We start from the raw sequence: 57,671 nt of genomic DNA on the forward strand, positions 1-57,671 counted from the left end.
GCTCCCGGGAGTACGCGCTGCAGGCCCCATCCATGGGGCCTCAGCGCTTGACGGGCATCCATGCCCGTCACCTCCCTTCGCAAGCCCTACGCTCGGCCTCCTGAAGTCGCAATCAGCGGCGCCTGTGCTATCGCGCGCTTAGAAGCAAAATCAAAAGCCGAAGCGAGAGCGAGAGCGAGAGCGAGAGCGAGAGCGAGAGCGAGAGCACTTAATGCCCTGCCGATGCCGGCCCCGCCTTGGCGGTAAAGGGCGGCTTGGCGAACCACACCAGCAGAATCAACCCGGCAAACACCCAGCTCATCAAGGTGAAGTAATCCACCGTGGACATCATGTAAGCCTGCCCATTGAGTATCTGCTCCAGCTGCGCATAACTCTGCGGGCTGGCCCCGCCCAACTGCTCAAGGGTATGCCGCGTCGTCGGGTCGAACTGGCTGATGTGCTCGCTCAGATAGGCATGGTGCTGGTCCGCCCGACGAATCCAGATCCAGGTGGTCAACGAAGCCGCAAAACTCCCGCCCAAGGTTCGCAGGAATGTAGCCAGCCCCGAACCGTCGGCAATCTGGTGCGGCGGTAAGTCAGACAGCAGAATGCTCAAAGTCGGCATGAAGAACAACGCCACGCCAATCCCCATGAACAACTGCACCAGGGCCACGTGCTGGAAGTCCACCTCGCTGGTGAAACCGGCACGCATGTAGCAACTGGTGCCGATCGCCAGAAACGCCAACCCAGCCAGCACCCGCAAGTCGAACCGGTGCGCATATTTGCCCACGAACGGCGACATGATCACCGGCAGCAAACCGATCGGCGCCACCGCCAGACCTGCCCAAGTCGCGGTATAGCCCATCTGCGTCTGCAACCACTGCGGCAGGATCAGGTTGATACCGAAGAACCCGGCATACCCCCCGACCAGCACAATGGTGCCAATGCGGAAGTTGCGGTGCACGAACAGGCGCAAGTTGACCACCGGGTGCCGGTCGGTCAGCTCCCAGATCACGAACACCGCCAGGAACACTACCGAAATCAAGCTGCCGACAATGATGAACGACGACTCGAACCAGTCCAGGTCGTTACCCTTGTCCAGCACTACCTGCAAGGCACCGACGCCGATAATCAGGGTCAGCAGGCCAATGTAATCCATCGGCTGGCGGCTGGTGACCACCGGGCGCGTGCGCATCTGCTGGCGCACCACGGCAGCAGCGAACAGGCCGATGGGCACGTTGATGAAGAAGATCCATGGCCAGCTGTAGCTATCGGTAATCCAGCCCCCAAGAATCGGCCCGGCAATCGGTGCCACCACCGTGACCATCGCCAGCAGCGCCAGTGCCATCCCCCGTTTTGCCGGGGGGTAGACAGCAATCAGCAGGGTCTGGGTCATCGGGTAAAGCGGCCCGGCGACCACGCCCTGCAAGACACGAAAGCCGACCAGCTCGGGCATCGACTGGGCGATACCGCACAGGAACGAAGCCAGCACGAACAGCAGCGTGGCCCAGATGAACAGTTTCACTTCACCAAAGCGCCGGCTCAGCCAGCCGGTCAACGGCAAGGCGATAGCGTTGCTCACCGCGAACGAGGTGATGACCCAGGTGCCTTGCTCGTAGCTCACCCCCAGGTTGCCGGAAATGGTCGGCAGGGCCACGTTGGCGATGGTGGTGTCGAGCACCTGCATGAACGTCGCGAGCGACAGCCCGATGGTGGTCAGCAGCAAACTCGGCGGCGTGAACTGGGCAGCGGCGTTGTTGCTCATCGTAGCGCCGTCTTGCCGGTTGCGCTGTTCTCGTGAATCAGCCGGGCGATCAGGTTGTCGGCTTCGATCAACTGGTGGTCATACACCTGGGTGGTGTAGCTGGCCTTCTGCGGTGGCTGCTGGGCCAGGGCCGGGCCGCTCTGGTCATGCAGGTCGACTTCAACCACGGTGGACAGGCCGATACGTAGCGGGTGGTCCTTGAGCTGGTCGGGGCTGAGGTGGATGCGCACGGGTACTCGCTGGACAATCTTGATCCAGTTACCGGTTGCGTTCTGCGCTGGCAGCAAGGCAAAGGCGCTGCCGGTGCCCGCGCCAAGGCTGTCGACCGTTCCGCTGTATTTGACCTCGCCGCCATACACATCAGCGGTGATTTCCACCGGCTGGCCGATGCGCATCTCTCGCAGCTGGGTTTCCTTGAAGTTGGCATCGATCCACACCTGATCCAGCGGGATGACCGCCATGGTCGCGGTGCCCGGCTGCAGGCGCTGGCCCAACTGGACGGTACGCTTGGCGACGTAGCCGGTGACCGGCGCGACCAACGTGGTGCGGGCGTGGTCGAGGTAAGCCTGGCGCAGGTCGGCAGCTGCAGCCATGACATCGGGGTGCGAGGACACCACGGTGTCGTCGACCAGCGCGCTGCTGGTGCTGAGCTGTTGGCGCGCGCTGTTGACGGCGGCCTGGGCAACGCTCAGGTCGTCGCGGGCATGGGACAGTTCTTCTGCGGCAATCGCACCGCTGTCAGCCAGCACCTTGCGCCGGTTGAAGTCCTGCTGCGCCTTGCGCAGTTCGGCTTGGCGCGTTTCCAGTTGAGCCTTCAGCGAGTCGACGTTGCTGTACAGCCCCCGCACCTGCCGCACGCTGCGTGCCAGCTTGGCTTCGGCGGACTGCAAGGCCACTTCGCTGTCGGCCGGGTCGAATTGCAGCAATACCTGGCCGGCATGGACCAGGTCGCCGTCATCGGCCCCGATGCTGGTAACGGTGCCAGCGACCAGCGGGGTGATCTCCACCACGTTGCCGTTGACGTAGGCATCGTCGGTGCTTTCGTGCCAACGCCCGACAATGCTGTACCAGGCCCAGGTACCGACCCCGGCAAGGATCAGCAGCAACAGCAGGCCAAGCAGCCAAGCCTTGCGCTTGCGCGACGGCTCAGGCGCGACGGAGGGAGTCGGGGTGTCTGTGGGAGTGGCCATGACAATACCTTGGATAATTCGTTACAGGGTTCAACGGTCGCCGAAGCGGCGGATCGTCAACGGGTCGCCAGCACCGAGCAGCACCTTGGCCAGCAGGCCTTCCAGGGTTTTGAGCTCCTCTGGTGCCAGCACGCCGCACAACTCGTTCATGGCGGCGGCGCCGATTTCCGGCAGGCGGTTGGCCAGGCGCTGACCGTCGGCGGTGAGTGCCAGGCGCACCTGGCGACGGTCGTCGGCGCAGCGGTTGCGCACGATCAGCTCCTTCTGCTCGAGGCGGTCGAGCATGCGGGTCATCGAACCGCTGTCCAGGCCCAGGTAACGGCACAGTTCGGCCGGGGTATCCACCTGGTACTGGGTGACGATGATCAGCACTTTGAACTGTGCGGCGGTGACGCCCTCTGACTCCAGGTGCCAGTCAAGAATGCGGTCTTTGAGGATCGCTGCGCGGCCCAGCAACATGCCGATGGCGCAGGTCTGAAAGTTTTCGGGGGAGAAATGGGCCATCGTTGACTGCTCAGTTAAGTGTGTAGAAATATTACTGCTTAGGCAGTTAATGTCAAAGCCTTCATTAGGCAGCTATGAAATATTCGTGTTTTCTGCCGTTCACACCGCCCCCGCAGGCGCGCCCTGCGGCCCATCGCGACACACAATGCCGCCCCTGCCAGGGCCTGCGTAAGGGCGGCTAACGTGCTCGCAGGCCCAACGCCTCCACCGCCCCGCAAGCAATCGCCATTCCCACCAGCTCTGCGAGGCTGCCCGCCTGCAACCGCTTCATCACCCGGCCTCGGTACAGGTCCACGGTCTTGACGCTGATGCCCAACAGCTCGGCAATCTCGCGGTTGTTCAACCCTTGGGCCAACGGTACGAAGACGTCTCGCTCACGCGGCGTCAGGCCGTCGATGCGCGCCTGCACCAAGGCCAGTGCCTGATCGCCCTGTCGCGCCAGCCCGGCGTGCTCCAGCGCAGCCTGAACGCTGTCGAGCAGCAACTGGTCGTTGTAGGGTTTTTCGATGAAGTCGCAGGCGCCGGCCTTGAACGCCCGCACCACGATCGGCACATCGGCATGACCGCTGACGAAGATCACCGGCACCATCAGGCCACGCTCGCGCATCGCCTGCTGCACAGCCAACCCGCCCAGTCCCGGCATGCGCACGTCCAACAGCACACACGCGGGCCCATCATCGACGCAGGCGTCGAGAAACGCCTGCCCGCTGGCGAACGGCAAGGCTTGCAGGCCCACCGACTGCAGCAGCCAGACCGTAGAGTCGCGCATACCCTGGTCGTCATCGACCACATACACTTTTGCTTGCAACACTGCCTCCCCTTATTCCCTGCTGACCGCCAGCCGGCAGCACAGTACCAGACCGCCGTTGTCACCCGCCCGCGCCCACAGGCTCCCACCGAAGCCTTCGATCAGGCTGCGGCTCATGCTCAAGCCCAAGCCCAGGCCGTCGGCCTTGCTGGTGGTAAAGGGCGTGAAGATTTCATCCAGCCGCTCGGGTGCCACGCCCGGGCCCTGGTCAGCTACCTCGACCAGCACCCCATCGCCATCGCGCGCCGCGCAGAGCAGGATACGTGACGGCCGCTCACCCTGCTGCTCGCGATTGGCATCGATGGCATTGCGCAGCAGGTTGAGCAGCACCTGCTCCAGCAGCACCCGGTCGGCATACACCAATGGCAGTTGAGCGCTCATGCGAAGTTCCACCTGCACCTGGTCCCGCGCGGCTTCCCAGGCGCACAGGCGCATGGCTTCGCAGGCCAGCTCGGCCACGTCCAGTGCCTGCAGGCGGCGCGGCCCCTTGCGCAGGAAGGCTCGCAGACGGCGGATCACTTCGGCGGCATGGGTGGCCTGTTCGCTGATACGCTGCAGGCCCTGGCCAACCCGCTCGCGCGCCTGGGGATCACGTTCCAGGCCCTGCAGGTAACGCTGACTGGCGTTGGCATAGTTGACCACCGCAGCCAGTGGCTGATTGATCTCGTGGGCGATGCCCGAGGCCAGCTCGCCCAGGGTAGCGAGGCGGGCACTGTGCGCCAGGCTTTCCTGCGCTTCGATGCGCAAGGTGATGTCGCGGGACACGCTGACCACCTCCACCACCGCGCCGGTGTAGGTCTCGCGGATCGCCCGGCTGGCGATTTCGAACCAGCGGTAGTCACCTGTCGCCTGGCGTACCCGGCAAGTCATCGTGTGGTAGCCGTCCTGGTCCAGCGCGGCAGCGGCCTGGCGCAGTACCTGACGCCGCTCGCGCGGATGCAGCAGGGTATGTACAGGCAGGCCACGCAGCTGCTCGGGCCACAGGCCGAGCAGGCGGTAGGCTGCCGGTGAGGCATCGAGAAAGCGGCCATCGGGGCTGTGCCGGGAAATCAGGTCGGTGGTGTTTTCGATGATCAGCCGATACAGGCGCCGGGCGCGGCTGGCTTCGCGTGCGCCATGGCGCTCTTCACTGGCATCGCGGCAGCGGCCCAGGACCTGCTGGCCCTGGTTGTCCGGCATGAACGTCCACAACACGATGCGTTCGCCGACCTGCACTTCGACATCGCTGATCGCCCGATGCTGACGCAGACAGGCACGCACCAGGGCAGCGCAATTGGCCGGCAGCCAGCGAGCCAGCTCGGGCCCTTCGGCGACCCAGGCCTGCAATGCCGGGTTGAGTGCCAGCGGGCTTGCATCACTGGCCAGCAACAGACTGGGTTGCGGGTCTTTGGCAAGCAAGGGGTAAGCAGTGTCATCCACGGTAGGCGGCCTGTTTTTATAGTAGTTTTACTATATTGCTATAGTCGATATTCCTAATACCATAGCGACTCGCGTAAAACTGCGACAGAGGGGGCGGCCCACCGTCCGCCCCCTGCACCCTGAACAGAGCTAACAATCAGCCATCGGGGGCCAGGTGCACAGGCTGCGTCTGCCTCCCTTACAGGATTACCGCATGTCGATCTATGCCCAGGGCCTGATGCCCGCTGCCGTCAACCATGTCGCCCTCACCCCGCTGAGCTTCATCGAACGCACTGCTGCCGTGTACGGCAACTACCCGGCCGTCATCCACGGCGCCATCCGCCGCAACTGGCAAGAAACCTACCAACGCTGTCGGCGCCTGGCCAGCGCCCTGGCCGGTCGTGGCATTGGCCGTGGCGACACCGTGGCAGTGATGCTGCCCAACACCCCGACCATGCTCGAGGCACACTTCGGCGTACCCATGACCGGTGCCGTGCTCAATACCCTGAACGTGCGCCTGGATGCCGAGGCCATCGCCTTCATGCTGCAGCACGGCGAGGCCAAGGTGCTGATCACCGACCGCGAGTTCCATGCAGTCATCGAAGGCGCTCTGGCACTGCTTGAACACCCGCCGCTGGTGGTTGATGTGGATGACCCTGAGTACGGCGAAGGCCGCGCGGTCAGCGAGCTGGACTATGAGGCCCTGCTCAACGAAGGCGACCCGGAATTTGCCTGGGAATGGCCCGATGACGAGTGGCAGGCCATTTCGCTGAACTACACCTCCGGCACCACCGGCAACCCCAAGGGCGTGGTTTACCACCACCGCGGCGCCTACCTGAACGCACTGGGTAACCAGATGACCTGGGCCATGGGCCACCGCCCGGTGTACCTGTGGACGTTGCCGATGTTCCACTGCAACGGCTGGTGCTACCCCTGGACCATCACCGCCCTGGCCGGCACCCATGTGTTCCTGCGCCGGGTCGACCCGCAGAAGATCCTGACCCTGATCCGCGAGCACAAAGTCAGCCACCTGTGCGGTGCGCCGATCGTGCTCAACGCGCTGGTCAACATGCCCGAGGCGGCCAAGGCAGCCATCGAGCACCCGGTGCAGGCCATGGTCGCCGGCGCCGCACCACCGGCCAAGGTTATCGGCGCCGTGGAGCAAATGGGCATCAAGGTCACCCACACCTATGGCCTGACCGAGGTCTACGGCCCGGTGACCGTGTGTGCCTGGCATGACGAATGGGATGCGCTTTCGCTGGAAGAGCGTGCACGCATCAAGTCTCGCCAAGGCGTGCGCTACCCGACCCTCGACGGCCTGATGGTCGCCGACCCGCAAACCCTTCAGCCGGTGCCTCGCGACGGCGATACCCTGGGCGAGATCTTCATGCGCGGCAACACGGTGATGAAGGGCTACCTGAAAAACCCTGAAGCCACCGCCGAAGCCTTCCGTGGCGGCTGGTTCCACACCGGCGACCTGGCCGTGTGGCATGCCGACGGCTATATCGAGATCAAGGACCGGCTCAAGGACATCATCATTTCCGGTGGCGAAAACATCTCCACCATTGAGGTCGAAGACGCCCTGTACAAACACCCGGCAGTACTGGAAGCCGCCGTGGTGGCACGCCCGGATGAAAAATGGGGCGAAACCCCGTGCGCCTTCGTTGCCTTAAAGCCAGGCCGGGAGGACACCCGTGAAGCCGACATCACCAGTTGGTGCCGCGAGCACCTGGCCGGGTTCAAGGTGCCGAAGACCGTGGTGTTCGGCGAGTTGCCCAAGACCTCGACCGGCAAGATCCAGAAGTACGTGCTGCGCGACCGCGCCAAGGCCCTCTGATGCCGTAGCCGCTCCCTTTCAGGCGCAGCACACGGCTGCGCCTGAAGGTTCAGCGCACGCCCAACCCTCCCCCACTATTGCAAGAGCTGCCGATGACCATTTATTCCGCCCCGCTGCGCGACATGCGCTTCGTCCTGCATGACGTATTCAACGCTTCGGGCCTGTGGGCCCGACTGCCCGCCCTGGCCGAACGCATCGATGCCGACACTGCCGACGCCATTCTCGAGGAAGCATCCAAAGTCACCGGCCAGTTGATCGCCCCACTCAGCCGCAACGGTGACGAGCAAGGTGTGTGCTTCGACGCAGGCCAAGTCACCACCCCCGAAGGCTTTCGCGAGGCCTGGAACACCTACCGCGAAGGTGGTTGGGTCGGCTTGGGCGGCAACCCGGAATACGGCGGCATGGGCATGCCAAAAATGCTCGGCGTGCTGTTCGAAGAGATGCTCTACGCGGCTGACTGCAGCTTCAGCCTGTATTCGGCATTGAGCGCAGGCAGCTGCCTGGCGATCGATGCCCACGCCAGCGAAGCGCTCAAGGCCACTTACCTGCCACCGCTGTACGAAGGCCGCTGGGCCGGCACCATGTGCCTGACCGAACCCCATGCCGGTACTGACCTGGGGCTGATCCGCACCCGCGCCGAGCCTCAGGCCGATGGCAGCGTGCGCATCAGTGGCAGCAAGATTTTCATTACCGGCGGCGAGCAGGACCTGACCGAGAACATCGTCCACCTGGTGCTGGCCAAGCTGCCGGATGCGCCCGCCGGTGCCAAAGGCATATCGCTGTTTCTGGTCCCCAAATTCCTGCTCGAGGCCGATGGCCGCCTGGGCGCACGCAATGCTGTCCATTGTGGCTCGATCGAGCACAAGATGGGCATCAAGGCCTCGGCGACCTGCGTCATGAACTTTGACGGTGCCATCGGTTACCTGGTGGGTGAGCCGAACAAGGGCCTGGCAGCGATGTTCACCATGATGAACTACGAGCGCCTGTCCATCGGCATACAGGGCATCGGTTGTGCCGAAGCCTCCTACCAGAGCGCCGCCCGCTATGCCAACGAGCGCCTGCAGAGCCGCGCGGCGACTGGCCCGCAGGCACACGACAAGGTGGCCGACCCGATCATCCACCATGGTGATGTCCGGCGCATGCTGCTGACCATGCGCACCCTCACCGAAGCAGGTCGGGCGTTCGCCGTCTACGTTGGCCAGCAACTGGACGTGGCACGCTATGCCGAGGACGCTGGCGAGCGCGAGCATGCCCAGCGCCTGGTGGCACTGCTGACACCGGTGGCCAAGGCATTCTTCACCGACAACGGTCTGGAAAGCTGCGTGCTTGGCCAGCAGGTGTATGGCGGTCATGGCTACATCCGCGAATGGGGCCAGGAGCAACGGGTGCGCGACGTGCGCATTGCGCAAATCTATGAAGGCACCAACGGCATCCAGGCCCTTGATCTGCTGGGACGCAAGGTGCTGGCCGACGGTGGTCAGGCGTTGGCCAGCTTTGCCAGCGAAGTGCGAGCCTTCAGTGTGGATGCGCCCTTGCACCGCGAGGCCCTGCAGGCGAGCTTGGCGCGGCTCGAGGCCACCAGCAGCTGGCTGCGGTCGCAGGCTGGCGAGGATGCCAACCTGGTCAGCGCGGTAGCCGTTGAGTACCTGCAGTTGTTCGGGCTGACGGCCTATGCGTACATGTGGGCGCGGATGGCGGCAGTGGCGTTGGCCAAACGTGATGAGGACGAGGCGTTTCATGGTGCGAAGCTTGCCTGTGCGGCGTTCTATTTCCAGCGGGTCTTGCCGCGGGGGTTGGGGCTGGAGGCGAGCATTCGGGCCGGTAGTGGCAGCCTTTATGGGCTAGAGGCCGCACAGTTCTGACCGGTGTGTCGCCGACGCGCTTGTTGCAAGGGCAGCCGTGTGCTGCGAAGAGGCCGGTACCTGCAAACACTGACCTCTTCGCAGCACCAGCCTGCCCCGGAAGCGATTGCAGGCATCGTCGTTCGCCCGCGAAGGGTTCTCAAACACTGAAAAACCGTGGCTAATCCGACGAAAAACCGGCACTACTGATAGTCATTCGCCATTACATTGGTTCTCGGGAGCCCTCCCGCAAGGGTAGAATGCGCAAAACCCGGAGCCGCAATGAACCACGACCGCCTCAATCCCAACCCAGACGATGCCATCACCGAAGCCGCAGCGCATTGGTGCATGCGCCTGCACGCCGACGATTGCACGCAGGCCGAGCGTGAAACATTCGCTGACTGGTTGGCGGCCGACCCGCGGCATGCCGAAGAATATCGGGCGATGCTGGAAATCTGGCAAACAGCCGACCTGCTGCCGCCTAGCGCCACCGTCATCGACTTCAACCCACCCGCCAGACACACCGCCCGCCCTCGCAACTGGCGGCCGCTGGCGTCTGCTGCGGCAATCGCCCTGGCAGTGCTGCCGCTGGCCGGGTGGATGGGGTGGGAACAGGGCTGGTTGCCCAACCACTACCAGCACTTCGAAGCCGGTGACCGCATGCAGACCGTGGAGCTCAGCGACGGCAGCACGGTACAGCTCAACCTCCACACCGAACTCACCTTCCTCAACTACAAGGACCAGCGCCAGGTCACGCTCAAGCGCGGCGAGGCGTTCTTCAAGGTGCGACACGACAGCAGCCACCCGTTCATCGTGCGTGCCGGCAGTGGCCAGACCCGGGTCACCGGCACCCAGTTCAACGTGTGGAAGTACCAGGACCAGGTGAAGGTCACCCTGTTGGAAGGTTCAGTGCTGGTGTCCAGCGACGGCAGTGCCGGTGGCTATCGCCTTGGCCCTGGCATGCAGGCCAGCTACCACAAGGGCGACTTCGAGCCGCAGCTGGAGCAAAGCGACGACTATGGCAACACCCTGGCATGGCGCAGCGGCAAGCTGGTGCTCGACAACCTGAGCCTGGAACAGGCGCTGCCAGTGATAAACCGCTATCTCGACGCCCCGCTGCTACTGGCCGATGCCAGCACCGGCCGCATTCGCATCAGCGGCATCTACAACACCCGTGAAGTGGGGCGCCTGGTCAACAACCTGCCCAAAGTCCTGCCGGTCTACCTAACCCGCAGCAAGGACGGCAGCACCGTGCTCAATCGCATCTCGCCGCCGCCCGACAAGGGCTGACGCCCGCCCCCGCCTTACAAGGTCATCGCCGCCAACCAACCGAACGCCAGCAGCGGCAGGTTGTAATGGATGAAGGTCGGCACCACAGTGTCCCAGATGTGGTGGTGCTGGCCATCCACGTTCAGGCCCGAGGTCGGGCCCAGGGTCGAGTCCGAGGCCGGCGAACCTGCATCGCCCAACGCACCGGCAGTACCGATGATGCACACCGTGGCCAACGGGTCGAAGCCCAGTTGCACGCACAGCGGCACGAAGATCGCGGCCAGGATCGGCACGGTGGAGAACGACGAGCCGATCCCCATGGTCACCAAAAGGCCTACCAGCAGCATCAGCAGGGCACCGACGCCCTTGCTGTGGTCGATCCACTGCGCCGAGGTTTCCACCAGGCTCTTCACCTCACCGGTGGCCTTCATCACCTCGGCAAAACCGGACGCGGTAATCATGATGAAGCCGATCATGGCCATCATCTTCATGCCTTCGGTGAACAGATCGTCGGTCTCTTTCCATTTGACGATGCCCGACAGCGAGAAGATCAGGAAACCGACCATGGCACCGATGATCATCGAGTCCAGCAACAGCTGGACGATGAAGGCTGCAGCGATCGCCAGCCCGGCCACCAGCAAGGTCAACGGGTTGTACCGCACGCTCACCTGCTCCACCTGCTGGATGCGCGCCAGGTCATAGTCACGTTTCTTGCGGTAGCTGATGAACACCGCCACCAGCAGGCCGACGAGCATGCCGGCAGCCGGGATGGCCATGGCATGGGTGACGTTGACGCCGCTCACATCGACACCCGCGCGGGCAACATTGGCCAGCAGGATCTCGTTGAGGAAGATGTTGCCGAAGCCCACCGGCAGGAACATGTACGGGGTGATCAGGCCAAAGGTGATCACACAGGCGATCAGCCGGCGGTCGATACGCAGGCGCGTCAGCACGTACAAAAGAGGGGGTACCAGCAGCGGGATGAAGGCAATGTGGATGGGCAGGATGTTCTGGGACGACACGGCCACCGCCAGCATCAGGCCGATCATCAGCCATTTGAGCTTGCCGCCCTTGGCGTCATCCTGCCGGTCGATCATGCCCAGGGCGCGGTCGGCCAGCGCATGGGCCAGGCCAGACTTGGCGATTGCCACGGCAAAGGCACCCAGCAGTGCATAGGACAAAGCCACCGTGGCACCACCGCCGAGGCCACCGTTGAAGGCCTTGAGCGTGCCTTCGATGCCCAGGCCGCCCACCAGCCCACCGGCCAGGGCGCCGATGATCAGGGCGATGACCACGTGCACGCGGGACAGGCTGAGTATCAGCATGATGCCGACCGCGGCGATCACTGCATTCATGGTTGGCTTACCTCATTACGACAGAAAAAAGCGCGAACTCTGAAGCAGTAGGCGGCAGATGTCAAAAGCGCCTTGATGCGGCGCGTTAGTGGCGGTCAAATTTAAATTGAATGTTTGAATAAAGAAAAAACGGCTGGGGCCGATATTGTGGGAGGCAGCGAGGTGCCTGGCCGGAGCGCTTTGGCATCTCCCGCCCCCACCGCAGATAAAGCCATAACCCTTACTGCCAAAAAAGGGATCCGCCCTCATGCCTTTGCGACAACTTTCCATCCAGTGGAAGATCACCCTGCTCGCCGGTCTCTGTCTGGCCGCTATCGTCACCTTGCTCGTCGGCCTGTCGCTGTACCGCATGGATCACAGTTCGGACCTGGTCAAGGCCAGCAGCATGCAGATGCTGACTGAGTCGGCGCAGTCGCGTATCGAGTCACAAGGTGAAGTGCAAGCGCTGAACATTCGCCGCCAGTTCATGGATGCCTACCAGTACGGCGCCGGCTTCGCCCGCCAAGTGCTGTTCCTGCGCGAGCAGGCCGAAAAGCGCTTTCTCGATGCCTTCGACCTGCGCGAGGACATGACCCGCCAGGTGCGCGCTGCACTGCAAGCCAACCCCGACCTGCTCGGCCTGTCACTGGTGTTCGAGCCCAATGCCTTGGACAACAAGGACAGCCTGTTTGCCGGCAAGCCAGAATTGGGCAGCAATGAAACCGGGCGCTTTGCCCTGTACTGGTCTCAGCCACGCGCTGGCCAGTTGACCTCGATGGCCCTGCCCGAACATGACATGGCCAACACCGAGATCGGCCCCAGCGGCCAGCCGGCCAACACCTGGTGGGTATGCCCACGCACATCCGGCAAGGTGTGTGTGGTGGAGCCGTACTTCTACGACATCGATGGCCAGCAGGTGCTGATGACCAGCATCGTGTTCCCGCTGGCGGTCAACGGCAAGATCATTGCCACCCTGTCCATCGACATCAACCTCAATAGCCTGCAGGCGCTGAGCCAGGAGGCCAGCCGCAGCCTCTACGAAGGCCGCACCACGGTCGGCATTCTTACCCCGGTCGGCCTATTGGCCGGCTACAGCGCCGATGCCAGCAAGCTGGCACAGCGCTTCGACCAGGTCGACCCGAGCAAAGGCGCCGAGCTGGTGCGCAAGCTGGCCGATGGCAAGCTGACCATCCTCCACGATCGGCAGCGCTTGAAGGTGCTGGCGGCATTCCGGCCAATCCCGGACGCCCAGCCCTGGGGCGTGTTGCTGGATGTGCCGGAAAACGCCCTGACCGGGCCGGCCGAAACCCTGAAGCAGGAACTTGACGCGCTCAATACCAGCGGCACCTTGTTGGAGCTGAGCCTGGGCCTGGCCGCCGCCATTGCCGGCCTGCTGCTGGTATGGCTGATGGCCCGCGGCGTTACCCGGCCAATCCTCGGCGTGGCCGCCATGCTCAAGGACATTGCCAGCGGCGAAGGTGACCTGACCCGTCGCCTGACCTACCAGAAGCAGGACGAACTGGGCGAACTGGCCGGCTGGTTCAACCGCTTCCTCGACAAGTTGCAGCCAACCATCGCCGAGGTCAAACGCTCGGTGCAGGCCGCCCGAGGCACGGCCGACCAGTCCTCGGCGATTGCCACTGAAACCAGCGCCGGCATGGAGCAGCAGTACCGCCAGGTCGACCAGGTGGCCACCGCCTCGCATGAAATGAGCGCCACCGCCCAGGACGTTGCCCGCAGCGCCGCCCAGGCTGCGCAGGCGGCGCGCGATGCCGACCAGGCCACCCGAGAGGGCTTGGCGGTAATCGACCGCACCACCAGCAGCATCGGAGCCCTGGCCGCCAACATGAGCGACACCATGGCCGAAATAGAAGGCCTGGCGCAGAACAGCGAGAAGATCGGCTCGGTACTGGAAGTGATCCGCTCGATCGCCGAACAGACCAACCTGCTGGCGCTCAACGCTGCCATCGAAGCTGCCCGCGCCGGAGAGGCCGGCCGTGGCTTTGCCGTGGTCGCCGATGAGGTGCGCAACCTGGCCCAGCGCACCCAGGAGTCGGTGGAAGAAACCCGTCAGGTCATCGAAGCCCTGCAGAACGGCACCCGCGAAGTGGTCGGCGCCATGGACCACAGCCATCGCCAGGCCCAAGGTGGCGTGGAGCAGGTCGGCCAAGCCGTCACGGCATTGCAGCGCATTGGCCAGGCGGTGACGGTGATCACCGACATGAACCTGCAGATCGCCTCTGCCGCCGAGGAGCAAAGCGCGGTAGCCGAGGAAATCAACAGCAACGTGGCGACCATTCGTGATGTCACTGAATCCCTGTCTGGCCAGGCCAACGAGTCGGCGCGGGTCAGCCAGTCGCTGAACAGCCTGGCCAACCAGCAGCAAGCGCTGATGGACCAGTTCCGCGTCTGAAGCGAACGGGGCCACGCCAGTGGCCCTGAAACTGACAAAACCTCGTCGTCTACACTTGCCCCACCGCCAAGGCGTGGCGAACGACGAGGTTTACATGAAGAGATTTCCAGCGCTCCTGGCCGGGCTGCTGTTGACGGTGGGCCTGGCCAGCACGGACAGCGCCGCATCGGCAGAACAGCCTGCGCCTATCCATTTTGGTGCCATCGGCTGGGAAAGCGGCGCCCTCACCACCGAGATCCTGCGCCTGATCGTGGAGCGCGGCTACGGCTACAGCACCGACACCCTGCCTGGCAGCACGGTCAGCATGGAGGTGGCCCTGGCGCGCAATGACCTGCAAGTGATCGCCGAGGAATGGGCCGGGCGCAGCCCTGCCTGGGTCAAGGCCGAACAGGCCGGCCAGGTATTCGCACTGGGCGATACGGTCAAAAATGCAGAGGAAGGTTGGTGGGTACCGGCCTATGTGATCGAGGGCGATGCCGCACGCAACCTGAAGCCCGTGGCGCCTGAGCTGCACAGTGTCGAGGACCTCAAGCGTTACCCGCAGGTATTTTCCGACCCCGAATCGCCCGGTAAAGGCCGTTTTCTCAACAGCCCAAGTGGCTGGACGTCTGAAACCGTCAACAGCCAAAAGCTCAAGGCCTATGGCCTGGATGGCCTCTACAGCAACTTCCGCAGTGGCTCCGGCGCCGCGATGGATGCCGAGATCGGCTCGGCAATCCGGCGCGGCAAACCCGTGCTGTTCTACTACTGGAACCCGACCCCGCTGATGGGGCGCTACAAGCTCATCCGGCTGGAAGAACCACCGTTCGATGCCCAGGCCTGGGCCACCCTCACCGACCCTGCCAACCCCAACCCGAAAGGCAGCCGATCGCTGCCGGCAAAGTTGTCGATTGGCGTGTCCAAAGCCTTTCGTGAAAACTACCCAGACCTGGTCAGCGTGTTCGAGCAGGTCGACCTGCCCATCGATCGCCTGAACAAGGCCCTGGCCGTCATGAGCGAAAAACGCACGCCCCCGCGCGAAGCCGCCCTCACCTTCCTGCGCGATAACCGCGAGGTGTGGAAAGCCTGGCTGCCGGCGGACATCGCCGCCAAGGTCGAGGCCACCCTGTGAGCAGCGGTTTCCCGCAGCCCCTGCAGTTTTCCTTTGCCGACAGCATCAACCGCCTGGTCGACTGGTTGGTGTTGAACTACGGTGACCACCTGCGCAGTTTTTCTGACCAGTTGCTGCAACTGCTGGTCGGCCTGGAGAACCTGTTGCGCCTGTTGCCTTGGTGGCTGTTGTTGTTGCTGGTGGGTCTGCTGGCCTGGCACGCCAGCCGCAGCCTGCTGCGCAGCGCCGTGCTGGTCGCGCTGCTGGCCTTGATCGGTATGCTTGGGCTCTGGGACAAGCTGCTGCAGACCCTGGCCCTGGTGCTGGTCAGTACCGGTTTGTGCGTACTGGTGGGTGTACCGCTGGGCATCCTGCTGGCCGCCCGGCCACTGGCCAGGCGGTTGCTGTTGCCGGTCCTCGATGTGATGCAGACGCTACCTGCGTTCGTTTACCTGATTCCGGTACTGATGCTGTTTGGCCTGGGCAAGGTGCCTGCCGTGTTCGCCACGCTGATCTACGCCCTGCCGCCACTGGTGCGGTTGACCGAACTGGGCCTGAGCCAGATCGACCCCTCGTTGTTGCAGGCCGCACACGGCCTTGGCGCCAGCCGCTGGCAGCGGTTGCGGCGAATCGCCCTGCCCCTGGCGCTGCCGAGTATCATGGCCGGGCTCAACCAGTCGGTCATGATGGCCTTGTCGATGGTGGTCGTGGCCTCGATGATCGGCGCCCGTGGGTTGGGTGAGGATGTGTTGGCGGGGATCCAGACCTTGAATGTTGGTCAAGGGATGGAGGCCGGGCTGGCAATTGTCGCCCTGGCCATGGTGATCGACCGGATCAGCCAGGCCTATGGGCGTAGCAGTCGCTGAGCCGTATCGGCAAGGCCTGGTAGCAGCCTTGTGCTGCGAGAGGGCCGGGCCTGACAATATGCCTCTGTCAGCTGAGAACCGGACCTCAACCGCATGTCCCTGAAAGCCCTGCGCACCTTGGTGACCATCGCCCGCCACGGCACCTTTGCCCGCGCCGCCGACCTGCTCAGCCTCACCCCCTCAGCGGTCAGCCTGCACATCAAAACCCTCGAAGACGAACTGAAGGTGGCCTTGTTCGACCGTAGCCGCAGGCAGGTGGTGCTGACCGAAGCTGGCCAGTTGGCGGTGGCCCGCGCCGAAAGCCTTCTGGCTGCCTATGACGAACTGGCCGATGCCCTGGCCAGCGGCCCAAGCCTGCGCGGCCGCTTGCGCCTGGGGGCGATCCACACGGTGCTGGCGCGGCGTTTGCCCAAGGCGCTGGTGTGGATCAAGGCCCATCACCCGCAGCTACACATCAGCGTGGCCTCGGGCATGTCGGCGGAGCTGGCGCGGCGCGTGGAAGACGGTGAGCTCGATGCAGCGATCACCACCGAACCGGTCAGCCCTTACCCGCAGAACCTGGACTTTACACCGCTGTTCGAGGACCGTTTCTGGGCCATTGCCAGCCCTGAGCTGGCCGGGTATAGCGTGCCGCAGTTGCTGGCCAGCCAGCCATTCCTGCGCTTCGACAAGCGTGCCTGGGCCGGCCGGCAGATCGAGCAGGAGCTACGCCGCCAGCAGGTGCAGGTGAGCGAACTGATGGAACTGGACAGCCAGGAAGCCCTGGCGCGCATGGCGGTGATGGGCCTGGGCGTGGCGGTCATTCCCATGGCGGATGACGACCTGCAACGCTTGCCACCCGCCACCTGCCTGCCGTTTGGCGAGCCGCAGCTGACCCGGCGAGTGGTGTTGCTGGAGCATGAAAAAAGCCAGCGGCGGCATTTGAGTGCGGTGTTGAAGACCGCCCTGGAAGCCTGAAGCCAGGCTGCTCCAAAGCGCGATCTGCACCCACCAACATGCATTTTTCCTCAACGGTCACTGAAGAAAACAACGTTTTTACAGATTGATCCGCCCCCGTAGTCTGTGCACGTACCCGACCACGGAATGCTGACCATGCTGCACTTGCTGCTGACCACCCTGCTCCCCATCATCCTGCTGATTGCCCTGGGTACCTTCCTGCGCCTTCGCGGTTTTCTTGCCGAAAGCTTCTGGCCTGGTGCCGAGCGCCTGAGCTACTACGTCCTGCTGCCGTCGCTGTTCCTTCATGGCCTGGCCACCGCCAACCTCGATGGCATACCGGTGCTGGGCATGGCCGGCGCACTGATGCTCTCGACCCTGGCCGGTGCCGTGTTGCTGGTGCTGTATCAGGGCGCGGCGAACCATGATGGCGCCGACTTCACTTCGGTGTTTCAGGGCGGAATCCGCTTCAACAACTACATCGGTGCCACCCTGGCTGCGGGCATCTACGGCAGCGCCGGAATTGCCCTGGCGGCGGTGGCCAACGCTGCCATCGTGCCCTTGGTCAACCTGCTCTGCGTGCTGGTGTTTGCCCGCTTCAGCGCCCGTCACAGTTCGCCAGCCACAGTGCTTCGGGCAATCTTCGCCAACCCGTTGATCATCGGCTGCGCAGGGGGGCTGATGCTACGGGCCACGGGGCTGGGCTTGCCGGCCGGTATCGACGCCACGGTCAAGGCCTTGGGCCAGGCCGCGCTGCCGCTGGGCCTGCTGTGTGTCGGCGCTGCCCTGGGGGGCGCCAGCCTCGGCCAGCAGGTGCGGCCGCTGATGGCAGCATCGGCGTTCAAGTTTCTGGTCATGCCACTGACCACCTGGGGCGTTTGCCGGCTGTTCGGCCTGAGTGGCCAGGCAGCGGTGGTGGCGGTGTTGTTCCAGGCGCTGCCAACCGCTTCGTCGTCTTATGTCATGGCCCGGCAAATGGGCGGCAATGCGCCACTGATGGCTACCCTCATCGCCCTGCAGACCGTGGCTGCGGCCGCCACCCTGCCTTTGGTATTAATGCTTACGCTTGGCTAGACTGAAATTCTGCCCACCGCCTGGTAATGTGCCCATGCGCCTTCACTTGATGCTGATCGGCTTGACCTCGGCCCTGCTCGCAGGCCCCCTGTACGCCGCTGACCCGGCCAAAGCCGCCGTTGCCGAGGACAAGGCCGAAGTGCTTGAAGAAAAGGTCGTTGAAGATGCGCCGCCCCCCAGGAAGGCAGAGAAACTTACCCCAGGCGAAACGCAGGCAGTGGACCCGGCTGGCCAGGCGCCGCTGGATGACAGCATCACCTGCCTGGCACGTACCATCTACTGGGAAGCCAAGGGCGCCGACGCCAAAGACATGACCGCAGTGGCCAGTGTGGTGCTCAACCGCCTGGGCCACGATGGCTTTCCCGACACTATCTGCGCGGTAGTCAAACAGGGTGTGGAGACCAAGTCATGTCAGTTCTCATGGTGGTGTGACGGGCGCCCGGACCAGGTCGAGGAACCGCAACGCTATGACGTTGCCAAAGAGATCGCACGCAAGGCACTGAACCAGCAGTTGAAAGACCCCACCGGCGGCGCGTTGTACTTCCACGACCGCACGGTGCACCCCGACTGGGCCAAGGCTTATCGCAAGACGGCGCAGACCACCCACTTCCTCTTCTACAAGCCGAACCAGGCGTTGGCCCATTGACGCGCAAACGGCTGACAACGCTGGCTCGATGCGAATGACTGGCAACTGACCGCACTTTTCCACTGGCCAGGGGTCTACTCCCTCTTTTGCCGCCAGTAACGATTGCCGGCGTTTTCATTGCTTTGCACGACCTCGGGCCAAAAGCCCCGGGCTTGTGTAGGATGAGCAGCGCACACCACGACGCTGCCAGTCATAGGGAGATCCACATGCGCGTCCTGACATCCGTTGTCGCCTTGTCACTGGGCCTGGTCGTTTCGACCGGGGCGCTGGCAGCCACCGGCGAAGAGGCGCAGTTGATCGATTCGATCAATGTCTATCGCAGCAAGGCCCAGCCCTGCGGTGGCGAGGCGTCGTTGGAACTGCCGCCGCTCAACAGCGACACACGCCTTGCGCTGTCGCCAGAGGGCACCCGCGACCTGCAACAGGCCATGACCCGCGCCGCCTACCCCATGGTCAGCGTCCAGGCCATCAGCCTGTCAGGGCCACGCGATGCACGCGCCGCCATGCATGCCATCGAGGAAAGCTTCTGCCAAGTGGTGCTCGATCCGCAATTCGTCGATATCGGCGTCAGCCAGGAGGGCCGCGACTGGCGTATCGTGCTGGCACGGCCGCTGCTCAGCGGCCGCCTGGGCGACTGGCAGGCCGAGGGGCAGAAGGTTCTGCAGGAGGTCAACGCCGCGCGCAAGGTGCCACGGCAATGCGGCGGCCAGCCGTTTGCCGCCGCCCCGCCACTGAGCTGGAGCACAGTGCTGGCCGGGGTCGCCGCCAACCACACTCGGGCCATGGCCAACCAGAACTTCTTCGACCACATCGATAAAGATGGCCGCACACCCGGTGACCGGGCGGAACTGGCCGGGTACCTGTACCAACAGATCGGCGAGAATATCACCGCCGGGCGTGACACCGCGCAAAAGGTCGTCAACGGCTGGCTGGACAGCCCAGGGCACTGCGCCACGCTGATGAATCCGGACTTCCGTGAACTGGGCGCTGCCTATGCGATAGACCCCAAGAGCGATGCAGGGATCTACTGGACAGGGTTGTTCGGGACGCCGCAGTAGATCACGTGAGCGGGTAATGACCTGCACGCAACTGCAGGGCCGTACAACCAAACCGACGCCGCACGCACTTGCCAAGGTAGCTGGCATCACCCAGGCCCACCTCATCGGCAATCTGCGCCAGGCTGTGGCTGGAGTTGAGCAAACGCCAGCGCGCCTGCTGCAAGCGCATCTCCAGCCACCAGGCCTTGGTGCTCATACCGTGGTTGGCCTGGAACTGCCGGTCCAGTTGACGCCGGCTGATGCCCAGTTCTGCGGCCAGCTGCTCCACGGCCAACGGCGTGCCCAGGTGATGGCGCATCAGCGCTTGCGCCCGCTGCACCTGCCGCCCCTGACCAGCACCCAGCTCCAGCGAGCGCAAGGCGTGACGGCTGTCACGGGTCTCGTCCACCAGCATGTCAGCCAGCCCTTTGAGCGCACGGGTTCGCCCGCAAGCGCGTGACAGTAGTGCAACGGCCAGGTCTATGGCGGCAGTGCCACCGGCGCACGTGATGCGGTTGCCATCGATGCAGTACAACTGCTCGCGCAGCAGCTGCAACTGCGGAAAAGCAGCACGAAACTCGGCTTCGTGACGCCAGTGCACCACCACCTTGTGCCCCTGCAGCAGGCCGCAGGCAGCCAGCAGGAAGGCGCCATTGTCGACCCCCACCAGCTTGACACCCGCCTTGGCGGCCTGCCTGAGCAGAGCCTGGTAACGTGGCGCCAGCGCCGCGGTGGCCATGGCACTGCGACCGCCGAACACCACCAGGTAGTCGAAAAGGGCGAGGTCAAGCTGATCGGCAATGGCCTCGACCTGCAGCACCGCACCACTGCTCGACGGTACCGGCTCGAAGCTGAGCCCCGCCACCGTCCAGCTGCAATAGCGTTGTTGGCTGTAGTCCTCGTCGTCGGCGCTGAAGCGCAATTTGTCGAGAAAGGCGCCAAACGGCAGCAAGGCAAAATCCGGTAACGGCATGATCAGCAAGCGGATGTCAGGCGGCATGAAACCACGTCCAGAAAAGACCCTTGTATGACCAGATATTACTCTTTCAGCTTGAGCGTTGCGCCATAGACTGTCGCCCTCTCTCGAACAAGGCAATTTTCAACATGGCACTGGACACCTGGCTCATCTACCTGCTGGCCAGCATCGGCCTGTCGCTGACCCCGGGGCCTAACAGCCTGTTGGCATTGACCCATGGCGCGCTCTATGGCGCACGGCGAACGCTGTTCACCATCGTGGGCGGGGTATTGGGTTTCAGCGCCCTCATCGCCTTGACCATGTTCGGCCTCAGCGCACTGCTACAGACCTCGGCGGCGGTGCTGGGCGTCCTGAAATGGGTGGGTGGGGCTTATTTGATCTGGCTGGGCATTCAACTGTGGCGCAGTCCGGGTCTGCAGCTGGAACTGACCGCCCACAGCGCGCGGCTGGGCAATGCCGGACTGTTTCGCCAGGGCCTGCTTTCGGCCATGGCGAACCCCAAGGTGCTGCTGTTCTATGGTGCCTTCCTGCCGCAGTTCATCGACCCACAGCGAGGGCTGGTGCTGCAATTTGCGGTGATGGCCGCAACCTTTGCCAGCGTCGAGTTTCTGGTCGAATACCTGCTGGCGCGCCTGGCGTTTCGTATTCGGCCATGGCTGGCCAAGGGTGGCAAAGGTTTCAATCGCTGCTGCGGGAGCCTGTTCGCCTTGATTGGCCTGGCGCTGCCGCTTGGCCGATAGCGGGCCCGCGAACACGGGCGAAGCCCGTGCCCTGCACCGCGTAACGGTTCAACCCCGGCGTGCTTTGAGTAGAAACACAACCAGCGCCACACCCGGCAACCCCGCCCCCACCAGTGCCACGCCATGCCAGCCAAACTGGCTGAACAGCGCACTGGCCACTGCCGACCCCAGCGCCCCGCCGAGGAAGATGCTGGTCATGTACACCGCATTCAGCCGCCCGCGGCTGGCCGGGTCCAGTGCGTACACTTCACGCTGGCCGATGACCATGTTCATCTGCACCGCAAAGTCCAGCAACACACCGGTAAGGCCCAGGCCAATCACGCTGTAACCCGGCACTGTCAGCCCCAGTAACAAGGCCGCCGGCGCCAGCAAAAGCGCCAGCAGCGAACCGGCGCGGGCATGCCCGGCATCGGCCAGGCGGCCGGCCAAGGGCGCAGCAACGGCGCCCACCGCGCCGACAAGGGCGAACACGGCGATCTGGCTTTGTGACAGGCCATGCTCCCCGGCAAGCGCCATCGGCACTGCCGTCCAGTAAAGGCTGAACGCTGCAAACATCAATGCCTGGTACAACGAACGCTGGCGCAACAGCGGATAACGACGCAGCAGTGTGAGCAGCGACAGCATCAGCCCGGCATAGCTGGCCTTGTGCTCGGGCCGCCGCTGCGGCAAGGTCAATGACAGCAACAGGATGATCGCCAGCATTACCCCGGCGGCGCCAATGAACACCGCACGCCAGCCGAAGTGGTCGGCCACCAGGCTCGACAGCGGTCGCGCCAGCAGGATGCCCAGCAGCAAGCCGCCCATGATGTTACCGACCACACGTCCACGCTGCTGCTCCGGCGCCAGATGCGCCGCCAGCGGGATGAGCATCTGCACCGAGACCGAACTGAAGCCGATCAGCAATGCGTAACCCAGGAACAGCTGACCCTGGCCACTGCTGCTGGTGCCTGCCAGCAGCAGGCTGACACAGGCCAGGACCGCGGTGGCCACCATCAGGCGGCGGTTTTCCAGCAGGTCGGCCAGCGGTACCAGCAATAACAGGCCCAGGGCATAGCCCAGCTGAGTGAGGGAAACGATCAGGCTGGCATGCTCGGTGGACAGCCCCAGGTCCGGGGCGATCAGCCCGACGATGGGCTGGGCGTAGTAGATGTTGGCGACAATCGCGCCGCAGCAGAACGCCAGCAGCAATACCAGAGCCCGGCTCAGGCTGGCGGCTGCCGGTTGCGCTGTCGCAAGGGAGGGGTTCATGCGAAGTTCCTCGACAAGGGTTGGATGTATGTCGGCCACCTTACCCATGGACGTCAGCGCCGAGAATCCGACGGTGGCGCAATGCGGCTTTGCGCACTGCGCAACACTAGTTACCGTGTATGAGCAAATTTTCGCAAAAGTCGATGAAGGCGTTTACTCGCCGTGAGCCACGATGGTTGGGCATATACAGGGCGTTGATGCTGCTATTGGCTGCGCCAGGACTGGCCTGCCAGTCGGGGAATACCCGCTGCAGGCGCCCTGCCAGCACATCCTCGCGTACCAGCCAGTCGGCCAGCAGTGCGATACCACTGCCTGCCAGTGCCGTTTCACGCAACATGTCGGCATTGGCGCTGCGCAATGGCCCGCTTACGTCCAGTTCCAGGCTGTCCTGGCCACAGGTCAGGCGCCAGGGGCGTGCTTTGTGCCCATAGCGAAAGCGCAGGCAGGCATGGTCAAGCAACTCCCTGGGATGCTGCAGTGGCTCACGCCCGGCCAGGTAGGCCGGGCTGGCCACCAGCCAACGCTGAAAACCGCCGAGCCGGCGGCACACCAGCTCGTCATTGGGCGAGGGGTCACCCAGGCGAATCGACAGGTCATAACGCCCGTCAAGCAAGTCGTCCAGGCGGTCGCTGAGGTCGATGTCCAGTTCCAGCGCCGGGTGCTGCGCCAGGAATGGCCCCAGGTGCGGGGCGATGACCCGCCGGCCGAACTCCACTGGCAGGCTCAGGCGCAGTACACCGACAGGCTCCTCGCCGCGATCGGCGATGCTGGCATCAGCCTCGTCCAGTGCTTCAAAAATGCCCCGTGCCCGTTGGTAGTAACGGGCGCCGGCCTCGGTCAGGCTGACCTGGCGCGTCGAGCGGTTGAGCAAGGTGGCGCCCAGCGACGCTTCCAGGGCATCGACCAGACGTGTCACCGACGATGTCGCCAGCCCTAGCCTGCGCGCGGCAGCAGAAAAGCCTTGGGCATCGACAGTGGCCACGAACATTTTCATCGCCAGCAGCTTGTCCATGTTCAGCCCGTCTTCCAAAAACTCGGAAAGTTCTTACAAACAGCCGGGCGGGTCAAGCCGCGCGCGCCAAGGCGATTGCGTCCATAGTGGAATCAACCCATTTCCAAGGAGGCTTACCATGACCCTGAACAACCTGCTGACCGCCCTTCCGCCCTGCGACCCCGCCAGCGCCGAACGTATCGACGAACTGCTCAGCCGCCCGGGCATCCGCGTGGAGCGTATCGTCTCCAGCGGGCAGGCCAGCCCACCCGGCTTCTGGTACGACCAGGCCGAAGGCGAGTGGATCATGTTGCTCAGTGGTGCTGCCGCCCTGCGTTTCGAGCACGAGCATCACACCCGCCTGCTGGCGCCGGGCGATTGTCTGGACATCCCCCCGCATGACCGCCACCGCGTGGAATGGACCGCGCCCGGCACGGCCACCATCTGGCTCGCGGTGTTCTATAGCAGCAGCACCCCATGGCCGGTATGAAGGGGCCATGCCTGCCCGCGCACAAGGTGCAGTTGTCCCGACGCCGTGCAAGGTTGGGCTTACGACCAAAGCATGAATACAAATCGAAGAGGCGTCATGAACGCCTCGTTCAATGCGCTTTTCAGCACCTTATCTATACTTTTGGCCACATCTTCGTAAGTTCAGCCCTGCGACAATCAGCCTCGCTCAATTATGTACCAACTTGTTAATTAGCAAGCTAAGGGCTTAAACTGCGCGCATTCCACCTGCTGAGATCCCTGGCATGAAAGAAACACCGCGCGCCTCTGGCGCCACAAACTTCATCCTGGTCGGCCTGGGCGTGATCATCGCCCTGCTCGGCCTCCTCCTCGCTGCTGGCGGCGTCAAGCTCGCCGGTCTGGGCGGTTCCTGGTACTTCCTGATCGGCGGCTTGGCCATGGCCATCGCCGGTGTCCTCATTGCTCGCCGCAAGAAGGCGGGTGCCTGGCTGTATGCCGTGTTCCTGGTCGGTACTGCCATCTGGGCACTGATCGATGCGGGCCTGGTGTTCTGGCCGCTGTTCTCGCGCCTGTTCATGTTTGGCGCAATCGGCATGGTCGTGGCGCTGGTCTACCCGCTGCTGGCGCGTGCCAACGGCGCCAGCGCCGGGCGCGGTGCGTACGGCGTAGCCGGGGTAATGGCCGTGGTACTGGTGATCGCGGTCGGCAACATGTTCGTTGCCCACCCAAGCGTCGCGCCCACCGGCAAAGGCCCGGGCATGACCCCGGTCGAAACCGGCAAGGAACAGAAAGACTGGGCCCACTACGGCAACACCGAAGGTGGCAGCCGCTTCGCCGCACTGGACCAGATCAACCGTGACAACGTCAACAAGCTGAAAGTGGCCTGGACCTACCAAACCGGCGACGTTGCAATCAGTGACGGCAACGGTGCCGAAGACCAGCTCACCCCGCTGCAGATCGGCAGCAAGGTGTTCATCTGCACCCCGCACAACAACCTGATCGCACTCGATGCCGACACCGGCAAAGAGCTGTGGAAGAACGAAATCAACGCCCAGTCCAAGGTCTGGCAGCGTTGCCGTGGCATGGCCTACTTCGACGCCACTGCAGCCATCGCCCAGCCAACCCAGCCGAACAGCTCGCCGATCACCGGCGTTAGCGTAGCGGCCGGTGCCAACTGCCAGCGTCGCCTGCTGACCAACACCATCGACGGCCGCCTGATTGCCGTCGACGCTGACAACGGCGAGTTCTGCCAGGGCTTCGGCAACAACGGCCAGGTCGACCTCAAGGCAGGCCTGGGTGATGTACCGGACTCCTACTACCAGCTGTCCTCGGCACCGCTGATGGCCGGCACTACCGTAGTGGTCGGCGGCCGTGTTGCCGACAACGTCCAGACCGACATGCCAGGCGGCGTGATCCGTGGTTTTGACGTGATCACCGGTGAAATGCGCTGGGCCTTCGACCCGGGCAACCCGGAAGATCGCCAGGCTCCCCAGGGCGACAAGACCTACGTGCGCAGCACCCCGAACAGCTGGGCACCGATGTCCTACGACCCGGCGATGAACACCGTGTTCCTGCCGATGGGCTCGTCGTCCACCGACATCTACGGCGTAGAGCGCAGCAAACTGGACCACACTTACGGCGCTTCGGTGCTGGCCCTGGACGCCACCACCGGCAACCAGAAATGGGTGTTCCAGACCGTGCACAACGACCTCTGGGACTTCGACCTGCCCATGCAGCCAAGCCTGATCGACTTCACCAAGGACGACGGCAAGTCGGTACCTGCGGTGGTGATCGGCACCAAGGCCGGGCAGATCTACGTGCTCGACCGCGCCACTGGCAAGCCGCTGACCCAGGTCGACGAAGTACCGGTCAAGCCAAGCAACATCCCGAACGAGCCGTACTCCCCAACCCAGCCCAAGTCGGTGGGCATGCCGCAGATCGGCGCGCAGACCCTGACCGAATCGGACATGTGGGGCGCCACCCCGTATGACCAGTTGCTGTGCCGCATCGACTTCAAGAAGATGCGCTACGACGGCCTGTACACCGCGCCGGGTACCGACCTGTCGCTGAGCTTCCCGGGGTCGCTGGGTGGCATGAACTGGGGCAGCATTTCTACCGACCCGGTACATGGCTTCATCTTCGTCAACGACATGCGTCTGGGCCTGTGGATCCAGATGATCCCGTCGCAGAACAAAGGTGGCGCGGCTTCCGGTGGCGAAGCACTGAACACTGGCATGGGCGCGGTACCGCTCAAGGGCACCCCGTATGCCGTGAACAAGAACCGCTTCCTGTCGGTCGCCGGCATTCCATGCCAGGCACCGCCGTTCGGCACCCTGACCGCCATCGACATGAAAACCCGCCAGGTGGCCTGGCAGGTGCCGGTAGGCACCGTTGAAGACACCGGCCCGCTCGGCATCCGCATGCACCTGCCGATCAAGATCGGCCTGCCAACCCTTGGCGGCACCCTGTCGACCCAAGGCGGCCTGGTGTTCATCGCAGGTACCCAGGACTTCTACCTGCGCGCCTACGACAGCAGCAACGGTAACGAAATCTGGAAGGCTCGCCTGCCAGTGGGCAGCCAGGGCGGCCCGATGACCTACGTCTCGCCGAAGACCGGCAAGCAGTACGTGGTGATCACCGCTGGCGGCGCCCGCCAGTCGACTGACCGCGGCGACTATGTGATTTCTTACGCTCTGCCGTAAGACCGCGTCGCCTGCTTCGCGGGCAAGCCCGCTCCTACAAGGCCCCTGTAGGAGCGGGCTTGCCCGCGAATGCCCCTCAAAGACAATCCGAGATTCTGTAATGCCATCCGCAATTCGCATCACCGCCACCCTGCTGCTGGCCCTGGCCAGCACCACTGCCCTTGCCAGCGACGACCTCATGACCCGCAGCACCCTGACCGGTGACTGGGGCGGCCTGCGCCATCAACTCGAAGAAGACGGCGTCAAGATCACCGGTGACTACAGCGGTGAAACCGCCTACAACGCCCATGGCGGCCTGCACCGTTCGGCGCGCTATTCGCAGAACGTCAAGCTGGGCGTGCAGTTCGACCTGTCGAACCTGTACGGCCTGGACAACGGCGGCAAGGTCCAGCTGACCATCAACGACCGCCGCGGTAACAGCGCCTCGGAAGACCTGGTAGGCAACCGCCTGCCAATCCAGGAAAACTTCGGCGGCCTGTACACCCGCCTGACCGAGCTGAGCTACGAGCGCACGCTGTTCACCCCGGCGCTCAACGTCAAGCTCGGCTACATGGCCATGGGCAACGACCTCGGCGGCCTGGACAGCGGCATCCTGTGCAACTTCATGAACGCCGGCTTCTGCGGCCACCCGCTGAACATGTCCGGCGGCAGTGGCTGGACCAACTACCCCAACGCCCACCTCGGCGTGCGCGTGAAGTACGACCTGTCACCTGCCTGGCAGTTGCGCGTGGCCGCGTTCAACGTCGATCCCGAAAGCAACGGCAACTCCAGCCGCGCCTGGCACCTGGGGCCCAAGCACACCACCGGCACCGTGGTACCGGTAGAACTGGTATACAAGCTGCAGGGTGAACTGCCAGGCGAGTACAAGCTTGGCTACTACTACGACAGCTCTGATGTGAAACGCATCGGCAGTGATGATGAAGTGTCCGGCCGGGGTGGCCATTACCTGCTGGTCGACCAGGCGGTGTGGAACGACCCGGCCTCCCCAGGCCGAAGCCTGCACGCCTTCGGCCAGTACTCGGCGTCGAGCAAGGCGGCTTCGCCGTTCACCAAGTGGTATGGCGCCGGCGTGGTGCTGTACAAGCCGTTCGAAGGCCGCCCGAAGGATACCGTGGCACTGGGTTACGGCCGCGCCGTACCCAACCCGCGTAGCCGCGATGTGCTGGAGGATGCCGCGTTCAACGCCGGCCAGCAGTTCCCGGATATCGACAGCGCCGAACAGTTGATCGAACTGAGCTACGGCTACCAGGCCACGCCATGGCTGAACCTGCGCCCGGATGTGCAATACATCATCGAGCCAGGGGCGTTTTCGGGCAAAGACATCGACAACGCACTCGTGGTCGGCCTGCAGGTCAAGGCGACCTTCTGAACCGCCGGGGCCGCACTGCGGCCCCATCCGCCGGCGCAACCCTCAAGCCTGTTTGAGGTAGTCCACCAGCCTCAGCAGCATGGCATCACAGCCGCGCAACTGCTCGACACTGACAAACTCATCCGGCTTGTGGCCCTGGTCCATGCTGCCAGGCCCGCACACCACGGTGGGGATGCCCGCCTGGTCGAACAAGCCACCCTCGGTACCAAACGCTACCGTGCCGAACGTATCCGAGCCGCTGAGTAGCGCCACCAACCGCGCAGCCTCGCTGTCTTCCGGTGTCGCCAGCCCCGGATAGGCACTCAGCGGCTCCAGGCGAATGGCGCTGGCGGAATTGACCTTGCGCATGCGCGGCAACAACTCCGCCTGCGCATACGTTTGTAACTGGTCGGCCACCGCCTGCGCCTCGAACCCTGGGAGCGCGCGCACTTCGAAATCGAACTCGCACTCCGCCGGCACGATGTTCAGCGCCCTGCCCCCTTTGATCACGCCGGTCTGCACCGTGGAGAACGGCGGATCGAAGCGCTTGTCGTGATGGGCCGGCTGTGCCAGGGCATCGCCGATGTCACCCAACTTGCCAATCAGTTTCGCCGCATACTCGATGGCGTTCACCCCATACGGCGCGTACGCCGAATGGCACGCTGCGCCCTGTACCTGGCAACGCATTGCCAGCTTACCCTTGTGCCCCAGCACCGGTTTGAGTTCGGTGGGTTCACCGATCAGGCACAGCCGTGGTTTACACGGGCGCTTTTCGAGGGCAGCCAGCATCGAGCGCACACCCAGGCAACCGACTTCTTCGTCGTAGGAAAACGCCAGGTGTACCGGCATGCGCAACGGCTGCGCGAGAAACGCGGGCACAGCAGCCAGCACCGAGGCGATAAAGCCTTTCATGTCGGCCGTGCCGCGGCCATACAGGCGGCCGTCACGCTCACTCAGGGCAAACGGATCGACCGTCCAGGCCTGGCCATCCACCGGCACCACATCGGTATGCCCGGACAGCACCACACCGCCAACATCCCTGGGACCGACAGTGGCGAACAGGTTGGCCTTGGTGCCCTCCGGGTTATGGAACAGCTCGCACTCCACCCCCAGCTCGGCCAGGTAATCACGGATAAAACCGATCAGCGCCAGGTTGGAGTCGCGGCTCACCGTGGCAAAGCCGATCAGCCGGGCCAGCAGCGCGCGACTGGCAAATTCACTCATCGCCCGGCACCCCATAGCTTGGCGCGGCGGTCGGGTTGAGGGCGCGGGTGACGTAATCCTGCATCTGCGGGCGATAGGCTTGCCACAGGTCATCGAGCACGCCGATCGGATCACTGTCGGCCCAATCGACGCGCAGGTCCACCAGCGGCCAGGTCAGCTCGCCAGCAATCTTCAGCGCCGCCGAGTGCACGGGCCCGGCTTCGCCACCTGCGGCCATTGCCGCGTGCATGGCTGCCAGCAGGCGGTCGGCCAGGTGGCCGCCGGCCTGCTCAAAGGCCAGCACCATGGCTTCGATCACCTGGGTCGAGGACAAAAGGTTGCCGGCCGCCGCGCATTGTTCGCCGGCCACTGCATGGTGAGTTCCCAGTGCTTCCCGCCCGGTGAACAGTGCTACCTGGCCGTGGCTGTCGATCACCGTGACCTGGCGGTACTCACTCCAGCCATTGGCACTCAGCACCCTGTCCAGCGCAGCGGCGGGCGGCAACTGGCCATGCTCCAGGGCATCGAGAATCTGCGGGCCCAGCGCCGGAAGGGTGATGTTCTGGGTCGAGACCGCGCCCACACCGGCACGCACCCAGGGGCAACGGGCACCCACGGCGATGCTCGACGAGCTGATGGCGATACCTACCTGGCCGGTTTCCTGGCAACGACCGATGATGGAGAACGTCATGTCATGGTTCCTGTTGTGCTGTGCGATACACGGCATTCTGAGTGGAACCTTCGGGCGGGCGAAACGACCTTTTTCCGAGGGGGTAGGCAGGAAAAAACTATGCTCTAGGGCCCGCCCTCCGCACCCGCTCGAAAAACTACGTCACCCACCCGGCCAACCCGGCCCACAGGCCAGAGAACTCAAGGCCTTCGCCGTTTTATCGGCAAGCACCAGCTAAATACTATTTTCGCCATTTCGACGGCATCCCTAGTCTGGCTCCAGGCAACGGCGGTCCTCCAAACCGACCTGACAAAAACCGCCTGAACAAGGGCTCGGACATGACACTGAACAACCTCGAAATCGACACCCTCGTCGTCGGCGCCGGCCAGGCCGGCGTGGCCATGAGCGAACACCTGAGCAAGCTTGGCGTGCCGCATCTGGTGCTGGAACGCAACCGCATCGCGCAGGCCTGGCGTACCGGCCGCTGGGACTCGCTGGTCGCCAACGGCCCGGCCTGGCACGACCGCTTCCCGGGGCTGGAATTCAACCTCGACGCCGATGCATTCGCCGGCAAGGACCAGGTGGCCGACTACTTCGAGCAGTACGTACGCAAGTACAACCTGCCCGTGCGCACCGGCATTGAAGTCAAGCGCGTGGTGCGTAACAGCGACCGCCCTGGCTTCACCATCGACACCAGTGAAGGCGTGATTCGCGCCAATCGCGTCGTGGCTGCCACCGGCCCGTTCCAGAAACCGGTGATCCCGGCCATCGCGCCGAAAGACAGCAACCTGCACCAGATTCATTCCGCCGCTTATTTCAACCCAGAGCAGTTGCCTGAAGGCGCGGTGCTGGTGGTCGGTGCCGGTTCTTCCGGTGTGCAGATTGCCGAGGAATTGATGCGCGCCGGGCGCCAGGTGTACCTGTCGGTCGGCGCCCACGACCGCCCGCCGCGTGCCTACCGCAACCGCGACTTCTGCTGGTGGCTGGGCGTGCTGGGCGAGTGGGACGCGGAAATTGCCAAGCCCGGTCGCGAGCATGTGACCATCGCAGTCAGCGGCGCCCGTGGTGGCCACACCGTGGACTTCCGCGCCCTCGCCCACCAGGGCATGACCCTGGTCGGCCTGACCCAGTCGTTCGAAAACGGCGTAGCGCGCTTCCAGGACAACCTGGTCGAGAACATCAACCGCGGAGACGACAACTACCTGGCCCTGCTGGATGCGGCCGATGCCTACATCGAACGCAACGGCCTGGACCTGCCGGAAGAGCCCGAAGCCCGCCAGCGCCTGGCCGACCCGGAGTGCATGCGTAACCCGCTGCAGCAGCTGGACCTGGCCAAGGCCGGCGTCAGCAGCATCATCTGGGCCACCGGTTACGGCGTGGACTTCAGCTGGCTGCAGGTAGACACCTTCGATGCCAACGGCAAGCCCCAGCACCAGCGTGGTGTGGCCCGTGAACCGGGCGTGTACTTCCTCGGCCTGCCGTGGTTGTCGCGCCGTGGTTCATCGTTCATCTGGGGGGTGTGGCACGACGCCAAGCACGTCGCCGGCCACATCGCCACGCAACGTACCTACACCGCCTACCGCGACCGCGAGCAACGCGCAGCGGATGAGCAGCAAACCGCCAAGATCAGCAATGTCAGCACCCTCGGAGCCCACTGATGCCTACCCATACTCGCATCCGCATGTTCAACACCAAGGAAACCTACCCCAACCAGACCCTGGACAACGACTTGTGCCAGGCCGTGCGGGCGGGCAATACCATCTACGTGCGCGGCCAGGTCGGTACCGACTTCGAAGGCAAGCTGGTGGGCCTGGGTGACCCGCGCGCACAAACCGAACAGGCGATGAAGAACGTCAAGCAACTGCTTGAAGAAGCGGGCTCGGACCTGTCGCACATCGTCAAGACCACCACCTACATCACCGACCCGCGCTTCCGCGAGCCGGTGTACAAAGAGGTGGGCAAGTGGCTCAAGGGCGTGTTCCCGATTTCCACCGGGTTGGTGGTGGCCGGGTTGGCCCAGGCCGAGTGGCTGATGGAGATCGACGTCATCGCCGTGGTACCCGATCAGCAATGACCGTAGGCCTGAATGGCGGGTGGTGACTGTCACCTGCCGTCCAGCCACGCCTGGGTTGCCCGTGCCGCAGCTTGCAAGCGCTGAGGTGCGGGCACGCCAACGGGCGACACTTCCACGCTGACACGTCGCCCGCATTTCGCGCGCGGCTGGCTACCCGGCGCCAGCTCCAACGCCGTCAGGTGTGCCAAGTCCTGTCCATTCAATAGGCCGCCCTCCCTCCGCCGAGGCCGAACACAAAACCCGTGGTAAAGGCTGTCGCCAGGCCGATGCCACGCAGGCCACCGGCTAGGCAAACCCGAACAATCGCCGAGGGGTGTCCCACATCACTGTGCGGCGCAGCCGGGCATCCGGCATCAGGCGCTCGGCCAGCTTCAGCAGCGGGCCGTAGTCCACCCGCGCGGGCTGGCGAATGAACGGCCAGTCCGAACCCCACACACAGGCTTGGGCGCCAAAGGCTTCGAGCAGGGCCTGCACGTATGCACTGCTTTGTTCGAACAAGGCATCCGCTGCGGCAAACTTCTGCATGCCTGACAGCTTCACGCAGGCGCGGCCACTGTCGGCCAGCCGCAGCAACGCCTGGAAGCCGGCTTGCTGCACACCGGCAGCGACATCCGGGCGGCCGCAATGGTCAATCAACAGACGAGCCTGCGAGCCTTGCAGCAGGCCGTGCAGATCCAGCAACTGGTCGTCACACACCTGCAGCTGGGCGAACAGGCCAAGCTCGGCGAGCTTGCCGAACAGCCCGTCAACGCCCTTTAGGCTGGCTACCCCGTACAGCGCGGGGTTGAAGGCGATACCCACCACGCCTTGCGCCTGCAAGGCCGCCAGCGCATCGAGGTTGATGTCCGCCTTGACCACCGCCACCCCCTTGAACCGCCCCTGCCCGCTGGCCAAGGCATCCAGCAGGCAGCGGTTGTCGGTGTGGTAGCCGCTGTTGGGGCCCACCAGCAAGGCATATTGCACGCCGTAAGCGTCCATCACTCGGGTGAACTGCGCCTGGGTGGCGACCTCCTGGCCGGAGGGCGCATAGGGTGCATCGGGGTGATAGGGGAAACGGGCGGGGTCAAACAAATGGTTATGGCAATCGATCTTCGCTTCATCAAATATGTTCACACAGCACTCCCGTCAAGCGCCACTGCGCTTGCCTGCAGATGTTGTTATTGTGCGCCGCAAGGGCGGTCAGGCCGGGGTTCACGATACTGTGTGGCCGGCTTTGACGCTCATACCCAGATGGCGAAAACCATAACCGAAGGTAATACACATGCTGCTTGGCAACGAAGGCGCGGACGCAAGCCCCATGGTGTTCAAGCTGCGGCACATGGAAGTGTTCAGGGCGGTGATGCTGACGGGCTCGATCAGCGCGGCGGCCAAATTGCTGTATGTGTCGCAGCCGGCGGTGAGCAAGCTGATCCAGTACATCGAAGCGCGCCTGGCCTACCCGCTGTTCGAGCGCGTCAACAACCGCCTGGTGCCGACGGCCGAAGCGCAGGTGCTGTTTCGCGAGGTCGAGCGGGTGTACCAGGCAGCGTTGCAGGTCAACGAATGCGCCCTCGCGCTGGGCGCTGGCGGCCAGCGCAAGCTGCGTATCTCGTGCAGTGCATCGTTGTCCACGGTGGTGATCCCGATGGCCCTGGCCCAGCTCAAGCGTGAATCACCGTCACTGAATATCGAGTGGCAAACCTCGTTGATGGGCGAAATGCCCAATCAGATCTTGTCGAAAAAGGTCGACCTGTCGATCGCCGCCCTGCCGGTGGTGCACGACCACCTGCATTCGCAAGCGTTCATGCGTGGACGCATGGTGGTGGTGATGCCGCCGGGTCACCCTTTGGCCGGTCAGCCCGCGCTGACCTTGCAGCAGCTGGAGGGCCATGCGTTGCTGCTGTTCCGGCCCGACATGCCGTTTGGCAAGCTGTTGGCCGAACACATCGGGCGCCGCGGGCTGCAGCTGAACTCACCGTTGTCGTTCACCAATGCCAACGAGGCTGTGGCGTTGGTCAAGCAAGGCATGGGCATCAGCGTGATCGACGAGTTCGTTGCACAGGACAGCGGGCTGGCGGTGGTGCCGTTGGCCGATGACATTCACTTCGATATCAGCTTCGTCTATTCGCACTTCGAGCCGCCATCGCATGCGGCGCTGCAGTTGATGCGGGTGTTGCAGGGGCAGGCGCAGAAGCTGGGGCGGGCGCTTGCGCCGGGCTGATCATCTACGCAACCGCCCCACCGAGTCGCCTGATTCCCTATCGCACCCGCTCCCGCTGGGTAGGTATACAAGGGTTCGGTTTAAAAGCCGACCGTGGCCGAGAGCAGATAGGTCCGCGGCGTAGACAGGGTCAACCCCGGCTCACTGTCATCCGACGCTCCCGCCGAGCTCCAGTAGCGATCATCGAGCACATTCTCGACACTGGCCCGCACGGTAACCTCGGTGGCGTCCACCTTGAAGGCGTAACGTGCGCCCAGGTCATAACGCTCCCAGCCGTCGATGCGCTTGCTGTTGTTCTGGTCCAGGTACTGCGAACTTGAGTGAATGCCGCGCGCTGTGAAGGTCAGGCCGTTCACCCCTGGCACGTCCCATTCAGCCCCCAGATTGACGTTGTATTCGGGCGTGGCCGGCGCACGGTTGCCATCGTAGGCACCGCCGACAGTGTCGGTCAGTTCGCTGTCGATAAACATCACCCCACCCAACACCCGCACGCCCTGCACCGGCTCACCGAACACACTCAGCTCGATGCCGCGGTTGTCACGCTTGCCATTGGGGCCGAACACCCGCGAGGCGGGGTTGGTCTCGTAGGCCGGCTGGCGAATGCGGAAGGCGCTGGCAGTAAAGGCCACCTGGCCGAGGTCGTACTTGGCCCCCACCTCGATCTGGCGGCTGGTGAACGGCGGGAAGATCTGGTCTTCGTTGATCGAGGTCGATGGGGCTATCTTGCCTTGGCTCAGGCCCTCCATGTAGTTGGCGTACAACGAGAGCTGGTCGGTGACCTTGAGCAATACGCCCCCAGAAGGCGAGACCTTTTCTTCGTCATAGCCCGTATCGCCTTTGACGCCGTCGCTCCAGTCATCCACCTGCACCCGCTGCCAGCGCGCCCCAAGGGTCAACAGCAGGCGGTCGTCGAAAAAGCCAAGGGTGTCGGCCAGGGCCACGCCAGAGAAGCGGTTTTCCGTGTAGACCTCGGGGTCGAGGCGGGTTGGCGTACCGGGTGCCGGTGCGGCTACCGGGTTGTAGAGGTTGCTCGGCGACGCGGCATAGCGCGCACCGCCGTTGGTGAAGTCCATGTAGTAATAGCTGGCGGCCAGGTTCAGCTCGTGGCTCACCGGGCCGGTATGGAACCAGTGACGTAAACCGGCCATGGCGGTGCGCACCGATTCGTCCCGGGTAAAGTCACGCGGCTGCACGGTGAAGTCGCCGGCATCGTTGGTGATCGACACGTTATGACGCAGGAAGTCATGGTTGCTCTTGCGCGCACCGACCGCACCATAGGCCAGCAGCGATTCGCTGATATCGTACTCGGCGTTCAGCGCACCGAAGGTGTCGTTGGTACGCGCCTTGCTCCAGGCCTGGGCGTAGTTGTGGCGTACGTCATTGGCATTGGGCACCTTGGCATTGGCACCGACCAGCACACGCTCCTGCGGGGCGTCGGTGTCGCGTTCGGTGTGGCCCAGGTCCGCCGAGAGACGCAGGCGCTCGCCTCGAAAATCCAGGCCCAGCACCGCCATTTCGCGGTCGACGCGCTGGTGGTCCCATTCGGTATCGCCGGCCTGCTTCACGCCATTGAAGCGCACGCCGAACTGCTGGCCTTCACCAAAGCGACGGCCGATGTCCACTGCGCCGCCAGCCTGGCCGGCCGAGGCGTAGCTGCCGGTGAATTCGGTGATCGGCTTGTCAGCGGCTCGCTTTGGCTGCACATTGATACCGCCGCCCACGCTGCCACGCGGCGATATGCCGTTGATCAACTGGCTGGGGCCTTTGATGATGTCGACCCGGTCGGCCATTTCCATGTCGATCGAATACGTCGGCAAGATGCCATAGAGGCCATTGTAGGCCACATCACTGTTGAACAGGCTGAAGCCGCGAATGGTGAACTGCTCGAAACGCCCGCCCGCCGGGTTGGTAGCACGCACCGAAGGGTCACTGGCAATCAGCTCGCCCAAGGTGCGCGCCTGTTGGTTCTTGACCAGTTCGCTGGTGTAGCTGGTGATGCTGAACGGGGTTTCCATGAAGTCGCGCGAACCGAGCAAGCCTTGTGCCCCTTGGCGTGCCACTTGGCCACCGGCATACGGCTGCGTTTGGTTGCCTGCGGCCAGGCCGCCGACGATGCTGGTGGGGGCAATTTCCAGAGCGCCACTGGCCTGGGGGGCTGGCATCAGGGTGAAGGCCCCCTCACCCACCGGCAGCGCCTGCAGGCCGCTACTGCGCAGCAACTGATTGAAGCCTTCATCGACACTGTAACGACCGGACAAGCCGTTACTTTGCCGGCCCTCTACCAATGCCGGGTCCAGCGAAAGGCTGACACCGGCCTGGTCGGCGAAATGGGTCAAGGCGGCACCCAGGCTGGCTGGCGCCACCTGGAACGTACGCCGGGCCGGCTCATCGGCCCAGGCGGGTACACACAACAGCAGGCTCATCGCGAACAATGGATGTGCTGCGCGCGCCAGTGGGCGCAGGCGGCAGGATTTTACTGCAGGCATTGAACAAGGCTCCCCTTTTATTTTCTCCTACCGGTAATGACCGGCGAGTGAAAAAAAGGGGACAGCCTCATGCTCGATTTTCTCGCGCGGTCAGGCTCACCCAATAACGCGTGCGGGTCTGCACTTGCAACGGCAGGCTGGCGGCGAGCAGGGCCAACACCCGGTCGGTGTCGTCAAGGCGGAACGTGCCGGTCACACGCAAGCGCTCCAGTTCTGGTGCCCAGCGCAGTACGCCAGGGCGATACCTGCGCAGTTCGCGCAGCAACTCGCCCAACGGACGGTCGTCCAGCCTTAGCGTGCCTTCGCGCCAGCCCAGTTGCCATGCGTCGAACGCTTTGACAGGGCCAACGCCGGCCGCCTGCAAACTGGCCTGTTGGCCGGCCTGCAGCATCACGGCTGGACCACGCAACGGCTGCAGGCTGACTGAACCCTCGATCGCCGACACCCGGCAGCCCTCATCAAGCAGGCGCAGGCACGCCTCGCCCTCACTGAGCACCACCCGGCCGTAAGGCACCTGCAAGGTGAGGCTCAGGTTAGCGGGCACGCTGACGGCCACTTCACCGCGCAGCAGTGCCACGCGGCCTGCACCCAGCTCGATATCGACCGCACTGTCGGTGTTCAACTGCAACAAGGTGCCGTCGCTCAGCAGTGCCTGCCTGCGCTCTCCTACTGCGGTGCGCATGTCGGCGGTCCAGGCATCCAGCGGCAGCTCACGGCTCACCAGCCAGGCCACCGGCAACAACGCCGACACACCCAGGGCTTGTTTGAGCAGTGCCCGACGACCGGCATCCGGGCGATCCAGGGCGGCCATCGCCAATGCGCCGGGCAACCCGGCAAACCGCGCTCGCAACAGCGATGCCTTTTGCCAGGCGTCTTCGTGCAGGTGACTGCTGGCGCGCCATTGCGCCAGACGCTGCAGGTCAGATTCGCTTGCGTCGCCAGAATCCAGTAATGCCAGCCAACGGGCTGCAGCACGCAGCGCCTCGCGGGTTTCTGGGGGGTGGGGGCTCATTGCAACTCGGCCAACAGGCAATGTTCGTAAGCCTGCGCCATGTAGCGTTTCACCGAGCGCTGGCAGACGCCCAGGCGCTGGCCAATCTCGGCGTAGCCCAAGCCTTCCAGCTGGCTCCAGAGAAAGGCCTTGCGGATCGGCGGCTTGAGGCCGTCGAGCAACTCATCCAGTGCTTGCAGGGTTTCGAGCAGTACCCAGCGCTGTTCTGGCGACGGCACGTGTTGCTCGGGCAACTGCGCCAAGGCATCAAGGTAGGCCTGCTCCAAGCTACGTCGCTGGTGGAAGTTGCTGAGCAAACGCTTGCCCACGGTCAGCAGGTAGGCACGCGGTTCGCGTATGTCTGCCAGCGGCTGGGCGCTGGCCAGAATGCGCAGAAAGGTATCCTGACTGAGGTCGGCGGCATCCCAGGCATTGCCCATACGCCGGCGCAGCCAGGTTTCAAGCCAGCCGCGATGCTCCCGGTACAGGGCAGGCAGGCCAGGCTCCGGTGGCGGCGCGGCGTCGATCATGAGGAGGGTCCTGCGGCGGAGTAAATAAGATTAATTCTAATTTACATCACACCACAGAACCAAGCGGTTTGTTACCGGTCAGGCAATTGCTTCATCGACCAGCACTTGTGCTTCCTGCACCAGACGCTGCAAATGCGCCTCGTCGATGAAGCTTTCGGCGTAGATCTTGTAGATGTCTTCAGTACCCGACGGGCGCGCGGCGAACCAGCCATTGGCAGTCATCACCTTAAGCCCGCCAATCGCCTGGCCATTGCCTGGGGCGTGGCTGAGGATCTGCACGATCGGCTCACCGGCCAGTTCGGTCGACTTCACCTGCTCCGGCGCCAACTTGCTCAGCAACGCCTTCTGCCGCGCATCGGCCTTGGCCTCGACACGGGTGGCGAACGGCTTGCCCAACGCGTCGGTCAGGTCGGCATAAGCCTGGCTCGGGTTACGCCCGGTACGGGCGGTCATTTCGGCGGCCAGCAAGGCCGGGATCAACCCGTCCTTGTCGGTGGCCCACACCGAGCCATCGCGACGCAGGAACGAAGCCCCTGCACTTTCTTCGCCACCAAAACCGAGCGAACCGTCGAACAGGCCCTGGGCGAAGAACTTGAAGCCTACCGGCACCTCATACAGATCGCGGCCCAGTCGTTGGGTAACGCGGTCGATCAGGCCGCTGGAGACCACGGTCTTGCCCACGGCGGCGTCAGTGCGCCATTGCGGGCGGTGGCGGAACAGGTAGTCGATGGCCACGGCAAGGTAGTTGTTGGGTTGCAGCAGGCCGTCAGGGGTGACGATGCCGTGGCGGTCGTGGTCCGGGTCGCAGGCGAAGGCCACGTCAAAGCGCTCGCGCAGGCCTATCAGGCCCTGCATCGCATACGGTGAGGAAGGGTCCATGCGGATCTGGCCGTCCCAGTCGACGGTCATGAAGCGGAAGGTCGGGTCGACCTCGGTGTTCACCACTTCCAGGTCCAGCTGGTAGTGCTTGGCAATGGCCGACCAGTAGCGTACCCCTGCCCCGCCCAGCGGGTCGACGCCCAGGCGCAACCCAGCGCCACGGATGACATCGAAATCGATGACGTTTTTCAGGTCGGCCACATAGTTGCTGACGTAGTCGTGGCGGTGGGTGGTCGGCGCCTGCAGCGCCTGGGCATGGTCCATGCGCTTGACGCCCGCCAGGTTAGCCGCCAGCAGCTCGTTGGCCTTGCCCTCGATCCACTTGGTCACGTCGCTGTCGGCCGGGCCGCCGTTGGGCGGGTTGTACTTGAAGCCACCGCTTTGCGGCGGGTTGTGCGACGGGGTGATGACGATACCGTCAGCCAGGCCCTGCGTGCGGCCACGGTTGTGGCAGAGGATGGCGTGGGAAACCGCCGGCGTAGGCGTGTATTCGTCATCCTTGGACAGCATCACCTGCACGCCATTGGCGGCCAGCACCTCCAGAGCGCTGGCGGTCGCCGGCGCTGAAAGGGCGTGGGTATCGGCGCCGATGAACAGCGGGCCATCGATGCCTTTTTCCTGGCGGTACAGGCAGATCGCCTGGCTAATGGCCAGGACGTGATACTCGTTGAAACTCAACTCAAGCGAACTGCCCCGGTGCCCCGAGGTGCCGAAGGCCACGCGCTGGGCCGCCACGGCAGCGTCTGGGCGGCCCGTGTAATAGGCGGTAAGCAGCCGGGGAATATCGACCAGCACGCTGGCCGGAGCCGGCTTGCCTGCCAAAGGACTGAGCGTCATGCAAAAACCTCGAGTTCAACGGATGTTGGTGTTGGAACGTGCAGTGTACTGAGAGTTGCAATGCCGTGCGATGGGGGACTCAAAGAAACCCCAGCCCCTGCAGGGTATTGCGCATCCCGCCCAACCCTATGACGGTCTAGAGTACAAGCCATACCCATTGTGAATGAGGCCCCATGGCTTTCCATCGCCTGACCCGCACACACCCCCGCCTGAGCATCGCCGCTGTAGTCGGCCTCGCTGGCGCCTGGCTGATCCCCGCCGGTGATACCGTGCAGCATATCCTCGCTGGCTGGAACCTGGGGGTGTGGCTGTACCTGCTGTTGGTGCTCTACCTGAGCTGGACAGCCAGCCCGGAAAAGGTCCGCAAGGTCGCCGGCGTCGAAGACGAGAACGCAGGCCTGGTCCTGCTGACCGTGTGCATCGCCGCCATCGCCAGCCTTGCCGCGGTCACCCTGCAACTGGTCTCCAGCCGCGGCCTGCAAGGCACGGCCCTCGCCCTGCACTACCTGTACACCGGCCTGACCGTGGTCGGTTCCTGGCTGCTGATCGGCTGCATATTCAGCCTGCATTACGCCCGCCTGTTCTACACCGGGCAAACCCACGAACCGCCGCTGCGCTTCGCTGATGGCGAGCGCAACCCGGATTACTGGGACTTCCACTACTTCTCGTTCACCATCAGCGTGGCGGTGCAAACCTCGGACGTGGGCGTCGCCGGGCGTGGGTTGCGACGGGTGGTACTGGGGCATTCGCTGGTGGGCTTCTTATTCAATACAGCGATTCTGGGATTCACTATCAACATCGCCGCAGGATTGCTGGGTTAAGCGAACCGCTCGTCTGAAATACCTGCGTGTCGAACGTCAGCGAGACCCATGGAACTCAACGGGTAGCTGACACTATCCGACCGGGAAAACGTTTGCCCTGCGGCCAACTGACACACTGCGCCCATGACAAGGATGTGACCGCTGTCATGCATTGGCACATTTGTCGTATTCGCAGCCGAGAATCGCGCGTGGCAGGTGCTATCTTTACTTTCCCGGCGGCCGCATCGAAGTGGCCCCCCGTTCACCACGTCCAGGTACGGACAAGGAGGCTGGCATGAACAAGATGACGTTCCCCAACGCCTGCCAGGTGATGCGCTGGCATTTCCATCCGCTGGGCTTTGAGGCCAGCATGGATGCGCCACGCAGCATGGTCGCGCGGCTGTTCGACCGCGCCAGCGGTGAAACCCTGCTGGCAATTGCCGGCATCCCCTGTGCGGCAATCATGGCCGCCGCCGATGTAGAGCGCATCATCGAAGCCGTCGAGGCGGAAATGGATGCCTTCATACCCACCTTTACCCTGCGCGATGCAGTCTAGCCCGCAGCGGTGAATTCCGGGGCCATGGCCTGCAACTTGTCCATGAACTGCTCGGCCGGCACGGGCTGGCCCAGCAGGTAGCCCTGCAACGAATCACACCCCAGACGGGTCAGGAAGTCCTGCTGCTTGTCGGTTTCAACCCCCTCGGCAACGATACGCAGGCCTAACGCCTGGCCCAGTGCGACAATTGCCGAAACAATCGCTGCATCGTCACTGTCCTGCTCCAGATCACGTACGAAGCCGCGGTCGATTTTCAGCTCGTTGGCTGGCAGGCGCTTGAGGTACATCAGGCTGGAATAGCCCGTACCAAAGTCATCGATGGACAAGTCCACGCCCATGTCGGACAGGCGCTGCAGCACGGTCAGGCTGGCGTCGGCATCGTGCATGGCGGTGGTTTCGGTAATTTCCAGTGTCAGGCAGTTGGCTGGCAAGCCGTTCTGCTGCAGGGCGCGGGCCACGCTGTCGACCAGACCGGCATGGCAGAACTGGATGGCCGACAGGTTCACCGCCATGCGCCAGCCATGATGCCCCTGGTCCAGCCACTGACGCATCTGACGGCAAGCCTCAGTAAGTACCCACTCACCAATGGGGATGATCAGGCCGGTCTTTTCCGCCAGGCCGATGAAGCGGTCAGGCAGCAGCAGGCCCTGCTGCGGGTGCTCCCAGCGCAGCAACGCTTCGGCACCGATCGGCTGGCAGGCCTGGGCGTCGAACTTGGGCTGATAATGCAAGCGGAACTGGCGCTGCTCCAGCGCCACGCGCAAGTCCTGCAACAGCTGCAACTGCTGGCGCGCGTTGCTGTTCATCGACACATCGAAGAAGCTGTAACCGTTCTTTCCGGCGCTCTTGGCATGGTACATGGCAGCGTCGGCATTACGCAGCAGCTCATGCTGGTCCTGGCCGTTGCCCGGATACAGGACGATGCCCAGGCTGGCAGACAGTTGCAGGTCGTGCTCGGCCACGCGGAAAGGCCGGGACACCAGGTTGACCTGCTTGACCGCCACGTCCATGGCATCGTTCGGCTCCTGCAGTTCCACCAGCAGCACGAATTCGTCGCCGCCAATCCGTGCCAGCGTGTCCTGGCTGTGCAGGTGGCCGCGCAGGCGGGCCGCTACCGCTTTGAGCAGAAGGTCACCGATATGATGGCCAAAGGCATCGTTGACTGGTTTGAAGCCGTCCAGATCAATGAACATCAGGGCAAAACAGCCGCCCTGCTCCGCCACTTTGGCGATGGCCTGTTCGATGCGATCGGCCAGCAGGGTACGGTTGGGCAGATCGGTGAGGGTGTCGTGCAGGGCCAGTTGGGTCAGTTCCTGGTTGGCCAAGGTCAGCGAACGGGCCAACTCGGCAGTACGTGCCTCGAGACGCGCGTCCAGCACCGAAGTCAGCAAAGCCACTGCCAGTACTGCCAGCGTGGTGATCAGCACCAGGTAAACCAGGCTGTCACCCTGCAATCCGCCCCCCAGCGCGCCGCAGAAGCTGCCCTCCGGGAAGTTCGCCGCGGCCATGCCGGTGTAATGCATGCCAACGATGGCAACGCCCATGACCACCGCCGCCAGGCCGCGGATCTGCCGTACATAGGGTGTGTGTGTGCGCAGGCGGAAGGCGATCCACAATGCCGTCGCCGAGGCACCTACGGCAATCAGCAGCGAAGCACCGAACAACGTCGGGTCGTAATCGATGCCCGGCAGCATGCGCAGGGCAGCCATGCCGGTGTAGTGCATGCAAGCGATACCGGCGCCCATGATCAGCGCGCCGAACCCCAACTGCAGCGCTGGCAGGCTCGGCTGGCTGACCAGCCACAAGGCAAAGCCCGAGGACAGCACAGCGATCAGCAGCGAGAACGCGGTCAGGGCCAGGTCGTACCCCAAGTCGATGGGCAAGCGGAAGGCAAGCATGCCAATGAAATGCATCGACCACACGCCGATGCCCATGGCCAACGCACCGCCGCCCATCCACAGGCAGGCAGCGCGGCCCTTGGCCGTGGAGATGCGGCCGGTCAGGTCAAGGGCGGTATAGGATGCCAGGATCGCCACGCACAGCGAAATCAACACCAGCGAAGAGGAGTAGCTACCGGTCAGCATTGAGAGTTCCAGCGCCGGGACAGGGGCCCGGCAAAAGCTGACGATTGTACTCAAGCTTAAGCGAAACGCACGGGGTTTTTGCGAATGGGAATGGATCCAATAACCGCAGCCTACCCCCTCTGGGTTTGGTCAATTCTGCTCGGCAAACGCCTGCTCTGCATCCCAGCCGCCGCCCAACGCAGCCACCAGTTGCACACTGGCCACCAGGCGCCCTTGCAGCAGGTTCAGCACGCTGCGCTCGTTGCTCAACGCCGTGGTTTGCACGTTGACCACATCCAGATAGCCGATCAGCCCGGCGCGGTACTGGTTCTCGGTCAGGCGCAACGACTCGCGGGCGGCATCAAGCGCCTCTTGGCGCACCACGGCTTCATCGCCATACACTTTTAGTTGAACCAGCAGGTTTTCCACCTCCTTGAAGCCGTCCAGCACGGTCTGGCGGTACTGCGCCACCGTCTGGTCATACACGGCCACCGTGCGGTCGACCTCGGCGCTGCGTTTGCCGGCGTCGAACAGGGTCAGCGCCAGCTGCGGGCCTACCGACCAGTAGCGGTTGGGCAGCTCGATCCAGTTGCTGAAGCTGCTGCTGGAATAACCGCCACTCATGCTCAGGCTGAGGTCCGGGAAGTAGGCTGCCCGCGACACCCCGATGTTGGCGTTGGCCGCCATCACGTTGCGTTCGGCTGCAGCGATGTCCGGGCGCCGCTCCAGCAGCTGCGAAGGCAGCGAAACCGGTATTTGCGGCAACGCGGGAATCGCCTTGCTGTCAGCCAGGGCGAAGTCGGCAGGCGTCTTGCCCAGCAGCACAGCGATGGCGTTTTCGAACTGCGCACGCTGCCAGATCAGGTCGATCAGGTCAGCCTGGGTGCTTTTGAGCTGGGTGCGGGCCTGGGCCACGGCATCCGGGCCGGCGACACCAGCGCGGTACTGGTTTTCGTTCATTCGCAGCGAGCGCTCATAAGCCGCCACGGTGGCTTCCAGCAAGCGCTTCTGCTCATCGATCACCCGCAATTGCAGGTAGTTCTGCACCAGCTCCGACTGTTGGCTCAAGCGGATCGACGCAAGGTCGGCGAAACTCGCTTCGGCGCTGGCCTCGTTGGCATTCAGGGTTTCGCGCAGCTTGCCCCACAGGTCGATCTCCCAGCTCACGCCCAACTGCGCGTTGTAGGTGTTGCGAATGCCGCTGCTGTTATTGGACAGGCTGGAACTGGAGCTGCCGGTGCCCTGCGCCGAGCGGTTCTTGCTGGTGCTCAGGTCCAGGCTGGGGAACAGCGCCGCACGGCTGCTGCGCACCAGCGCCTGGGCCTGGCGGTACTGGGCTTCTGATTGCGCCACGGTCTGGTTGCTGCGGTTGAGCTCTTCGACCAGCGCATTGAGCCCGGCATCGCCGTAGATTTCCCACCAGGCGCCGCGGGCGATGGCGTCGGACGGCGAGGCCTGGGTCCAGCCTTCGGCGTGCTTGAACTGCGCCGCCGTGCTGTTCAGCTCGGGGCGGTGGTAGTCCGGGCTCAGGGTACAGGCACTGAGCAAGGCCACGCACAACCCGGCACCAAGCAGGCGCGAGCCACGGCCACGGGTCAGTGCCTGCAGGGCACGGTGAAGTGGGGTCTGGGCAAAAGTCATAGCGGGGTTTCCAGGGCGGCGTCGGTGCGCACGCCGCGCCAACGGTTGAAACGGTGGCGCAGGCGGTCCAGGTACAGGTAAACCACCGGCGTCGTATAAAGGGTGAGGATCTGGCTGAACACCAGGCCACCGATGATGGTCAGGCCCAGCGGCTGACGCATTTCTGCGCCTTCAGCCTGGCTCAGCAGCAACGGCAATGCGCCAAGGATCGCTGCCAGGGTGGTCATCAGGATCGGCCGCAGGCGCAGCAGGCAGGCCCGGCGAATCGACTCTTCCGGCGAAAAACCCTGATGGCGTTCCAACTGCAAGGCCAGGTCGATCATCAGGATGGCATTCTTTTTCACCACCCCGATCAACAGGAACAGCCCCAGCAACGAGATCAGGCTGAACTCGCCACCGGTGACGTACAGCGCCAGCAAGGCCCCGACGCCCGCCGAAGGCAGTGTCGAGAGAATGGTCAGCGGGTGAATGTAGCTTTCATACAGAATGCCCAGCACCAGGTACACCAGCAGCAGTGCGCCAAGGATCATGAATGGCTGGCCCTGCTGGGTCTGGGCAAAGGCATCGGCAGTGCCGCCGAGCTTGGCAATCACCTCCTCGGGCAGGCCCAGCTTGGCCACCGCGCGCTCCAGTGCCGCCATGGCCTGGTCGGGGCTGTAGCCCTCAGCGACGTCGAAGGCGATGTCCTCCGAGGCGAACTGGCCTTCGTGGCTGACCCGGTCGTTGGCCAGGCTGTTCTCGTAGTGGGCAATGGTCGACAGCGGCACCCGGGCGCCGTCGGCGGTGATCACCTGCACTTGCTCCAGTGTGCTCGGGTCCCAGGCGTATTTCGGGTTGATCTCCAGCACCACCTGGTACTGGTTGAGGCTGTCGTAGATGGTGGAGATCTGCCGCTGGCTGTAGGCGTTGTTCAGTACTGCGGTGACCATGTCCATGTCGATGCCCAGGCGCTTGGCCTGGTCACGGTCGACCACCAGCGTCACCTGTTGGGTACCGGCACCATCGCGGGCGTCGATGGCGGTCAGCTCAGGCAGTGCACGCAGGGCCGCGACCACCTTGGGAAACCATTCGCGCAACGCCGCCAGGTCGCCGCTTTGCAGGGTATACAGGTACTGAGAAGAGGTCTGGTCACGCCCACCGCCACCCAGTTGCAGGTCCTGGTCAGCCATCAGGAACAGGCGCCCGCCGGGCACTTTGGGCAGTTCCTTGCGCAGGCGCTCGATCACCTTCTGCGCATCGATCTTGCGCTCGCTGATCGGTTTCAGGCGCACCAGCACAAAGGCGTTGTTGGTACCACTGTTGCCACCGATGAAACCGGCGACGCTCTGGACTGCCGGGTCCGCCAGCAAGGCGCGGCGGTAGATTTCCATCTTCGGCTGCATCACCGTGAACGACAGGCCGTCGTCACCCCGGATGAAGCCCATCAACTGGCCGGTATCCTGCTGGGGCATCAGCGTCTTGGGCACCACCACGTACAGGGCGATGTTGATGCCAATGGTGGCCAGCAGACTGAGCAGGGTCAGCCGCTTGTGGCGCAGGGCCCAGCCCAGGCTGCGGTCATAGGCAGCAACCATGCGCTGATGCAGCTTGTCGCTCCAGCGCTGCAGGCGTGTCTGTTCGGCCTGTTGCGGCGTGAGCCAGCGGGCGCAGAGCATCGGTGTAAGGGTGAGCGACACCACCAGCGAGACGATGATCGCCGCCGCCAGGGTGATGGAGAACTCCTGGAACAGGTTGCGCACGATGCCACCCATGAACAGGATGGAGACGAACACCGCCACCAGCGACACGTTCATCGACAGCAAGGTGAAGCCCACTTCCTTGGCGCCCAGGAAGGCCGCCTTCATCGGCGGCTGGCCGTTCTCGATGTGCCTGGAGATGTTTTCCAGCACCACGATGGCATCGTCCACCACCAGCCCGGTGGCAAGGATCAGCGCCATCAGCGACAGGTTGTTGAGCGAGAAACCGCACACGTACATGACCGCGAACGTACCCACCAGCGATACCGGCACCGCCAGGCTGGGGATCAGCGAGGCGCGCAGGCTGCCGAGGAACAGGTAGACCACCAGGATCACCAGCACCACGGCGATCAGCAAGGTGTGCTCGGCCTCCTTGAGAGTGGCCTTGATCACGGGCGAGCGGTCCATGGCCACGTTCAGTTGCACGCTGGCTGGCAGCAACGACTGCAGTGCCGGTAGCTGCGCCTTGATCTGGTCGACCGTTTCGATGATGTTGGCGCCGGTCTGGCGGTTGACCACCAGCAGCACCGCTGCCTGGTCGTTGAAGAAGCCGCTGTTGTAACGGTTTTCAACGCCGTCGGTGACGGTCGCCACGTCAGACAGGCGCAGAATGGTGCCGTTCTGTTGGCGAATCACCACCGGCTCGTAATCCTTGGCGCTTTCCAGCTGGTCGTTGGCCCGCACCTGCCAGTTGCGCTCGGCGTCTTCGACAAAGCCCATGGGCCGGCGCTGGTTGGCGTTGGATACTGCGGTGCGCACTTCGTCCAGCGACAAGTTGTACTGGTTGAGCAGTTGCGGCTCGACGGCAATGCGCACGGCCGGCAGCGAACTGCCACCGATCTGCACCTCCCCTACCCCCGACACCTGAGCCAGGCTCTGTGAAAGGATGGTGTCGGCCAGGTCATACAGCTGGCCTTTCTGCAACACATCCGAAGTCAGCGACAGCACCATGATCGGCGCCTGCGACGGGTTGATCTTCTTGTAGGTGGGCATGCTGCGCATGCCACTGGGCAGCAGGTTGCGGGTAGCGTTGATCGCCGCTTGCACCTCACGGGCTGCGCCATCGATGTCACGGCCCAACTCGAAGCCGATGACTACCCGTGTCGAACCCTGGTTGGAGCTGCTGGTGAGCGTGGTGACGCCGGCAATGCTGCCCAGCTTGCGTTCCAGCGGTGTGGCCACGGTGGACGCCATGACCTCGGGGCTGGCACCGGACAGATTCGCCGACACCACGATCACCGGGAAGTCCATTTGCGGCAGAGGCGCCACCGGCAGCAAGCCAAAGCTGACTCCGCCCAGCAGCATGATCGCCAGGCTCAACAGCATGGTCGCCACCGGGCGACGAATGAAAGGCCCTGACAGGTTCATGCCTGGGCCTGCTTCACGTCAGTGGCCGGGCGCAGGCGGCGGGCCAGGCGATCGAAGTACAGGTAGATGACCGGCGTGGTGAACAGCGTCAGCACCTGGCTGACCAGCAACCCGCCGACCATCACCAGGCCCAGTGGCTGGCGCAGCTCGGCGCCCGAACCGGTGGCAAGCATCAGCGGCACCGCACCAAACAGCGCGGCCAGGGTGGTCATCAGGATCGGCCGGAAGCGCAGCAGCGCCGCCTGGTAGATGGCATCGCGCGGGCTCATGCCCTGATTGCGCTCGGCCTCCAGGGCGAAGTCGATCATCATGATCGCGTTCTTCTTGACGATACCGATCAGCAGGATGATGCCGATGATGGCGATCATGCCCAGGTCGTTACCGCTGATGAGCAAGGCCAGCAAGGCACCGACCGCCGCCGACGGCAGGGTCGAGAGGATGGTGATCGGGTGGATGTAGCTCTCGTACAGCACCCCCAGCACGATGTACATGGTCACCACCGCCGCCAGAATCAGCAGCAAGGTGCTCGACAGCGACGCCTGGAAGGCCTCGGCCGCACCCTGGAAGCGGGTTTGCACGCCCAGCGGCATGCCGATGTCCTTCTGCACCTGCTCGATCACCTGCACGGCTTCGCCCAGCGACGCGCCGTGGGCCAGGTTGAACGACAAGGTCACTGCCGGGAACTGGCCGATGTGGGAAATAGCCAGCTGCGCTTGACGCTGCTCGATCCGCGCCAGCGCCGAAAGGCGCACCTGGCCGCCATCGGTGGCCTTGACGTGGATCGACTCCAGCGCCTGCGGGCCGATCGTGGCGGCGTCCCTGGACTGCAACACCACGCGGTACTGGCTGGCCTGGGTGTAGATGGTCGAGATCTGCCGCTGGCCGAAGGCGTCGTACAGGGCATTGGTGATCTGCGAGACGCTGATCCCCAGGCGGCTGGCCATGTCACGGTCGATTACCAGGTACACCTGCAAGCCCTTGTCCTGCAGGTCGCTGGCCACATCGGCCAGTTCCGGACGCTGTTGCAGCGCCTGCACCAGCTTGCCGCTCCACTGCGCCAGCAGGTCGGCGTCCGGCGACGACAGGCTGAACTGGTACTGGGTCCGGCTGACCCGGTCCTCGATGCTGAGGTCTTGCACAGGCTGCAAGAACAGGCGGATGCCCACCAGCCGGTCGACCTGCGGCTGCAGGCGGCTGATCACTTCGCTGGCGCTGACATCGCGCTCGCCGTGGGGCTTGAGGTTGATCAGCAGGCGACCACTGTTGAGCGTGGCGTTGTCGCCGTCTACGCCAATGTAGGACGACAGGCTTTGCACGGCCGGGTCTTGCAGGATGACCTTGCTCAGGGCCTGCTGACGTTCGCTCATGGCGGCGAACGAGGTGGACTGCGGCGCTTCGGAAATACCCTGGATCACCCCGGTGTCCTGCACCGGGAAAAAGCCCTTGGGCACGACCATGTACAGGAACACCGTGAGCACCAGGCTGGCCACCGCCACCAGCAAGGTCAGCGGCTGATGCTTGAGCACCCACTGCAGGGCACTGCCGTAGTGCTTGATCAGCCAGTCGATCCAGGCGCCACTGGCGCGGTAGAAGCGGCCTTGTTCTTCTTCCTTGGGCTCGCGCTTGAGCAGACGCGCGCACATCATCGGCGTCAGGGTCAGGGACACCACCAGGGAAATCAGAATGGCCACTGCCAGCGTGATGGCGAACTCGCGGAACAGGCGACCGACCACGTCCGCCATGAACAGCAACGGGATCAGGACTGCAATCAGCGAGAAGGTCAGCGAAATCAGGGTGAAGCCAATCTGTCGGGCGCCCTTGAGCGCCGCCTGCATGGGCGTCTCGCCCTCTTCGATATGCCGGGAGATGTTCTCCAGCATGACGATGGCATCATCGACCACAAAGCCGGTGGCGATGGTCAGGGCCATGAGTGTCAGGTTGTTGACCGAGAACCCGGCCAGGTACATGACCCCGAACGTCCCGATCAGCGACAGTGGCACGGCAATCGACGGAATGAGGGTGGCGCTGAAGCGGCGCAAGAAAACGAAGGTGACCATCACCACCAGAACGATGGCGATCAGCAGTTCGTGCTGCACGTCCTTGACTGCGGCGCGAATGGTCTGGGTGCGGTCGGTCAGCACCGATACATCGAGGCCAGCCGGCAGGTTGTCGGTAATAGAAGGCAGCAGGCCCTTGATGCGGTCGACCACTTCGATCACGTTGGCGCCCGGCTGACGCTGGATGTTCAGCAGCACAGCATGGTTCTCGTTCGCCCAGGCGGCCAGCCGCTCGTTCTCGGCGCCGTCGACGATTTCGGCCACATCTTTCAGGCGCAGCGGCGCACCGTTGTTGTAGGCCAGGATCAGGTTGGCGTATTCCTCGGGAGAACGCAGCTGGTCGTTGGCATCGAGCATCGACACCCGGGTCGGGCCGTCGAAGTTGCCTTTGGGCTGGTTGACGTTGGAGGCACCGATCAGCGTGCGCACGTCATCCAGATTCAAGCCATTGGCCGCCAGGGCGTCGACGTTGACCTTGATGCGTACCGCCTGGCGCTGGCCACCGGCAATGCTGACCATGCCCACGCCGCTGATTTGCGCCAGCTTTTGCGCCACGCGGGTATCGACCAGGTCGTTGAGCTTGGGCAGCGGCATGGTCTTGCTGGAGATGGCCAGGGTCAGCACCGGGGTGTCGGCCGGGTTGACCTTGTTGTACACCGGCGGTGCCGGCAGGTCACTGGGCAACAAGTTGCTGGCGGCGTTGATCGCGGCCTGCACCTGTTGCTCGGCAACGTCCATGTTCATGTCGAGGTTGAAACGCAGGGTCAGCACCGACGCGCCGCCAGAACTGGTCGAGGCCATCTGTTCCAGGCCCGGCATCTGGCCGAACTGGCGCTCCAGTGGCGCGGTGACAGCGCTGGTCATCACCTGCGGGCTGGCGCCGGGGTACAGGGTCATGACGCGAATGGTCGGGTAGTCCACCTGCGGCAAGGCGGAAACCGGCAGCAACTTGTAGGCGATCAGGCCAGCCAGCACGATGGCCAGCATGCTCAGCGTGGTGGCGACCGGGCGCAGGATGAACAGGCGCGAGAGGTTCATGCGCCCGCCTTGCCTGCTGCGTTGCCAGGTTGTGCTTCACCTGTTTGCGCCGCGCCCTTGGCTTCCTGCCCTTGCAGGTGCTGGCCCGGGCTGGTCGGCACTTGCGAGCTGTCTTCGACCACTTCCACCTTGGTGCCTTCGCGCAGGCGGTCGGTGCCTTCCAGCACCAGGCGGTCGCCAGCCTTCAAGCCGTCGAGAATGACGCTGTTCTCGCCATCGCTGGCGCCCACCTTCAGCTTGCGGACATTGACGGTGCTCTGCTCGTTGACCACATAGGCAAAGGTGCCATCGTTGCCGAACTGGATGGCCGCGGCCGGGGCCATGACCACCTGCTTGAGGGTGTCGGCCAGCAAGCGCACATTGACGAACTGGTTGGGGAACAGGGCCAGATCCTTGTTCTCGAAGCGGCCCTTGAACTTCAGGGTGCCGGTGGTGGTGTCAATCTGGTTGTCGATGCTGCCCAGCACACCGGTGGACTGCAGCTTGCTGTCACTGCGGTCCCAGGCCTCGACCGGCAGGCTGGCGCCACTGCGGTAGCGCTCCAGCACAGTGCTCAGTTCGGTTTCCGGCAGGGTGAAGGCGACGTTGATCGGCTCGGTCTGGGTGATCACCACCAGCGCGGTGGTGTCGTTGGCGGCTACCAGGTTGCCCAGATCGAGCTGGCGCAGGCCCACACGGCCACTGATGGGCGCACGGATCTGGGTGAAATCGAGGTTCAGGCGGGCGTCGTTGACCTGTGCCTGATTGGTCTTGACCAGCCCCTGGAACTGCGCAACCTGGGCTTCGGCGGTGTCCAGGGTTTGCTTGGCGATGCTGTCTTCGGCATACAGGCCTTTGTAACGGGCCAGGTCGACCTGAGCGTTCTTCAACTGTGCCTGGTTCTGCGCCAAGGTGCCTTCGGCCTGCTGCAGGGCGATGCGATAAGGGCGCGGGTCGATTTCGGCCAGCAGGTCGCCAGCCTTGACGCGCTGGCCTTCCTTGAAGTGGATTTTCACCAGCTCGCCAGCCACGCGGCTGCGCACATTCACCGTATTGGTCGCGGTAACCGTGCCCAAGGCTTTGTAGTAGAGGGGGAAGTCGCCTGTCCGCACCGGCACGACGCGTACGGGTACCGGGTCACTGGAGCCGCCAAAACCTGGGCGGCCGCCGATCATGCCCATGCCCTTGCCACCGCGCCCGCCACTGGCTTCTTTATGCGCAGGCGTCGCTGCGGGCCACAGCCACCAGGCCAGTGCAGCCACCAGCAGCAGGATCAGCAGGCCGACGAGCCAGCGACGAAGGGAACGGGAATTGGACGCTTGCATGGGTTGAACGAACCTTGTTCGGAATGACGACTTGGGGAGGATGAACGATAAGCACTGCCATCGTTTTAGCAAAGGGCCTTTACCAGAGGTTTACCTTTGCCTGACGTTGCCAAGAGGCGGAATTTTAAATGAAAACGGCCCGGAACGTGTTCCGGGCCGTTACAGGGTGTTGCTTGGAGCGGTGGCGGGCCTGAAGGTTTCCATTACCTGTGCCGGCCTCTTCGCGGGTGAACCCGCTCCTACGGGGATGTCACAGCCTTTGAAACCTGTGCCGCACGTTGTAGGAGCGGGTTTACCCGCGAAGGGGCCATCACAGGCTACAGACGCCCGCCCTGCCCCACGCAATCCTCACTTCAGTACAGCCAGCGCCGCGTCGTAGTTCGGCTCGTCAGCAATTTCGCCAACCAGTTCGCTGTGCAGCACCTTGTCGTTCTCGTCCAGCACCACCACGGCGCGGGCGGCCAGGCCGGCCAGCGGGCCGTCGGCGATGGCTACGCCGTAGTTCTCGAGGAACTCGCGGCCACGCAGGGTCGACAGGTTCTTCACATTCTCCAGCCCTTCGGCGCCGCAGAAACGAGCCTGGGCGAACGGCAGGTCAGCCGAGATGCACAGCACCACGGTGTTGGCAACGTCGCTGGCCTTGGCGTTGAACTTGCGCACCGAGGTGGCGCAGGTCGGGGTATCGACGCTTGGGAAGATATTCAGCACCTTGCGCTTGCCGGCGTAGTCTTTCAGCGACTTGTCGGCCAGGCCTTCACCTACCAGGGAGAAAGCCGGAGCCTGGGCGCCGGCCTGTGGCAGGTTGCCGTTGACCTGGACCGGGTTGCCTTTGAGAGTCACTTGAGCCATGACGAAATCCTTATGCGGGGTTTGAAAAGGACACTGAGTTAAGCATGAAGGCAGCCGGGTGCCTATGGGGGCAGGTGAAATTGTTCCATTGCCGGACGATTTTTGTGGACAAAAAATGCCGATAGCCGCGGTTATCGCCAGTTGCCTCACCGCTGCCGAATGCCCATCCTGACCTCCCCCTACAGTTCCTACACCTCTATCGGAAGTTTCGCTACCAAGCTCACCTTGTACATCTTTAGCGTACTGATTTACTGGATGACGAAAGCTATTTCTTGCAGTTCCAATCGAGGAGTTAATGGCATGAACCGCCCCGCGGGTTCGCTCCGGCGCCACCTGTGCTCGACGTTGCTGATTTTGTTATGTCTGCTGGGTGTGTTTCCTCTGGACGTAATCCTCCCATCATTCCCTGCGCTCTCAGATGAGTTTCGGGTCGACACAAAACAGATTGCGTACTCAGTGAGCTTTTTTGCTGTCGGTGTGGCCATGGCGCAAATCGTGATCGGCCCACTGTCGGATGGCATCGGGCGCAACCGTTTGTTGCTCGCTGGGTTGAGCGTATCCATTGTGGGGGCGCTCGGTTGCGTATTTTCAACCCATTATGAAACGTTCATGGCCTTTCGCTTGGTGCAGGCCCTGGGTTGCGGCAGCCTCGTGCTAGGCCAGGCGCTTGTGCAGGACCTCTACAGCGGTACACAACGCAATGCCATGCGCATCCTGTTAACAAGCGCGAGCGGGTTGTTCATCTCACTGTCACCGCTGGCAGGTGCCTTTCTTCAACAGTCCTTTGGCTGGAAGGCGAGCTTTACGGTATTCGTGATCATCGCTGCAATCGTTTCACTTTTATCGTGTGTGCTGCTCCATGACACACCTGCGTCGCATGACCGAGCGCCAAGTATGTCCAGTTATCGGGTGATGCTGCGAGACACGGACTATCTCGCGCATTCCATGCTCTCCAGCCTCGCCTTTGCCTGCCATTTTTCCTTTATCGTCATAGCGCCCTTGCTGCTGATGGGCAGGCTGGAGCTGACGGCCTATCAATTCTCTCTGGTCTTTATCGGCTATGGGTTGGCATACATTGTCGGCGGCATGGCTGCGACCTACTTGAACAGTCGCGTAACCCCGCAAGCTCAAATAAAAGCAGGCTTGCTGCTTATAAGTACTGCGGGCATCACCCTTTTGATGTGGGAATGGGTGGCAGGTTTATCTGTGCTGGGGGTTCTACTGCCGATGATTGTCTGTACCACCGGGACAACCTTGGTACGCCCCGCCGCAACAACCCAGGCTTTGGCGCGCTATCCGCGTCAGGCAGGTGCGGCAGCGTCGCTCAATACGACATTGCTGTTCGCCGGTGCCGGTTTGACGAGCAGTGTGGTCGCAGGTTTGGAAAGCGAGCTACCGGCAGGCTTGGGCGTGCTGTTCGTGGTGGCCAGCCTGTGCGGAGGGTGGATGCTTGCATGCACCAAGGACGATGGAATGCAACGCTGCTGAACCCTTGATCAGGCAAAAAAATGCCCGGGTGGCGACAAGCGACCCGGGCATTCTTGAATGAAACGGGTGAATCAGCTTACAAGGCCGTACACCACCGAAGTCAGCGCAACCAGGCCGACCACAACGACGAACACATTGGAGGCCGCACCGCTGTACTTACGCATCGATGGCACACGGCGAATGGCGTACATCGGCATCAGGAACAACAGCACCGCGAGAATCGGGCCGCCGAGCGACTCGATCATGCCGAGAATGCTCGGGTTGAGGGTGGCAACGATCCAGCAAACTACCAGCATCAGTGCGGCAACCACGCGGTCCAGGGCCTTGGCGCCTGGGCGCGCACCGGTTTTGGCGATGATGCCCTTCAGGCCTTCGCTGGCACCGATATAGTGGCCGAGGAACGACTTGGCGATGGCCACGAAGGCGATCAACGGTGCAGCGAACGCGATGGTCGGGTTGCTGAAGTGGTTGGCCAGGTACGACAGGATCGACAGGTTCTGCGCCTTGGCTTCGGCCAGTTGGGCGCTGCTCAGGGTGAGCACGCAGCTGAACACGAAGAACAGCACCATCACCACCATCAGCAGATGGGCACGACGCAGGATCTGGCCACTACGCTCATCGGCGTGCTCGCCGTAACGGCGCTTCTGGTCGACGGCAAAGGCCGAAATGATCGGCGAATGGTTGAACGAGAACACCATTACCGGAATGGCCAGCCACAAGGTGTGCAGGAAGGCCGAGGCCGGCGGCACCTCTGTGGCGCTGTCGAGAATGCCACCGGTCCAATGCGGCACCAGGTACAGGCCCAGCAACGCCAGCGCAACGATGAACGGGTAGACCAGCAGGCTCATGACCTTGACCGTGGCCTGCTCCCCGCAGCGCACGATGGCCAGCAGGCCGAGGATCAGCACGAATGACAAGATTGCCCGTGGCGGCGGTTGCATGTGCAGCTGGTGTTCCATGAAGCTGGACACGGTGTTGGTCAGCGCCACGCTGTAGATAAGCAGGATCGGAAAGATGGCGAAGAAGTACAGCACGGTGATCGAGGCACCGGCGGTGATGCCGAAATGCTCCTTGACCACTTCGGTGATGTCGCTGCCATCACGCCCGGAAAGGACGAAACGGGTCAGCCCGCGATGGGCGAAATAGGTCATCGGGAAGGCCAGCACGGCCAGGATCAGCAGCGGCCAGAAGCCGCCAAGGCCGGCGTTGATCGGCAGGAACAGTGTCCCGGCGCCGATGGCTGTGCCGAACAGGCCCAGCATCCAGGTGGTGTCGTGACGCGCCCAGGTGCCGAGGGCGGCGGGGGTCGATTCTGCAAAGCGTTGTTCAACGCTTGGGGCCTGCTCATTCATTCCGGGTGAAGCTCCACTCGCAAGACTGCAACAGGCTGAGAATGGCGAAATAGACGTTTCGCCCAACTCAACCGGAAAAGAGGGGCGCGATTGTGCACGGAAAGGTTGCACTTGCGAAGCCCTTTTCCGAGGAGCGGTTGCACTTGTCTTTACAAGCGGAAGGCATTGCTGGTGTCGATCGATGGAATGTAGCGGCCTGGGGGCCTGTGGGGCCGCCTCTGGGGGCCGCCTGTGGGAGCGGCCTGTGGGAGCGGCCTTGCGTCGCGATAGGGCCGCAAAGCGGCCCCAGCAATGTCAGCGGCAAAGCTGCAATCGTGGGGGCGCTCCGCACCCCTTTCGCGACACAAGGCCTCTCCCACAAAGTCCAACCGCGCCCCACAGGAGGGGCCGTGGCTGGTCCCTTGGCGAGTTACTTCTGAACGGCAGCGAACGCTTCGGCAACCCGTTGCAGGTTGGCCGGGCGCAGGCCGGACATGCACACACGGCCGCTGTCGATCAGGTACACGCCGAACTCGTCACGCAGGCGACGTACCTGCTCGACGCTGAAGCCGGTGTAGCTGAACATGCCGCGCTGGCGCAGGAAGAACTGGAAATCCTGGCCCGGCAGCAACACGGCCAGGGCATCGACCAGCGCCTGGCGCATGTCGAGGATACGCTTGCGCATCACTTCGACTTCTTCGGCCCACTGGGCATTCAGGCCAGCATCGCTCAATACGCCGGCAACCAGCTGGGCGCCGAAGTTGGGCGGGCTGGAGTAGTTGCGGCGCACGGTGGCCTTCAGCTGGCCAAGCACGCTCTGGGCAGTGGCCTCGTCATCGCACACCACCGACAGGCCGCCCACCCGCTCGCCATACAGCGAGAAGATTTTCGAGAAGGAGTTGCTGACCAGGCACGGCACGCCGGCACGGGCCATTTCGCGAATAGCGTAGGCGTCTTCTACCAGGCCTTCGGCGAAGCCTTGGTAGGCGATGTCGAGGAACGGGATCAGCTGGCGCGCCTTGACCACTTCGACCACTTGTTGCCACTGGTGCTGCTGCAGATCGGCACCAGTAGGGTTGTGGCAGCACGGGTGCAGCAGCACCACGCTGT

44 protein-coding genes (1 of these 44 running past the window's edge) are annotated in these 57,671 nt (G+C 63.6%); 20 read left to right on the forward strand and 24 right to left on the reverse strand.

All coding sequences use genetic code 11. From position 1 onward, the window contains the following. Positions 1 to 208 precede the first annotated feature (208 nt). The 5 genes from FQ668_RS16765 to FQ668_RS16785 form a co-directional block, all read right to left on the reverse strand. A complete protein-coding gene (locus tag FQ668_RS16765) occupies positions 209 to 1,744 on the reverse strand; it encodes a DHA2 family efflux MFS transporter permease subunit (protein WP_004575310.1) in 1,536 nt (511 codons plus the stop codon). Beyond that, positions 1,741 to 2,934 carry an HlyD family secretion protein gene (locus FQ668_RS16770; RefSeq protein WP_019437070.1) on the reverse strand — a complete coding sequence of 398 codons (1,194 nt, stop codon included), beginning with the start codon at positions 2,932 to 2,934 and terminating at the stop codon, positions 1,741 to 1,743. Before FQ668_RS16770 ends, FQ668_RS16765 begins: the two co-directional genes overlap by 4 nt. A 30-nt stretch (positions 2,935 to 2,964) precedes the next feature. Continuing rightward, entirely contained in the window at positions 2,965 to 3,438 is a 474-nt protein-coding gene (locus FQ668_RS16775; protein WP_003247811.1) for a MarR family winged helix-turn-helix transcriptional regulator, read from the reverse strand. A gap of 178 nt (positions 3,439 to 3,616) precedes the next feature. Beyond that, positions 3,617 to 4,249, reverse strand: coding sequence for a response regulator transcription factor (locus FQ668_RS16780; protein ID WP_019437071.1), 633 nt, complete (start codon positions 4,247 to 4,249; stop codon positions 3,617 to 3,619). Between the two features lie 9 nt (positions 4,250 to 4,258). Next, entirely contained in the window at positions 4,259 to 5,665 is a 1,407-nt protein-coding gene (locus FQ668_RS16785) for a sensor histidine kinase (protein WP_019437072.1), read from the reverse strand. 193 nt (positions 5,666 to 5,858) lie between these two features. On the opposite strand from FQ668_RS16785, the gene FQ668_RS16790 reads away from it, so the two are divergent. From FQ668_RS16790 to FQ668_RS16800, 3 genes are all read left to right on the forward strand, one after another. Further along, the gene (locus FQ668_RS16790; RefSeq protein ID WP_019437073.1) at positions 5,859 to 7,481 is read left to right on the forward strand and encodes an acyl-CoA synthetase; all 1,623 of its coding nucleotides are present in this window, start codon (positions 5,859 to 5,861) and stop codon (positions 7,479 to 7,481) included. Between the two features lie 92 nt (positions 7,482 to 7,573). Next, a complete protein-coding gene (locus FQ668_RS16795; RefSeq protein WP_014590723.1) occupies positions 7,574 to 9,343 on the forward strand; it encodes an acyl-CoA dehydrogenase C-terminal domain-containing protein in 1,770 nt (589 codons plus the stop codon). A gap of 261 nt (positions 9,344 to 9,604) precedes the next feature. Continuing rightward, positions 9,605 to 10,612 carry a FecR family protein gene (locus FQ668_RS16800; protein ID WP_019437074.1) on the forward strand — a complete coding sequence of 336 codons (1,008 nt, stop codon included), beginning with the start codon at positions 9,605 to 9,607 and terminating at the stop codon, positions 10,610 to 10,612. Positions 10,613 to 10,626: 14 nt separating this feature from the next. Here the strand turns inward: FQ668_RS16800 and FQ668_RS16805 are convergent, their stop codons facing one another. Next, complete coding sequence (locus tag FQ668_RS16805) at positions 10,627 to 11,946, reverse strand: Na+/H+ antiporter family protein (protein ID WP_019437075.1); 1,320 nt, start codon at positions 11,944 to 11,946, stop codon at positions 10,627 to 10,629. Positions 11,947 to 12,193: 247 nt separating this feature from the next. Between FQ668_RS16805 and FQ668_RS16815 the strand changes: the two genes are divergently transcribed. The 7 genes from FQ668_RS16815 (at position 12,194) to FQ668_RS16845 (ending at position 20,008) form a co-directional block, all read left to right on the forward strand. Continuing rightward, entirely contained in the window at positions 12,194 to 14,338 is a 2,145-nt protein-coding gene (locus tag FQ668_RS16815; protein ID WP_019437076.1) for a methyl-accepting chemotaxis protein, read from the forward strand. Positions 14,339 to 14,432: 94 nt separating this feature from the next. Then, entirely contained in the window at positions 14,433 to 15,449 is a 1,017-nt protein-coding gene (locus tag FQ668_RS16820) for an ABC transporter substrate-binding protein (protein ID WP_019437077.1), read from the forward strand. After that, positions 15,446 to 16,294, forward strand: a complete 849-nt coding sequence (locus FQ668_RS16825) for a proline/glycine betaine ABC transporter permease (protein WP_014590718.1) — start codon at positions 15,446 to 15,448, stop codon at positions 16,292 to 16,294. Before FQ668_RS16820 ends, FQ668_RS16825 begins: the two co-directional genes overlap by 4 nt. A gap of 93 nt (positions 16,295 to 16,387) precedes the next feature. Beyond that, positions 16,388 to 17,251 (forward strand): LysR family transcriptional regulator, encoded by an 864-nt coding sequence (locus tag FQ668_RS16830; protein ID WP_004575302.1) that lies wholly within the window; start codon positions 16,388 to 16,390, stop codon positions 17,249 to 17,251. Between the two features lie 135 nt (positions 17,252 to 17,386). Beyond that, the gene (locus FQ668_RS16835; RefSeq protein WP_019437078.1) at positions 17,387 to 18,304 is read left to right on the forward strand and encodes an AEC family transporter; all 918 of its coding nucleotides are present in this window, start codon (positions 17,387 to 17,389) and stop codon (positions 18,302 to 18,304) included. Between the two features lie 34 nt (positions 18,305 to 18,338). Further along, positions 18,339 to 18,950, forward strand: a complete 612-nt coding sequence (locus tag FQ668_RS16840; RefSeq protein WP_019437079.1) for a cell wall hydrolase — start codon at positions 18,339 to 18,341, stop codon at positions 18,948 to 18,950. 206 nt (positions 18,951 to 19,156) lie between these two features. Beyond that, the gene (locus FQ668_RS16845) at positions 19,157 to 20,008 is read left to right on the forward strand and encodes a CAP domain-containing protein (protein WP_010954417.1); all 852 of its coding nucleotides are present in this window, start codon (positions 19,157 to 19,159) and stop codon (positions 20,006 to 20,008) included. Between the two features lies 1 nt (position 20,009). Here FQ668_RS16845 and FQ668_RS16850 read toward each other — a convergent pair whose 3' ends face one another. After that, positions 20,010 to 20,987, reverse strand: coding sequence for a GlxA family transcriptional regulator (locus FQ668_RS16850; protein WP_019437080.1), 978 nt, complete (start codon positions 20,985 to 20,987; stop codon positions 20,010 to 20,012). A 104-nt stretch (positions 20,988 to 21,091) separates the two neighbouring features. Between FQ668_RS16850 and FQ668_RS16855 the strand changes: the two genes are divergently transcribed. Next, the gene (locus FQ668_RS16855; RefSeq protein ID WP_014590714.1) at positions 21,092 to 21,703 is read left to right on the forward strand and encodes a LysE family translocator; all 612 of its coding nucleotides are present in this window, start codon (positions 21,092 to 21,094) and stop codon (positions 21,701 to 21,703) included. A 48-nt stretch (positions 21,704 to 21,751) separates the two neighbouring features. Here the strand turns inward: FQ668_RS16855 and FQ668_RS16860 are convergent, their stop codons facing one another. Both FQ668_RS16860 and FQ668_RS16865 read right to left on the reverse strand, forming a co-directional pair. Then, positions 21,752 to 22,951 (reverse strand): MFS transporter, encoded by a 1,200-nt coding sequence (locus FQ668_RS16860; RefSeq protein WP_014590713.1) that lies wholly within the window; start codon positions 22,949 to 22,951, stop codon positions 21,752 to 21,754. 106 nt (positions 22,952 to 23,057) lie between these two features. Further along, entirely contained in the window at positions 23,058 to 23,963 is a 906-nt protein-coding gene (locus FQ668_RS16865) for a LysR family transcriptional regulator (RefSeq protein WP_019437081.1), read from the reverse strand. Between the two features lie 118 nt (positions 23,964 to 24,081). Between FQ668_RS16865 and FQ668_RS16870 the strand changes: the two genes are divergently transcribed. The 3 genes from FQ668_RS16870 to FQ668_RS16880 all read left to right on the forward strand — a co-directional run bounded on the left by FQ668_RS16870 (position 24,082) and on the right by FQ668_RS16880 (position 28,481). Further along, complete coding sequence (locus tag FQ668_RS16870; protein ID WP_019437082.1) at positions 24,082 to 24,432, forward strand: cupin domain-containing protein; 351 nt, start codon at positions 24,082 to 24,084, stop codon at positions 24,430 to 24,432. 262 nt (positions 24,433 to 24,694) lie between these two features. After that, positions 24,695 to 27,112, forward strand: a complete 2,418-nt coding sequence (locus FQ668_RS16875) for a glucose/quinate/shikimate family membrane-bound PQQ-dependent dehydrogenase (RefSeq protein ID WP_019437083.1) — start codon at positions 24,695 to 24,697, stop codon at positions 27,110 to 27,112. A gap of 100 nt (positions 27,113 to 27,212) precedes the next feature. Further along, positions 27,213 to 28,481 (forward strand): carbohydrate porin, encoded by a 1,269-nt coding sequence (locus FQ668_RS16880; RefSeq protein WP_019437084.1) that lies wholly within the window; start codon positions 27,213 to 27,215, stop codon positions 28,479 to 28,481. Positions 28,482 to 28,523: 42 nt separating this feature from the next. Here the strand turns inward: FQ668_RS16880 and argE are convergent, their stop codons facing one another. Continuing rightward, on the reverse strand, positions 28,524 to 29,684 hold the full coding sequence (gene argE, locus FQ668_RS16885) for an acetylornithine deacetylase (protein ID WP_014590708.1): 1,161 nt from the start codon (positions 29,682 to 29,684) through the stop codon (positions 28,524 to 28,526). Next, the gene (locus FQ668_RS16890) at positions 29,677 to 30,354 is read right to left on the reverse strand and encodes a DUF1028 domain-containing protein (RefSeq protein ID WP_019437085.1); all 678 of its coding nucleotides are present in this window, start codon (positions 30,352 to 30,354) and stop codon (positions 29,677 to 29,679) included. The genes argE and FQ668_RS16890 overlap by 8 nt, the downstream gene beginning before the upstream one ends. Positions 30,355 to 30,671: 317 nt before the next feature. Here FQ668_RS16890 and FQ668_RS16895 point away from each other — a divergent pair, with 317 nt between their 5' ends. Both FQ668_RS16895 and FQ668_RS16900 read left to right on the forward strand, forming a co-directional pair. Beyond that, positions 30,672 to 31,991: an NAD(P)/FAD-dependent oxidoreductase gene (locus tag FQ668_RS16895; protein WP_010954426.1), complete on the forward strand. Its 1,320-nt coding sequence runs from the start codon at positions 30,672 to 30,674 to the stop codon at positions 31,989 to 31,991. After that, complete coding sequence (locus FQ668_RS16900) at positions 31,991 to 32,407, forward strand: RidA family protein (protein ID WP_014590706.1); 417 nt, start codon at positions 31,991 to 31,993, stop codon at positions 32,405 to 32,407. Before FQ668_RS16895 ends, FQ668_RS16900 begins: the two co-directional genes overlap by 1 nt. 285 nt (positions 32,408 to 32,692) lie before the next feature. Here the strand turns inward: FQ668_RS16900 and FQ668_RS16910 are convergent, their stop codons facing one another. Further along, a complete protein-coding gene (locus FQ668_RS16910) occupies positions 32,693 to 33,520 on the reverse strand; it encodes an amidohydrolase (RefSeq protein WP_019437086.1) in 828 nt (275 codons plus the stop codon). A gap of 148 nt (positions 33,521 to 33,668) precedes the next feature. Between FQ668_RS16910 and FQ668_RS16915 the strand changes: the two genes are divergently transcribed. Next, positions 33,669 to 34,607: a LysR family transcriptional regulator gene (locus FQ668_RS16915; RefSeq protein ID WP_019437087.1), complete on the forward strand. Its 939-nt coding sequence runs from the start codon at positions 33,669 to 33,671 to the stop codon at positions 34,605 to 34,607. An 80-nt stretch (positions 34,608 to 34,687) separates the two neighbouring features. Here FQ668_RS16915 and FQ668_RS16920 read toward each other — a convergent pair whose 3' ends face one another. From FQ668_RS16920 to pgm, 4 genes are all read right to left on the reverse strand, one after another. Further along, positions 34,688 to 37,093 (reverse strand): TonB-dependent receptor, encoded by a 2,406-nt coding sequence (locus tag FQ668_RS16920; protein WP_019437088.1) that lies wholly within the window; start codon positions 37,091 to 37,093, stop codon positions 34,688 to 34,690. A gap of 67 nt (positions 37,094 to 37,160) precedes the next feature. After that, complete coding sequence (locus FQ668_RS16925) at positions 37,161 to 38,105, reverse strand: FecR domain-containing protein (protein ID WP_014590702.1); 945 nt, start codon at positions 38,103 to 38,105, stop codon at positions 37,161 to 37,163. After that, positions 38,102 to 38,614 (reverse strand): sigma-70 family RNA polymerase sigma factor, encoded by a 513-nt coding sequence (locus tag FQ668_RS16930; protein WP_012052087.1) that lies wholly within the window; start codon positions 38,612 to 38,614, stop codon positions 38,102 to 38,104. The genes FQ668_RS16925 and FQ668_RS16930 overlap by 4 nt, the downstream gene beginning before the upstream one ends. 78 nt (positions 38,615 to 38,692) lie before the next feature. Then, entirely contained in the window at positions 38,693 to 40,330 is a 1,638-nt protein-coding gene (pgm, locus tag FQ668_RS16935) for a phosphoglucomutase (alpha-D-glucose-1,6-bisphosphate-dependent) (protein ID WP_014590701.1), read from the reverse strand. Between the two features lie 173 nt (positions 40,331 to 40,503). Here pgm and FQ668_RS16940 point away from each other — a divergent pair, with 173 nt between their 5' ends. Together FQ668_RS16940 and FQ668_RS16945 are read left to right on the forward strand one after the other, a co-directional pair. Further along, on the forward strand, positions 40,504 to 41,151 hold the full coding sequence (locus FQ668_RS16940) for a DUF1345 domain-containing protein (RefSeq protein WP_019437089.1): 648 nt from the start codon (positions 40,504 to 40,506) through the stop codon (positions 41,149 to 41,151). Positions 41,152 to 41,425: 274 nt separating this feature from the next. Next, entirely contained in the window at positions 41,426 to 41,686 is a 261-nt protein-coding gene (locus FQ668_RS16945) for a DUF1652 domain-containing protein (RefSeq protein ID WP_014590699.1), read from the forward strand. Here FQ668_RS16945 and FQ668_RS16950 read toward each other — a convergent pair. The 6 genes from FQ668_RS16950 to tpx form a co-directional block, all read right to left on the reverse strand. Next, positions 41,683 to 43,770 (reverse strand): bifunctional diguanylate cyclase/phosphodiesterase, encoded by a 2,088-nt coding sequence (locus FQ668_RS16950; RefSeq protein WP_019437090.1) that lies wholly within the window; start codon positions 43,768 to 43,770, stop codon positions 41,683 to 41,685. The genes FQ668_RS16945 and FQ668_RS16950 overlap by 4 nt on opposite strands. A 129-nt stretch (positions 43,771 to 43,899) precedes the next feature. Next, positions 43,900 to 45,390, reverse strand: coding sequence for an efflux transporter outer membrane subunit (locus FQ668_RS16955; RefSeq protein WP_014590697.1), 1,491 nt, complete (start codon positions 45,388 to 45,390; stop codon positions 43,900 to 43,902). After that, positions 45,387 to 48,494: an efflux RND transporter permease subunit gene (locus FQ668_RS16960; RefSeq protein ID WP_014590696.1), complete on the reverse strand. Its 3,108-nt coding sequence runs from the start codon at positions 48,492 to 48,494 to the stop codon at positions 45,387 to 45,389. The genes FQ668_RS16955 and FQ668_RS16960 overlap by 4 nt, the downstream gene beginning before the upstream one ends. Beyond that, entirely contained in the window at positions 48,491 to 51,589 is a 3,099-nt protein-coding gene (locus tag FQ668_RS16965) for an MdtB/MuxB family multidrug efflux RND transporter permease subunit (protein WP_014590695.1), read from the reverse strand. Before FQ668_RS16965 ends, FQ668_RS16960 begins: the two co-directional genes overlap by 4 nt. Continuing rightward, positions 51,586 to 52,893 (reverse strand): MdtA/MuxA family multidrug efflux RND transporter periplasmic adaptor subunit, encoded by a 1,308-nt coding sequence (locus tag FQ668_RS16970; protein WP_014590694.1) that lies wholly within the window; start codon positions 52,891 to 52,893, stop codon positions 51,586 to 51,588. Before FQ668_RS16970 ends, FQ668_RS16965 begins: the two co-directional genes overlap by 4 nt. Before the next feature lie 348 nt (positions 52,894 to 53,241). Continuing rightward, a complete protein-coding gene (gene tpx / locus FQ668_RS16980) occupies positions 53,242 to 53,742 on the reverse strand; it encodes a thiol peroxidase (RefSeq protein WP_014590693.1) in 501 nt (166 codons plus the stop codon). A gap of 300 nt (positions 53,743 to 54,042) precedes the next feature. Between tpx and FQ668_RS16985 the strand changes: the two genes are divergently transcribed. Beyond that, the gene (locus FQ668_RS16985) at positions 54,043 to 55,230 is read left to right on the forward strand and encodes a Bcr/CflA family efflux MFS transporter (RefSeq protein ID WP_019437091.1); all 1,188 of its coding nucleotides are present in this window, start codon (positions 54,043 to 54,045) and stop codon (positions 55,228 to 55,230) included. A gap of 71 nt (positions 55,231 to 55,301) precedes the next feature. Here the strand turns inward: FQ668_RS16985 and FQ668_RS16990 are convergent, their stop codons facing one another. Both FQ668_RS16990 and FQ668_RS16995 read right to left on the reverse strand, forming a co-directional pair. After that, complete coding sequence (locus FQ668_RS16990) at positions 55,302 to 56,582, reverse strand: serine/threonine transporter (RefSeq protein WP_012052080.1); 1,281 nt, start codon at positions 56,580 to 56,582, stop codon at positions 55,302 to 55,304. A 409-nt stretch (positions 56,583 to 56,991) separates the two neighbouring features. Next, positions 56,992 to 57,671, reverse strand: partial view of an aromatic amino acid transaminase gene (locus FQ668_RS16995; RefSeq protein WP_003247729.1) — the 3' portion only. The gene runs 517 nt beyond the window's last position; 680 of the gene's 1,197 nt are visible here — the last part of the coding sequence; its start codon lies off the right edge, out of view; it ends in the stop codon at positions 56,992 to 56,994.

The sequence above is a fragment of the Pseudomonas sp. Kh14 genome (genome assembly GCF_900291005.1).
Classification (GTDB): Bacteria; Pseudomonadota; Gammaproteobacteria; order Pseudomonadales; family Pseudomonadaceae; genus Aquipseudomonas; species Aquipseudomonas alloputida.

What these genes read in the sequence shown, in the direction of transcription:
- FQ668_RS16965 (WP_014590695.1), bottom strand. Translation starts at nt 51,589, where the DNA reads ATGAACCTCTCGCGCCTGTTCATCCTGCGCCCGGTCGCCACCACGCTG.
- FQ668_RS16770 (WP_019437070.1), bottom strand. Translation starts at nt 2,934, where the DNA reads ATGGCCACTCCCACAGACACCCCGACTCCCTCCGTCGCGCCTGAGCCG.
- argE (WP_014590708.1), bottom strand. Translation starts at nt 29,684, where the DNA reads ATGAGTGAATTTGCCAGTCGCGCGCTGCTGGCCCGGCTGATCGGCTTT.
- FQ668_RS16845 (WP_010954417.1), top strand. Translation starts at nt 19,157, where the DNA reads ATGCGCGTCCTGACATCCGTTGTCGCCTTGTCACTGGGCCTGGTCGTT.
- FQ668_RS16805 (WP_019437075.1), bottom strand. Translation starts at nt 11,946, where the DNA reads ATGAATGCAGTGATCGCCGCGGTCGGCATCATGCTGATACTCAGCCTG.
- FQ668_RS16865 (WP_019437081.1), bottom strand. Translation starts at nt 23,963, where the DNA reads ATGGACAAGCTGCTGGCGATGAAAATGTTCGTGGCCACTGTCGATGCC.
- FQ668_RS16795 (WP_014590723.1), top strand. Translation starts at nt 7,574, where the DNA reads ATGACCATTTATTCCGCCCCGCTGCGCGACATGCGCTTCGTCCTGCAT.
- FQ668_RS16940 (WP_019437089.1), top strand. Translation starts at nt 40,504, where the DNA reads ATGGCTTTCCATCGCCTGACCCGCACACACCCCCGCCTGAGCATCGCC.
- FQ668_RS16945 (WP_014590699.1), top strand. Translation starts at nt 41,426, where the DNA reads ATGAACAAGATGACGTTCCCCAACGCCTGCCAGGTGATGCGCTGGCAT.
- FQ668_RS16985 (WP_019437091.1), top strand. Translation starts at nt 54,043, where the DNA reads ATGAACCGCCCCGCGGGTTCGCTCCGGCGCCACCTGTGCTCGACGTTG.
- FQ668_RS16860 (WP_014590713.1), bottom strand. Translation starts at nt 22,951, where the DNA reads ATGAACCCCTCCCTTGCGACAGCGCAACCGGCAGCCGCCAGCCTGAGC.
- FQ668_RS16850 (WP_019437080.1), bottom strand. Translation starts at nt 20,987, where the DNA reads ATGCCGCCTGACATCCGCTTGCTGATCATGCCGTTACCGGATTTTGCC.
- FQ668_RS16815 (WP_019437076.1), top strand. Translation starts at nt 12,194, where the DNA reads ATGCCTTTGCGACAACTTTCCATCCAGTGGAAGATCACCCTGCTCGCC.
- pgm (WP_014590701.1), bottom strand. Translation starts at nt 40,330, where the DNA reads ATGACGCTCAGTCCTTTGGCAGGCAAGCCGGCTCCGGCCAGCGTGCTG.
- FQ668_RS16835 (WP_019437078.1), top strand. Translation starts at nt 17,387, where the DNA reads ATGCTGCACTTGCTGCTGACCACCCTGCTCCCCATCATCCTGCTGATT.
- FQ668_RS16820 (WP_019437077.1), top strand. Translation starts at nt 14,433, where the DNA reads ATGAAGAGATTTCCAGCGCTCCTGGCCGGGCTGCTGTTGACGGTGGGC.
- FQ668_RS16895 (WP_010954426.1), top strand. Translation starts at nt 30,672, where the DNA reads ATGACACTGAACAACCTCGAAATCGACACCCTCGTCGTCGGCGCCGGC.
- FQ668_RS16990 (WP_012052080.1), bottom strand. Translation starts at nt 56,582, where the DNA reads ATGAATGAGCAGGCCCCAAGCGTTGAACAACGCTTTGCAGAATCGACC.
- tpx (WP_014590693.1), bottom strand. Translation starts at nt 53,742, where the DNA reads ATGGCTCAAGTGACTCTCAAAGGCAACCCGGTCCAGGTCAACGGCAAC.
- FQ668_RS16855 (WP_014590714.1), top strand. Translation starts at nt 21,092, where the DNA reads ATGGCACTGGACACCTGGCTCATCTACCTGCTGGCCAGCATCGGCCTG.
- FQ668_RS16870 (WP_019437082.1), top strand. Translation starts at nt 24,082, where the DNA reads ATGACCCTGAACAACCTGCTGACCGCCCTTCCGCCCTGCGACCCCGCC.
- FQ668_RS16830 (WP_004575302.1), top strand. Translation starts at nt 16,388, where the DNA reads ATGTCCCTGAAAGCCCTGCGCACCTTGGTGACCATCGCCCGCCACGGC.
- FQ668_RS16970 (WP_014590694.1), bottom strand. Translation starts at nt 52,893, where the DNA reads ATGCAAGCGTCCAATTCCCGTTCCCTTCGTCGCTGGCTCGTCGGCCTG.
- FQ668_RS16960 (WP_014590696.1), bottom strand. Translation starts at nt 48,494, where the DNA reads ATGAACCTGTCAGGGCCTTTCATTCGTCGCCCGGTGGCGACCATGCTG.
- FQ668_RS16890 (WP_019437085.1), bottom strand. Translation starts at nt 30,354, where the DNA reads ATGACGTTCTCCATCATCGGTCGTTGCCAGGAAACCGGCCAGGTAGGT.
- FQ668_RS16900 (WP_014590706.1), top strand. Translation starts at nt 31,991, where the DNA reads ATGCCTACCCATACTCGCATCCGCATGTTCAACACCAAGGAAACCTAC.
- FQ668_RS16765 (WP_004575310.1), bottom strand. Translation starts at nt 1,744, where the DNA reads ATGAGCAACAACGCCGCTGCCCAGTTCACGCCGCCGAGTTTGCTGCTG.
- FQ668_RS16920 (WP_019437088.1), bottom strand. Translation starts at nt 37,093, where the DNA reads ATGCCTGCAGTAAAATCCTGCCGCCTGCGCCCACTGGCGCGCGCAGCA.
- FQ668_RS16800 (WP_019437074.1), top strand. Translation starts at nt 9,605, where the DNA reads ATGAACCACGACCGCCTCAATCCCAACCCAGACGATGCCATCACCGAA.
- FQ668_RS16880 (WP_019437084.1), top strand. Translation starts at nt 27,213, where the DNA reads ATGCCATCCGCAATTCGCATCACCGCCACCCTGCTGCTGGCCCTGGCC.
- FQ668_RS16955 (WP_014590697.1), bottom strand. Translation starts at nt 45,390, where the DNA reads ATGACTTTTGCCCAGACCCCACTTCACCGTGCCCTGCAGGCACTGACC.
- FQ668_RS16930 (WP_012052087.1), bottom strand. Translation starts at nt 38,614, where the DNA reads ATGATCGACGCCGCGCCGCCACCGGAGCCTGGCCTGCCTGCCCTGTAC.
- FQ668_RS16915 (WP_019437087.1), top strand. Translation starts at nt 33,669, where the DNA reads ATGCTGCTTGGCAACGAAGGCGCGGACGCAAGCCCCATGGTGTTCAAG.
- FQ668_RS16950 (WP_019437090.1), bottom strand. Translation starts at nt 43,770, where the DNA reads ATGCTGACCGGTAGCTACTCCTCTTCGCTGGTGTTGATTTCGCTGTGC.
- FQ668_RS16925 (WP_014590702.1), bottom strand. Translation starts at nt 38,105, where the DNA reads ATGAGCCCCCACCCCCCAGAAACCCGCGAGGCGCTGCGTGCTGCAGCC.
- FQ668_RS16790 (WP_019437073.1), top strand. Translation starts at nt 5,859, where the DNA reads ATGTCGATCTATGCCCAGGGCCTGATGCCCGCTGCCGTCAACCATGTC.
- FQ668_RS16840 (WP_019437079.1), top strand. Translation starts at nt 18,339, where the DNA reads ATGCGCCTTCACTTGATGCTGATCGGCTTGACCTCGGCCCTGCTCGCA.
- FQ668_RS16875 (WP_019437083.1), top strand. Translation starts at nt 24,695, where the DNA reads ATGAAAGAAACACCGCGCGCCTCTGGCGCCACAAACTTCATCCTGGTC.
- FQ668_RS16775 (WP_003247811.1), bottom strand. Translation starts at nt 3,438, where the DNA reads ATGGCCCATTTCTCCCCCGAAAACTTTCAGACCTGCGCCATCGGCATG.